The organism is Pseudoalteromonas sp. SG41-2 (assembly GCF_014164535.1).
GTDB classification, from domain to species: Bacteria; Pseudomonadota; Gammaproteobacteria; order Enterobacterales; family Alteromonadaceae; genus Pseudoalteromonas; species Pseudoalteromonas rhizosphaerae.
In genome coordinates, this window is sequence record NZ_JACJFK010000015.1 from 1 (window position 1) to 57,671 (window position 57,671).

General features: G+C 41.7%; 51 protein-coding genes and 1 other RNA gene (1 of these 52 running past the window's edge). 15 read left to right on the forward strand and 37 right to left on the reverse strand.

Translation table 11 applies throughout. From position 1 onward, the window contains the following. Positions 1-136: transposase (locus H5186_RS23380; protein WP_182794550.1), on the reverse strand; the 136-nt coding region annotated here is incomplete at its 3' end. A gap of 177 nt (positions 137-313) precedes the next feature. Here H5186_RS23380 and H5186_RS12970 point away from each other — a divergent pair. After that, a complete protein-coding gene (locus H5186_RS12970; protein WP_182794551.1) occupies positions 314-1,516 on the forward strand; it encodes an IS256 family transposase in 1,203 nt (400 codons plus the stop codon). Positions 1,517-1,519: 3 nt separating this feature from the next. Here the strand turns inward: H5186_RS12970 and H5186_RS12975 are convergent, their stop codons facing one another. The 6 genes from H5186_RS12975 to H5186_RS12995 form a co-directional block, all read right to left on the reverse strand. Next, on the reverse strand, positions 1,520-2,128 hold the full coding sequence (locus H5186_RS12975) for a TniB family NTP-binding protein (RefSeq protein ID WP_259400334.1): 609 nt from the start codon (positions 2,126-2,128) through the stop codon (positions 1,520-1,522). A 2-nt stretch (positions 2,129-2,130) separates the two neighbouring features. After that, positions 2,131-3,546: a Mu transposase C-terminal domain-containing protein gene (locus tag H5186_RS23320; RefSeq protein WP_310736887.1), complete on the reverse strand. Its 1,416-nt coding sequence runs from the start codon at positions 3,544-3,546 to the stop codon at positions 2,131-2,133. A 168-nt stretch (positions 3,547-3,714) separates the two neighbouring features. Next, positions 3,715-3,918, reverse strand: coding sequence for a hypothetical protein (locus H5186_RS23075; protein ID WP_259400155.1), 204 nt, complete (start codon positions 3,916-3,918; stop codon positions 3,715-3,717). Continuing rightward, positions 3,911-4,540 (reverse strand): TnsA endonuclease N-terminal domain-containing protein, encoded by a 630-nt coding sequence (locus tag H5186_RS12985; RefSeq protein WP_182794552.1) that lies wholly within the window; start codon positions 4,538-4,540, stop codon positions 3,911-3,913. Before H5186_RS12985 ends, H5186_RS23075 begins: the two co-directional genes overlap by 8 nt. A 133-nt stretch (positions 4,541-4,673) precedes the next feature. Beyond that, positions 4,674-4,770, reverse strand: an RNA gene (gene ffs, locus H5186_RS12990) — signal recognition particle sRNA small type. Positions 4,771-4,910: 140 nt separating this feature from the next. Further along, positions 4,911-5,786 carry a DUF3014 domain-containing protein gene (locus H5186_RS12995; protein WP_182761945.1) on the reverse strand — a complete coding sequence of 292 codons (876 nt, stop codon included), beginning with the start codon at positions 5,784-5,786 and terminating at the stop codon, positions 4,911-4,913. Between the two features lie 184 nt (positions 5,787-5,970). Here H5186_RS12995 and H5186_RS13000 point away from each other — a divergent pair, with 184 nt between their 5' ends. Further along, entirely contained in the window at positions 5,971-7,116 is a 1,146-nt protein-coding gene (locus H5186_RS13000) for a patatin-like phospholipase family protein (protein WP_182740516.1), read from the forward strand. Positions 7,117-7,130: 14 nt separating this feature from the next. Here the strand turns inward: H5186_RS13000 and H5186_RS13005 are convergent, their stop codons facing one another. Then, positions 7,131-9,107: a monovalent cation:proton antiporter-2 (CPA2) family protein gene (locus H5186_RS13005; protein WP_182794553.1), complete on the reverse strand. Its 1,977-nt coding sequence runs from the start codon at positions 9,105-9,107 to the stop codon at positions 7,131-7,133. Between the two features lie 150 nt (positions 9,108-9,257). Between H5186_RS13005 and H5186_RS13010 the strand changes: the two genes are divergently transcribed. Beyond that, positions 9,258-10,154 (forward strand): diguanylate cyclase, encoded by an 897-nt coding sequence (locus H5186_RS13010; protein ID WP_149982978.1) that lies wholly within the window; start codon positions 9,258-9,260, stop codon positions 10,152-10,154. A gap of 48 nt (positions 10,155-10,202) precedes the next feature. Here H5186_RS13010 and H5186_RS13015 read toward each other — a convergent pair whose 3' ends face one another. The 6 genes from H5186_RS13015 to lpxB all read right to left on the reverse strand — a co-directional run bounded on the left by H5186_RS13015 (position 10,203) and on the right by lpxB (position 18,169). Further along, positions 10,203-10,550: a hypothetical protein gene (locus H5186_RS13015; protein ID WP_182761951.1), complete on the reverse strand. Its 348-nt coding sequence runs from the start codon at positions 10,548-10,550 to the stop codon at positions 10,203-10,205. Further along, complete coding sequence (tilS, locus tag H5186_RS13020) at positions 10,547-11,854, reverse strand: tRNA lysidine(34) synthetase TilS (protein ID WP_182794554.1); 1,308 nt, start codon at positions 11,852-11,854, stop codon at positions 10,547-10,549. The genes H5186_RS13015 and tilS overlap by 4 nt, the downstream gene beginning before the upstream one ends. Positions 11,855-11,961: 107 nt before the next feature. Beyond that, entirely contained in the window at positions 11,962-12,918 is a 957-nt protein-coding gene (gene accA / locus H5186_RS13025; RefSeq protein WP_145240508.1) for an acetyl-CoA carboxylase carboxyl transferase subunit alpha, read from the reverse strand. A 16-nt stretch (positions 12,919-12,934) separates the two neighbouring features. Then, on the reverse strand, positions 12,935-16,426 hold the full coding sequence (gene dnaE / locus H5186_RS13030; RefSeq protein WP_182794555.1) for a DNA polymerase III subunit alpha: 3,492 nt from the start codon (positions 16,424-16,426) through the stop codon (positions 12,935-12,937). Then, the gene (rnhB, locus tag H5186_RS13035; protein ID WP_145240504.1) at positions 16,426-17,022 is read right to left on the reverse strand and encodes a ribonuclease HII; all 597 of its coding nucleotides are present in this window, start codon (positions 17,020-17,022) and stop codon (positions 16,426-16,428) included. The genes dnaE and rnhB overlap by 1 nt, the downstream gene beginning before the upstream one ends. Continuing rightward, complete coding sequence (gene lpxB, locus H5186_RS13040) at positions 17,012-18,169, reverse strand: lipid-A-disaccharide synthase (protein WP_145240502.1); 1,158 nt, start codon at positions 18,167-18,169, stop codon at positions 17,012-17,014. The genes rnhB and lpxB overlap by 11 nt, the downstream gene beginning before the upstream one ends. A gap of 378 nt (positions 18,170-18,547) precedes the next feature. Here lpxB and H5186_RS13045 point away from each other — a divergent pair, with 378 nt between their 5' ends. From H5186_RS13045 to cydC, 5 genes are read left to right on the forward strand one after another with little or no spacing between them, the layout of a single operon-like run. Continuing rightward, positions 18,548-20,149, forward strand: a complete 1,602-nt coding sequence (locus tag H5186_RS13045) for a cytochrome ubiquinol oxidase subunit I (RefSeq protein WP_182718679.1) — start codon at positions 18,548-18,550, stop codon at positions 20,147-20,149. After that, on the forward strand, positions 20,146-21,285 hold the full coding sequence (gene cydB / locus H5186_RS13050) for a cytochrome d ubiquinol oxidase subunit II (protein WP_145240499.1): 1,140 nt from the start codon (positions 20,146-20,148) through the stop codon (positions 21,283-21,285). Before H5186_RS13045 ends, cydB begins: the two co-directional genes overlap by 4 nt. Positions 21,286-21,298: 13 nt before the next feature. Further along, a complete protein-coding gene (gene cydX, locus H5186_RS13055) occupies positions 21,299-21,451 on the forward strand; it encodes a cytochrome bd-I oxidase subunit CydX (protein ID WP_064667585.1) in 153 nt (50 codons plus the stop codon). Continuing rightward, positions 21,441-23,225, forward strand: a complete 1,785-nt coding sequence (cydD, locus tag H5186_RS13060; RefSeq protein ID WP_182794556.1) for a thiol reductant ABC exporter subunit CydD — start codon at positions 21,441-21,443, stop codon at positions 23,223-23,225. The genes cydX and cydD overlap by 11 nt, the downstream gene beginning before the upstream one ends. Further along, a complete protein-coding gene (gene cydC / locus H5186_RS13065) occupies positions 23,218-24,951 on the forward strand; it encodes a thiol reductant ABC exporter subunit CydC (RefSeq protein ID WP_182794557.1) in 1,734 nt (577 codons plus the stop codon). The genes cydD and cydC overlap by 8 nt, the downstream gene beginning before the upstream one ends. On the opposite strand, the gene H5186_RS13070 is transcribed toward cydC, so the two are convergent. The 14 genes from H5186_RS13070 to rpsB all read right to left on the reverse strand — a co-directional run bounded on the left by H5186_RS13070 (position 24,948) and on the right by rpsB (position 38,316). Further along, entirely contained in the window at positions 24,948-25,331 is a 384-nt protein-coding gene (locus H5186_RS13070) for a septal ring lytic transglycosylase RlpA family protein (RefSeq protein ID WP_179959229.1), read from the reverse strand. The two genes, cydC and H5186_RS13070, sit on opposite strands and share 4 nt — an antisense overlap. A 148-nt stretch (positions 25,332-25,479) precedes the next feature. Next, positions 25,480-26,250 (reverse strand): acyl-ACP--UDP-N-acetylglucosamine O-acyltransferase, encoded by a 771-nt coding sequence (lpxA, locus tag H5186_RS13075; protein ID WP_149982988.1) that lies wholly within the window; start codon positions 26,248-26,250, stop codon positions 25,480-25,482. A 2-nt stretch (positions 26,251-26,252) separates the two neighbouring features. Beyond that, positions 26,253-26,705: a 3-hydroxyacyl-ACP dehydratase FabZ gene (gene fabZ / locus H5186_RS13080; protein ID WP_145240491.1), complete on the reverse strand. Its 453-nt coding sequence runs from the start codon at positions 26,703-26,705 to the stop codon at positions 26,253-26,255. Between the two features lie 13 nt (positions 26,706-26,718). After that, the gene (gene lpxD / locus H5186_RS13085; protein ID WP_182740510.1) at positions 26,719-27,756 is read right to left on the reverse strand and encodes a UDP-3-O-(3-hydroxymyristoyl)glucosamine N-acyltransferase; all 1,038 of its coding nucleotides are present in this window, start codon (positions 27,754-27,756) and stop codon (positions 26,719-26,721) included. A gap of 9 nt (positions 27,757-27,765) precedes the next feature. Further along, positions 27,766-28,284: an OmpH family outer membrane protein gene (locus H5186_RS13090; RefSeq protein WP_149982990.1), complete on the reverse strand. Its 519-nt coding sequence runs from the start codon at positions 28,282-28,284 to the stop codon at positions 27,766-27,768. A gap of 11 nt (positions 28,285-28,295) precedes the next feature. Then, on the reverse strand, positions 28,296-30,767 hold the full coding sequence (gene bamA / locus H5186_RS13095) for an outer membrane protein assembly factor BamA (RefSeq protein ID WP_182794558.1): 2,472 nt from the start codon (positions 30,765-30,767) through the stop codon (positions 28,296-28,298). A gap of 104 nt (positions 30,768-30,871) precedes the next feature. Further along, entirely contained in the window at positions 30,872-32,224 is a 1,353-nt protein-coding gene (gene rseP, locus H5186_RS13100) for a sigma E protease regulator RseP (protein WP_182718687.1), read from the reverse strand. A gap of 1 nt (position 32,225) precedes the next feature. After that, the gene (ispC, locus tag H5186_RS13105) at positions 32,226-33,431 is read right to left on the reverse strand and encodes a 1-deoxy-D-xylulose-5-phosphate reductoisomerase (RefSeq protein ID WP_145240482.1); all 1,206 of its coding nucleotides are present in this window, start codon (positions 33,429-33,431) and stop codon (positions 32,226-32,228) included. Beyond that, complete coding sequence (locus H5186_RS13110) at positions 33,428-34,294, reverse strand: phosphatidate cytidylyltransferase (RefSeq protein WP_145240480.1); 867 nt, start codon at positions 34,292-34,294, stop codon at positions 33,428-33,430. The genes ispC and H5186_RS13110 overlap by 4 nt, the downstream gene beginning before the upstream one ends. Before the next feature lie 17 nt (positions 34,295-34,311). Next, positions 34,312-35,091, reverse strand: a complete 780-nt coding sequence (locus H5186_RS13115; protein ID WP_149982995.1) for an isoprenyl transferase — start codon at positions 35,089-35,091, stop codon at positions 34,312-34,314. Between the two features lie 58 nt (positions 35,092-35,149). After that, the gene (gene frr / locus H5186_RS13120; protein WP_215909106.1) at positions 35,150-35,671 is read right to left on the reverse strand and encodes a ribosome recycling factor; all 522 of its coding nucleotides are present in this window, start codon (positions 35,669-35,671) and stop codon (positions 35,150-35,152) included. 50 nt (positions 35,672-35,721) lie between these two features. Then, a complete protein-coding gene (gene pyrH / locus H5186_RS13125; RefSeq protein ID WP_145240474.1) occupies positions 35,722-36,471 on the reverse strand; it encodes a UMP kinase in 750 nt (249 codons plus the stop codon). Between the two features lie 159 nt (positions 36,472-36,630). Then, a complete protein-coding gene (gene tsf / locus H5186_RS13130; protein ID WP_182718689.1) occupies positions 36,631-37,482 on the reverse strand; it encodes a translation elongation factor Ts in 852 nt (283 codons plus the stop codon). Positions 37,483-37,587: 105 nt separating this feature from the next. Further along, entirely contained in the window at positions 37,588-38,316 is a 729-nt protein-coding gene (gene rpsB / locus H5186_RS13135) for a 30S ribosomal protein S2 (RefSeq protein WP_145240470.1), read from the reverse strand. A gap of 271 nt (positions 38,317-38,587) precedes the next feature. Here rpsB and map point away from each other — a divergent pair, with 271 nt between their 5' ends. The 4 genes from map to H5186_RS13155 all read left to right on the forward strand — a co-directional run bounded on the left by map (position 38,588) and on the right by H5186_RS13155 (position 44,115). Continuing rightward, positions 38,588-39,373: a type I methionyl aminopeptidase gene (gene map / locus H5186_RS13140; RefSeq protein WP_145240468.1), complete on the forward strand. Its 786-nt coding sequence runs from the start codon at positions 38,588-38,590 to the stop codon at positions 39,371-39,373. Between the two features lie 53 nt (positions 39,374-39,426). After that, positions 39,427-42,045, forward strand: a complete 2,619-nt coding sequence (gene glnD, locus H5186_RS13145; protein WP_145240466.1) for a [protein-PII] uridylyltransferase — start codon at positions 39,427-39,429, stop codon at positions 42,043-42,045. A gap of 9 nt (positions 42,046-42,054) precedes the next feature. Further along, positions 42,055-42,882: a 2,3,4,5-tetrahydropyridine-2,6-dicarboxylate N-succinyltransferase gene (dapD, locus tag H5186_RS13150; RefSeq protein WP_145240464.1), complete on the forward strand. Its 828-nt coding sequence runs from the start codon at positions 42,055-42,057 to the stop codon at positions 42,880-42,882. A gap of 240 nt (positions 42,883-43,122) precedes the next feature. Further along, a complete protein-coding gene (locus H5186_RS13155; RefSeq protein WP_259400336.1) occupies positions 43,123-44,115 on the forward strand; it encodes a tetratricopeptide repeat protein in 993 nt (330 codons plus the stop codon). A 687-nt stretch (positions 44,116-44,802) separates the two neighbouring features. On the opposite strand, the gene H5186_RS13160 is transcribed toward H5186_RS13155, so the two are convergent. Next, complete coding sequence (locus H5186_RS13160; protein ID WP_182794559.1) at positions 44,803-45,588, reverse strand: helix-turn-helix domain-containing protein; 786 nt, start codon at positions 45,586-45,588, stop codon at positions 44,803-44,805. Positions 45,589-45,687: 99 nt separating this feature from the next. Here H5186_RS13160 and H5186_RS13165 point away from each other — a divergent pair, with 99 nt between their 5' ends. Next, entirely contained in the window at positions 45,688-46,839 is a 1,152-nt protein-coding gene (locus H5186_RS13165) for a multidrug effflux MFS transporter (protein ID WP_182794560.1), read from the forward strand. 241 nt (positions 46,840-47,080) lie between these two features. Here the strand turns inward: H5186_RS13165 and H5186_RS13170 are convergent, their stop codons facing one another. Beyond that, positions 47,081-48,109: a DUF2804 domain-containing protein gene (locus tag H5186_RS13170; protein ID WP_220493608.1), complete on the reverse strand. Its 1,029-nt coding sequence runs from the start codon at positions 48,107-48,109 to the stop codon at positions 47,081-47,083. A 260-nt stretch (positions 48,110-48,369) separates the two neighbouring features. Between H5186_RS13170 and H5186_RS13175 the strand changes: the two genes are divergently transcribed. Continuing rightward, positions 48,370-51,480 carry an efflux RND transporter permease subunit gene (locus H5186_RS13175; protein WP_149982999.1) on the forward strand — a complete coding sequence of 1,037 codons (3,111 nt, stop codon included), beginning with the start codon at positions 48,370-48,372 and terminating at the stop codon, positions 51,478-51,480. 17 nt (positions 51,481-51,497) lie between these two features. Beyond that, positions 51,498-52,568 (forward strand): efflux RND transporter periplasmic adaptor subunit, encoded by a 1,071-nt coding sequence (locus H5186_RS13180; RefSeq protein ID WP_257326219.1) that lies wholly within the window; start codon positions 51,498-51,500, stop codon positions 52,566-52,568. Positions 52,569-52,630: 62 nt separating this feature from the next. On the opposite strand, the gene H5186_RS13185 is transcribed toward H5186_RS13180, so the two are convergent. The 7 genes from H5186_RS13185 to H5186_RS13215 form a co-directional block, all read right to left on the reverse strand. After that, complete coding sequence (locus H5186_RS13185) at positions 52,631-53,215, reverse strand: hypothetical protein (RefSeq protein WP_145240458.1); 585 nt, start codon at positions 53,213-53,215, stop codon at positions 52,631-52,633. A 125-nt stretch (positions 53,216-53,340) separates the two neighbouring features. Then, positions 53,341-53,673, reverse strand: coding sequence for a Na+/H+ antiporter subunit G (locus H5186_RS13190; protein ID WP_145240456.1), 333 nt, complete (start codon positions 53,671-53,673; stop codon positions 53,341-53,343). Positions 53,674-53,684: 11 nt separating this feature from the next. Beyond that, positions 53,685-53,954 carry a K+/H+ antiporter subunit F gene (locus H5186_RS13195; RefSeq protein ID WP_016707651.1) on the reverse strand — a complete coding sequence of 90 codons (270 nt, stop codon included), beginning with the start codon at positions 53,952-53,954 and terminating at the stop codon, positions 53,685-53,687. Next, positions 53,948-54,484: a Na+/H+ antiporter subunit E gene (locus H5186_RS13200; protein ID WP_145240454.1), complete on the reverse strand. Its 537-nt coding sequence runs from the start codon at positions 54,482-54,484 to the stop codon at positions 53,948-53,950. Before H5186_RS13200 ends, H5186_RS13195 begins: the two co-directional genes overlap by 7 nt. After that, positions 54,484-56,001: a monovalent cation/H+ antiporter subunit D gene (locus H5186_RS13205; RefSeq protein ID WP_182794561.1), complete on the reverse strand. Its 1,518-nt coding sequence runs from the start codon at positions 55,999-56,001 to the stop codon at positions 54,484-54,486. The genes H5186_RS13200 and H5186_RS13205 overlap by 1 nt, the downstream gene beginning before the upstream one ends. Then, the gene (locus tag H5186_RS13210) at positions 55,998-56,345 is read right to left on the reverse strand and encodes a Na+/H+ antiporter subunit C (protein ID WP_145240450.1); all 348 of its coding nucleotides are present in this window, start codon (positions 56,343-56,345) and stop codon (positions 55,998-56,000) included. Before H5186_RS13210 ends, H5186_RS13205 begins: the two co-directional genes overlap by 4 nt. Continuing rightward, positions 56,345-57,671: the final stretch of a monovalent cation/H+ antiporter subunit A gene (locus H5186_RS13215; protein ID WP_149983002.1), read on the reverse strand. 1,466 nt of this gene lie beyond the right edge of the window; only the last 1,327 of its 2,793 coding nucleotides appear in the window; its start codon lies off the right edge, out of view — the gene reads right to left on this strand; the stop codon is at positions 56,345-56,347. Before H5186_RS13215 ends, H5186_RS13210 begins: the two co-directional genes overlap by 1 nt.

The following is a 57,671-nucleotide window of genomic DNA, read 5'->3' on the forward strand; positions in this document are numbered from 1 at the left end:
GTGCTATCCAGCGTTGTAACGTTGAATAACCGACACCTAAATCATCTGCAATATCTTCTAGACGAACATCATCACATTGAGATAATGCTTTTTCAACCGCTTGAACTTTAAATTCTTGTGTAAATCGACGTCTCATTTTTATCTGCCTCTATTAAAAGTTAGAGGCGACAACTATCCTGACACAGGGGGATAGCTACTCCCCTTTCAGTCTGGATGATTAATAATCCAATCGCTTCAACGTTACTGATGTTGACACGGGAGTGTTCAAAAATCTGTGTCATTTGATTAAACTGATAAAAAACAGGAATGACACATGACAAATCAATTCAACTTCGAAGATGCCGTTAAAGCGCTTCAATCAGGTAAAAAGCTAAACGGTAAAGATGGTGTACTTACATCACTTATCAAACAATTAACCGAGTCAGCGCTCCAGGCTGAGCTTGAACATCACCTCGCTAATGAGCAGGCGCCTAACCGTAAAAATGGCTTTAGCACGAAGACGATTAAGTCACCTGCTGGCAATTTTGAGCTAGAGACGCCTAGAGACCGCAGTGGTAGCTTTGAGCCCCAGCTCATCAAGAAGAACCAAACGACATTGAGTGATGAAATAGACTCAAAAATACTCTCCATGTTCAGTATGGGGATGAGCTATCGTGATATTAATAAGCACATTGAAGATATGTACGGCATGAACGTCGCCACTGGCACCATCAGTGCTGTGACCGATAAACTTATTCCAGAGCTTAAAGCATGGCAACAGCGCCCTCTCGATAGTCACTACCCGATTGTGTGGCTTGATGCTATTCATTACAAAGTCAAAGAAGATGGCCGTTATATTAGTAAAGCCGTTTATACGTTATTAGGGCTAGATATTCATGGCAAAAAAGAAATACTTGGCTTGCATTTATCCGAAAATGGAGGCGCTAATTACTGGTTGTCGGTACTTACCGACTTAAATAATCGAGGCGTTAAAGACATACTAATTGCATGCGTTGATGGGCTAACAGGCTTTCCAGAAGCCATTGCAGCTATATTTCCCGAGACAGAAGTTCAATTATGTATTGTTCATCAAATACGAAATTCAATGAAGTATGTCGCGTCAAAGAATCAAAAAGCATTTATGGCTGACTTAAAGCCTGTTTATCGCGCATCAACAAAAGAAGCAGCAGAGATAGCACTTGATGAGCTGGAGGCTAAATGGGGGGACGCTTATCCGCTAGTGATCAACTCATGGCGTAATAAATGGCATAATTTATCAGCCTATTATAAGTACCCTGAGCCTATACGGAGGGTCATATACACAACGAATGCGGTGGAAGCAGTCCATCGTCAGTTTAGGAAATTAACGAAAACAAAAGGCGCTTTTCCAAATGAAAATAGCTTGTTGAAGTTGCTTTATGCTGGCATATTAAATGCTACCGAGAAATGGACAATGCCCATACACAATTGGAGCCTTTGTTTATCTCAGTTGGCAATTTATTTTAAAGGGCGTTTAGATAACGTGCTCGATCTTTAAATTTTAAGCTGACACAGAATCTTGAACGCCCTCTACCAATAAACGCGATGACCATTGAGGTTCGTCTGCTATTTTTTCTGCCCACGGCATTCCTACCAATACAATTGATACACCCGCTTCGTCGTTAATATACTTTAATCGGTTAGCAATCTCGCGGCGCTTTTTACCTTGGTTGTGCTCAATTAGCTCTTGGAACTCATCAATAATTATAAGCTCAGTACCACACGTTTTTAAATTTTCAATTAATGATGTCGTTAACCGAGTACCGTTTACTCGCAATTTGCGCTTTGTGCTACCTACTTGTCCTAAGTCTTTAAGAAGTTCAGCTAAGGTAGACTCTAATGTGGGGTTGCTGGGAATACGGCTTACTAATACAGGGTGGTTCATCACTCCATTAATAAATTGCGGTAAGTGACGTTCTTTATACTGTTTTATTAGTGCTGTTTTACCTGTGCCTGTATCGCCGCTTAAAAGCATACAAGGCTTTTCGCCCGCTAACCCTTTACCAAGTCTTAATCTGTCAAAGTCGTTAAATACCGTGCTTATTATTGGGTATTCAATAAATACATCGCGAAATTCATTTAGTTTTTCTTTTTGTTTATCGGTCAGCATAATTAAAATCCATCTAAGTCTGAGATAAAGTCATCCCAGCTATCAGTTACTTGCTCTTTAGATGTAACCTTTTTGTGTTCTACTGGCTCGCTCTGAGCTATTGATTTCTGCGAGTCGCTACTAACATTTTGATGCTTAGCTAATGCTTTACCGCCTTTTACTTTTGAGTGTTTTGGCGCATTTTTTAACTCTTCAAACTCGTTTTGAATTTTATTATGAATAAACATACGCGCTTTTGCTAAGCCTACATTATCGATAGAGCCCGAAATAAAATCGCGATGAATACGTATATTTATTTTATGCTGATTTAAACTTAAATTTTGGGTGTAACCGTTTGGATCTATGCATGGCACTTTTATGTAATGCTCTAGCTTATCGAGGTAAACGTATATATAAGAAATATCATCGGGGTTTAATTTAATTAAAACGTCTTGAGATACTTTATGGCTAAATTGCTTTCTATAATTGGCCAGCTCAGTACTGTCGTAGCTTAAGTTTTCTAGCCTTATTCCACCTTTACGGAGCACCCGATGATTTGAAATACTGAGCACAACATCTAGCTGTTGAAGATCATCATTACTCAGTACTGTTGGTGGTAACGTATTAAAGCCTTGATCCCATAATTGGCTTGGTATGTACTTAAATCGGCTATCAGCATCTTGATGGTAAACGTCTACTACCCATTTATGAAATAGCTGCATAAAGGTCGTAAAGCGCATGATTGCATCTTTTTTGGGGTTATATTCATGTTTTTGCAAAATGTTAGAAAAGGTTTTACCTGGAATCGGATCTAATAACTCGGTGTTAATAGTGCCAAACATACGCTCTACAAAAGGTTTAAGCCAAGGCTTTTTCGTTGGATTATATTGAATGTTTACTCCAATTTCACAAACAGCAAGCTCAAGATTGTTACCCCAAAACTCTCTTCCATTATCAGTAACGAGTGTTTCAATTTTACCAGCACACTTCCACTCATTTACTGTATCAGGGTATAGCTTTGCCACTTCACTTTTAGGTTTCATCGCATTCATCATCGCTCGCCTTACTGCATCATAGCTAGGCTCACTGAAGCTAAAGTAATAGCCAACAATACAATGGCTATACACATCTACTAACATAGTGAGTGTTGGCCGACCAAGTGGGATATGTAGCTCATCATCCAATAAAATAAGATCAAGGGGTGTATGGTCAATTTCAACTTTTTCAAGTACTCGGGTAGGCCGTGTATGCCCTTCCACTTTATTAAAAGCAATATCAGCAAGGCGCTTACCATAACGAGCAACCATTACTTCGTATTGCGGTAAGTTATCTATTCTATTTTTAAATGCTTTGTATGTTAAAGGCTTTAAATCACTGCCTACAACACTGTCGTTTTCAATGATAACTAAGTCTGCGTAATACTTATAAGCCGAAGCCACTGATGGCTTTTCTTTTACTAAGTAACGCTCAAGTGCCTTTTCAAAAAACTTATCGGTGGCTTGGTATTAGCGCCATGATATTTTTATCTGCATTGGTATAAGCGCTATACCATCGTGCAGCTGTTCTCCAGCTGGGCTTTTTTTCTCCCTCAACTTCGGGCATTACTTTTAATAAAGGCTCAAGGTTTTTTGTGTCCAACCGCCTTGAATATTAGCCTCAAGCCATTGAATATATTTAAGCTTAGCAAATGTTGTTGTTTTAATTTTTTCAGGAAGGGCTTGTAAATCTTTGGCGTAATTTTGAGGTAGTTTGGTCTCTACTTTTGGTAATGGCTGGTTAAACTCATCATCAAACAAACCGTCATTAAACATTGTTAGACCAAATTGCTGTTTCTATTGATATTTCATTTGTAGTTAAGTCGGCAAATAACTGCCCTAGTGATAATAAGCGTAGCACAGTAGCAAGTAGCTCACCGGCAGTTACTTTTAAAAAGTTAACTAACTGGCCCACTTTAATAGAGCCGTATTGCTTAACAAGTTCTAACACCGATGCTTGCAGCTCTGTTAAAGACTGAAAACCAGAATAGCGATGTAAAAGCTTTAAGTTATTGAGTGTTGGGTATACACGGATTTGTTTATCAGTAACCAGTATTAAGTCGCGTCCATCTTGCTTAGCTATGGTTTGCTTTTCAATAAAACGTGCACGAAAGTCTTCATCAGCAATTTGGCTTTGCGGTTTTACTTCAATAAATTTTTGTGTACCGTCTGTGTGGGTAAGTAAAAAGTCAGGCGTGTAAGGGCAAATACGGTTATCGAACTCATATTCGTAACCTAGTGGTTGTGCTTCAAATGCGGCTATTGAAGGTGAGAATTCAAAATGGAAACAAGCATCAAACTCTAGAGAGGATTGAACTAAACAAGTAGATTTATTTTTTTGACTAGCAAATTTATGATTGTGATTAATTGGAGAGTTTTTGATTTTTTTTACATACATGTGAGTCAACCATCTAACCATTTGGTTAAATACTAGACTATGCCACCTTATACTTCCAATTTATGCCATCTTTTAGTACAAATATGTCAACTTATACTTCAAACAACACCCAAATGAGGAATTTGGGTGGCAGTCTTACCAGCCACATCTCGGCACACACGTCACAAACTGTGGCTGCTCCCTTCCGGGCCTGACCAGGTTCGCCTGCTAGTGTTGCGAGAGGACCAATAAGACTACCATTGAGGGCCTTGGTTGGCGCGGGAGGGATTATCTCTACTTTTGCTGTGTTATTCAAGGGGAAACACAAAAAGAAAGTGCGATTGCATATTAAACATACAACCGCACTATTTTTTAAACGATTTAAGTAAGATTATTGATTATCTAACTCTTTTTTTACGTTACGTAGTACAGCTTTTATTTTTTTCATATTTTCAGGGCCCATGCGTAGCAGTTGTTTTTGTGCCGCTGGTAGGCGTTCCCATTCTGAGTAAGCATATTGATAAGTGACTGAATCACGTAACAGTGGCATATCCCCTTTTGGCTCTGGGGTATCCAATAATAGGTCTATCGCTTCTTCAAGTGTTTGATTAAATGCATCACCTTGATAGCCTATTTCTGTATACGCATCATTGATCAGTGGTTTGTACTCATCATATAAACGTACGATTTGCGCTGCGCTCATGCTAGTAAAGATTTTTACATAAGGGGTATAACGCTCATAGCTGTTTGGATCAATGGTAAGAATATCACCCTCTACCACACTAAAGCCTTCTTCTAACTTAATAACGGGAGTGTGTTTTTGCGCAATTTTACCTTTGGCAAGATTATCTATAAATACCACACCACGGCGAATAACATCGTCGTTTATAACCAAACTCATAGCGGCATCACTTAGGTATTCGTCTAACTTAGCAACAACGACAGGATCGCTTTCATCAAGAGTAGGTAGTGGCTCTACTTGCGGCTCAGGCTCTACTGGGCGTGGCGTTGGCACGGCTAAATCAGCAGGCTTTTCAGGATTAACAGATGGGGCATTAACAACCGGATCGTTCTCTGGTTTTAGCTCCATCATGGGGCGCTCTGCTACGTGTTGCTCAACTTCGGTTGCTGATTGTGACTCATCACTTGAGTTTAATAACACAAACGCTGCAGCAATAATGATAATAATTAAAATGATGCCTGCAAATAAAAGGTTATTATTCGGTGGACGTTTTTGAACATCTGACGCTGATGGTTGATCTGACATACGAACTCCATAAATATTAAAATGCGATAACAGTAAGAGTACCCTAAATGGATTTAATTCATAGCCTACACTAATAATTATTAACGTAGCTAAGGTATCCTTTGATTCTTCTAGCTTAAAGACTTACAGTTAATAAATAAAGTAAAGACGCTTAACCGCTTAATTGCAACGACGAAACTCAACTATGAAAATCAAGCAAATCGATAAAAACAAACCTAAAGTTGCTCTGTTACTGACCGGTGGTGGTGCACGTGCCGCTTACCAAGTTGGGGTTCTTAAAGCGCTCGCGCACAGTATGCCGCGTACCGCCCCGCTGCCATTTACTATTATTAATGGTACATCTGCCGGAGCGATCAATTCAGCTGCGCTAGCAAGCTATGCTTCATGCACCCATTTGGCGGTACGTAAACTGGAATCTGTTTGGAAAAACTTTTCTACGTCAATGGTATATAAAAGTGATTTTATCAGCGTGTTTGGCCATTTAATGCGTAACATGCTGACCAGTTTTCAATCTGAACATATTAATCATCCACCAGCGAGCTTGTTGAATAATCAGCCTTTACGTAATTTACTTAATGAAATTTTAGATTTAACTCGCATTGAGCGTAATTTACACCGTAATTATTTAGATGCGCTGTCAATCACCGCATCAAGCTATACCACGGGTGATTCTGTGGCGTTTTTTCAATCTAATACACAATCACCTTGGCGGCGCGCTAAACGCGAAGGCCAAGCGACCCGTATTAACGTTGAACATTTAATGGCGTCCAGTGCAATTCCTATGGTGTTTCCGAGCGTAAATGTATACAACCACTACTTTGGTGATGGCTCTATTCACCAATTGTCGCCACTGAGTCCATGTGTCCATTTAGGCGCTGAAAAAATATTTATTATTGGTGTTGATCAGCCCAAAGAAGCTCATCCGCCGGGTTATCTCCCTCACTTCCCAGGGTTATCCTCAATTGCGGGCCATTTGCTCGACAGTGTGTTTACCGACACCTTACAGTCAGATCTTGAGCGCCTTGAACGAATTAACCGAACTTTAGGTTTGTTACCTGGGCGTGATAAACACCAAGAATTAAAGCAAATACAAAGTTTTGTGATCAATCCATCAGAAAACTTTAACGCCATTGCTGCAAACTATTACGGTGATATGCCTTTAGCCATTAAAATATTACTGCGCATGATCGGGGTTAAAAAACGTTCTCAATCGAGTTTAACCAGTTACTTATTGTTTGAAAAACGCTATACCCAGCATTTGATTGAAATTGGTTATAAAGATGGTTTAGAGAAACTGCCACAGATACGCGAATTTTTAGAGCTCGATTAACAGTTAACGATTCACTAATCCGTACCATCGAGTAAATAGCACTCTACCCGCTCTACTCGTCGAGGTTTACCTTGTAGTACAAGAATATCTCCGGCGAGTAAAATAGTGTGCAGCGATGGACTCTCAATTTCACGGTCTTTGCGCCGTAATGCTCGCACTGATACTTTACGTTTTTCGAGATTTAATTCATTAATATTTTTAGCAACCGCAAAAGCATGTTCAGGCAGTGCTATTACGTGTAAATACTCAAGCCGCTCGGCATTGTTTTCTTCACTATCAAATTTATCTCCGGCAAAAAAACCATGTAAAAATTGATAGCGATTCCGCCGCTCTTTACTAACCCGCCTAACAATACGCGACATTGGTACGCCCGACATAGACAACACGTGCGACACTAACATTAAGCTCGCTTCCAGCGTTTCTGGCACCACCTCAGTCACGCCAAGCTCTTTGAGTGCTTCGAGATGACTATCATCGCGCATACGTACCAGTATTTTCACGTCAGGAGCTATTTGCTTTATCGCATCGATCACGATTTGCGCATGTTCAAAATCGGTGAAAGTAATGATCACTAGTCGAGCTCGTTCGACTCCTGCTGATTTTAAAATATCTTTTTGTTTTACATGACCAAAAATAACGGGCTCTCCAGCTGCTTTGGCCTCTTGAACTAGTATTGGGTTACTTTCAACAGCAACATACTCTATTGCTTCTGGCTTTAAAAACCGCGCAATAGTTTGCCCAACCCGAGAGAACCCACAGATCACTACATGGTTTTGATACAAGGTGCTACTGTTAGGCTGTTGCTGCCACTCACCGCTGGGGGTTTTTAATACCCCAAGTTGTTTTAATAACCAAGGCGTCGATTCTATTAAATAAGGTGTTAAGCCCATCGACATGACTGCAATAGCAATTAAAAATGAGGCGTGATCTAAAGCTAATAATTGGTGTTTAGTAGCAAGCGCAATTAATACAAAACCAAACTCGCCCATTTGCCACAGCATGATGCCTGCTGCAATTGCATCTTGTTTTCGCTCGCCCATCAGTTGCGCTAAGAAAGTAATAACACCAATTTTTAATACTAGCATTAGCGCTAATGCAGCCACTATCCAATACCATACACCAAACACATATAGAATATCGAGCTGCATGCCGACAGTGACAAAAAATAGGCCCATTAAAATATCGCGAAATGGTCGAATATCAGCTTCTAATTGATGTCGGTACTGGCTTTCGCCGAGCATCATTCCTGCTAAAAATGCGCCCAGCGCCATCGATAAGCCAAATAAATACGTTAAGCCTGCGGCAAATAAGGCAACCACTAAAGTAGTCAAAACAAACAATTCATCGGTGCGCATTAATGCAACTTCGCTAAAGACTTTTGGCAATACCCACTTGCCTATCATCCATAACAACAAACATACAAACGCGCCTTTAGTTAAAGCGAAAGTCAGGGCCCAGGCAATGCCTTCAGTATCACTGCTTTGGGCCAGTAAAGGTAAAGTAATCAGTAACGGCACCACCGCAATATCTTGAAATAATAACATTCCGATAGCGAGCTGCCCTCGCCGCTGTTTAAGTTCGCCGGTTTCTTTAAGTAATTTAACCACCACCGCTGTTGATGACAACGCCATTAATGTCGCAATAGTGAAACTGCTCAACAAAGACAAATCCATCAACAATAAAATCAGCATAAACACAATACTTGTGACAATTACTTGCAACGTGCCCAAGCCAAATACAATATTGCGCATTGCCATTAAGCGGCCAACAGAAAACTCCAGCCCTAAACTAAATAATAAAAATACAATACCAAGCTCAGCTACAAAATGTATTTCATGACTTTGCGCCATCCAGCCAATGCCATGACTACCCGCTAATAAGCCAGTAGCAAGGTAGGCGAGGATCGGCGGTAAGCCAATGCGCTTAAATAACCATACCAGCACCACAGCAGCCAGTAATAAGCCAAATATTTGAGCCAATACACTTTGCAAATAAACCTCCTATTTATACTGTTGCCATACCGTCAAAATTTTAGCTACTTAAGAGTTAACTATAGCAACTATCTGTTTTTCAGCCAGTTTGGAATAGTGGCACAAAAATCGCTTAGAAAAGTAATAACAAACTCCTAGGGGGAGAAAACCATGGAAAATGTCCATATTTTGACGCAGCGCATCTCAGCACGTGGCGAGTTCCTGCCGTTTTCGGCAGAGCATTACCGTAATAATGAGCCCGCAGCTATCCATAGTTTGCTCGAGAAACTGCAAACAACGTTGAACATAGAAGAGCTACTAACGATTTATGCTGAACACGCAAAGCAGCTTATTAATTTTTCAGGCTTGCAGTTTCAGTCGTCTCTTGGGGTGGCACAAATTGCTAATAGTGATAACAGCAAACCGCCGTATTCATTTAATTTAGACATAAATAATGAACATTTAGGGCAGCTTATCTATTTTTGCCAATATCCGCTTTCGGGCAATATTGAACAAAAGTTAGTTGGCTTACACTGCGCATTGGTTTACCCATTACGCAATGCATTAATGTATAGCCGCGTACTAAAACTAGCGACTAAAGACACCTTAACAGGGCTTAATAATCGTAGTCAGTTTGATGCTATTTTGACGCAAAAATTAGAGCGCTTTCGCCGCCATCATCGTCCATTTAGTTTAATGTTGTTAGATTTAGATAACTTTAAACAAGTTAATGATAGCTACGGTCATAAAATTGGCGATGACGTATTACAAGAGTTTGCCAACGTTTTATGCAGTAGTATTCGCGGCACAGATTCTGTATTTCGCTTTGGTGGCGATGAGTTTGCGGTATTAATTGATGATCCTGAATTTACCACAAATAAAGTGATTGCTCAGCGAGTGATGCAGTTAGTGGCGCAGTCAAGTTTAATGAAACAATATGAAGTCACCACCAGCATTGGATTTACCTTGGCAAACAGCAAAGATTGTGAGAATGAGATTTTTGCCCGCGCCGATAAAGGTTTATACAAGGCCAAAGCATCAGGGCGTAACTGCGCTAAAGCGTATTAATTAAAGGTAAGCCTAGTTCCCCCGCTAGGCCTTACTTTGATACTTATACTAACTTTTTGACTTGACCAATAACTTATAGCCTAATAGTGCTAAGCAAAAACCAAAAAAGAAACCACTAATTAGGTATAACAAAGCAGCCATGCTGGTCAGTGGTACAACAATGACCATTAATAATGGAATACTCACCCCAACAATAAAAAATAGTCCGCCTTTACCTAACCAGTACGCAATTAAAATAATCGCACACACCAAACCACCTGCAACCGAATACGCTAACGTTAATAGCGCCAGCTCAAACATTACCGTGGCAATGCCCGCTACAACGGCTGTAACTATAAGCCCTAACGGCGCTTTATTGACTAGTGATAAACCAACGTGTGGCTGTGACGTTGTCATATTTTTATCTCCCAAAATATACCTTTTTCATCGGCGTGTTCTGCACTTATAAAATGCCCTACGACATAAACCAATTGCTCATTATAAAAAATTAGTGGCACATTAGCACGTAACCATGGCGCTACTTTGGCATCTTTAAACCAATGTTTAATACTGTTGTGACCCGGTTTTTTAAGCGGTTTAATACGCGCCTGTGGGCAATTAAACTGAACAGAAACGTGTTCATCAGACAATGGCTTTCTAACTCCTATACCTGATAATTGTATTAGGGTGCGACCATCTGAAAGTAACTGTTTTTGAGCTGTTAGTGATTGGCTGTCAGGAACGGTTGTTTCACGTACAAAATATAAAAAGTTTTGATGCCGGCGAACTTGCCCTTCGGTTAACTGAATAAGTAGCTGCGCATCAGCTTTTGCTGTTAAACCTTGTGTAAGTATTTGCTGAGTTTGTTGTTGTGATGGCATAAGCGTCGTAAACTGCCCAAGCCAACAACGCAAAACATTTGCTTGGCGCGCAGCGCTAAAATTTGCTAGCTGTAAACAACTTAACCCTTGCTGGATGTTTTGGCATTGGCTTAAATCTAACTGAGTGTATTCATCAAGTACATCTTGCTGCTGTTGAAGAAGCTTAACACTGCGTGCTGCGCTTTTCTCAAAGCCGGTAAATCGTTCACTTAATAGAGGTACTATTTGCTGACGAATAAAGTTGCGATCAAAGCGCTCATCTGTATTTGAATCATCGGTAATATGCTCAAGCTTAAACTCGGTAGCAAATTGTTCAATACTGTGTCGTGTGCTGTTCAGCAGTGGCCGTAAACATTCTCGCCCAGAACTCAAGGTGCGAGTTTGCCGCATAGATGCTAAGCCTTGTAATCCTGAGCCGCGTTTTAGCCTCAGTAAAAACGTTTCTAGTTGATCATTTAAGTGCTGCCCTAGCAAAATAATACTGCCGCTTGGGCTATGCTGATCAAGTGCCTGATACCGAGCATCGCGGGCGAGCTCTTCTAGACTCGTGCGTGATTTATTGGTGATTTTTACCTGAGCCGAGTAAAAAGGAACTTTTACTATTGCACATAGTTTTTCGCAAAAATGCTGCCAATCGTCGCCATACTGACTTAAACCATGATTAACATAAACTGCGCTTAATTGCAGTTGCGGTATTTCAGCTTTTAGCGCATTCATTATATGCAGTAATACCACCGAATCCACACCACCAGAGAGCGCTACCGTAAATGCGGTTTTGTGCTCATCGGTATAAGGCGTAATGGCATTTTTTACTTGTTGGTATAACGATGTTGTTTGCATGAGTAACCATCAACTTAAATTTAGTAGTGCTCCAAGCTCCAAAGCATTCTAAAACAAAAAAGCCGCAATAGCGGCTTTTTTTCATCAATTTGGTTGTTTTGTTTATCTTAACAATAGCCAAACGACATTAAACGTTTATAGCGTTGATCAAGCATCTCATCCAGTGACAGAGCTTGTAAATCAGCTAAATCGCGCTTAAGTTGATTTTTCAGGTTACGCGCCATACCTTCGTAGTTACGGTGTGCGCCACCTAATGGCTCTTCAACTAAGCTGTTGATCAAATCAAGCTCTTTAACACGCTCAGCGGTTACACCCATCGCTTCTGCAGCAAGAGGTGCTTTATCAGCGCTCTTCCACAAAATTGATGCACAACCTTCTGGTGAAATCACCGAGTAAGTACTGTACTGCAACATGTTAACGCGATCACCTACACCAATGGCTAGAGCACCACCTGAGCCGCCTTCACCAATAACCGTACAAATTGTTGGCACTTTTAATGCTGCCATCACTTTAAGGTTACGTGCGATTGCTTCAGATTGGCCTCGCTCTTCAGCGCCAACACCTGGGTATGCACCTGGGGTGTCGATAAAGGTCATAATTGGCATTTTAAAACGCTCTGCCATTTCCATTAAGCGTAATGCTTTACGGTAACCTTCAGGCTTTGGCATACCAAAGTTACGTTTAATTTTTTCAGCTGTGTCACGGCCTTTTTGTTGGCCAATAACCATCACTGGTTGACCTTCAAAGCGTGCAACACCGCCTAAAATTGCCGGATCATTCGCAAAAGTACGATCGCCAGCAAACTCGTCAAATTCCGTGAAAATACGCTCGATATAATCTCGAGTATAAGGACGCAACGGATGACGGGCTAACTGAGAAACCTGCCAAGCACCTAATTTAGAGAATATTTCCTCTTTCATTTTAGCGCTTTTCTCTTTTAATCGACTGACTTCCTCTTCTAACTCAAGGTCTAAATCGCCAGCGCGGCTTATATTTTGTAACTCTTCAATTTTTGCTTCTAACTCTGCGATTGGAAGCTCAAAATCAAGATAATTGAGGCTCATGCTCTAAACTACCTAATTAGTTAAATTCTAGTTCTACATCTTGCGCCGCCATTAACGATAACTTATGAATTAAGTCATCACTAGGCGTAACACACCATTCTGTCCCGAGGGTTAACTGTGCCAACGCATCTGGACGCTGATAGTAAACCTTAATCGGACAAGTACCAAACTTATAAGGTTCGAGTACTTTTTGTAATTTATCGAAGAAGTTGGCTTCGATTTGCACCATATTTAGCGTCATTTTAATCGCTTTAATACGTTTTTCGCGCGCTTGCGCGATGGTGCATATGTCTCTGGCGGTCATTGTAATACCACCGGAGAAGTTATCAAAGCTGACCTGTCCAGATATTACCAAGATATTGTTGATTTGCAGCATATCTTGGTACATTTCAAACTGTTCTGGGAATAAGCGTACATCAATACGGGCACTCTTGTCATCTAAAGTTACAAGCCCCCAACGATTTCCCTTTTTATTTACTAGTGTACGTGCAGCTATAACAAGGCCTGCAGCGGTTGATTGCACATCACGATTAGTTGGCTGTAAATCCACTAATTTACCACTGGTGTAATATTTCAGCTCTTTACGATACTGATTTATTGGGTGCCCGGTTAAATATAAGCCTAAGGTTTCTTTTTCCCCATCAAGCCATTGGTTATCAGTCAGTGGCGTGGCTTTTATAAATGCTTGCTCGACTTCATCCGGCTCTGTCGCTAATAAACCAAATAAATCAGTTTGCCCTAACGACTCTGCTTTATGATGCTGATCAGCCGCTTTCATCGCGTCTTTTAAGCTTGCCAATAACGTAGCACGCGCTGGTTGCGTTTTCTCGGTACCGAGTTGATCAAGCGCACCGGCGTAAATAAGTTTTTCGGTTACGCGTTTATTGATACGTTTTAAATCTACCCGCGCACAAAAATCGAATAGGTCTTTAAATGGCCCACCGTTACTTCGCGCTTCTAAAATTGCATCTACAGGCGCTTCACCCACGCCTTTGATAGCACCAATACCATAAACAATTTCACCCTTGAGGTTTACTGTAAACTTATAGGCACCAGCATTTACATCAGGCGGTAATAAAGTGAGCTTCATGTTCTCACATTCATCAACCAAGGTGACGATTTTTTCAGTGTTATCCATATCAGCCGACATCACCGCCGCCATAAATTCAGCAGGATAATGGGTTTTCATCCACAGCGTTTGGTACGATACTAACGCATAGGCTGCGGAGTGTGATTTATTGAAACCGTAGCCTGCGAACTTCTCTACCAAGTCGAAGATCTTAATCGCCAGTTCGCCGTCAATGCCGTTATTTCGCGCACCATCTTCAAATGTTGAACGCTGTTTTGCCATCTCTTCTGGCTTTTTCTTACCCATTGCACGACGTAACATATCGGCGCCACCTAAGGTGTAACCTGCCAGTACCTGAGCAATTTGCATTACTTGTTCTTGATACAAGATAATGCCGTAAGTCGGCTCCAAAATAGGCTTTAAGCTTTCGTGTTGATATTGTGCATCTGGATAAGAAATTTCTTCGCGACCAAGTTTTCGGTCGATGAAGTTATCTACCATGCCTGACTGTAATGGCCCGGGACGAAACAAGGCTACCAAGGCGATCATATCTTCAAAGCAATCGGGCTTTAAGCGCCTTACTAAGTCTTTCATACCCCGGGATTCAAGTTGGAATACCGCGGTAGTTTCTGCTCTTAATAGCAGCTCTATACTCTTTTTATCATTCAGTGGAATGGTGTTGATATCTATTGACTCTTTGCCCTCTCGGGTTAAGCGCTCATTAGTCATATCAACTGCCCATTGCAAAATGGTCAGGGTTCGTAGACCTAAGAAGTCAAACTTTACTAATCCGGCGGTCTCTACGTCATTTTTGTCAAACTGAGTAACCGGAAACTTACCTTCATCGTCACAATACAGGGCGGCAAAATCAGTAATTGTAGTCGGTGAAATAACCACACCACCGGCATGTTTACCAGCGTTACGTGTACAGCCTTCAAGGATGCGACACATATCGATTAAGTCTTTTACTTCTGTATCGCCATCGTAAGCTTCTTGCAGGCGTGGCTCAACATCAAACGCTTTTGCCAACGTCATGCCGGGATCGCCTGGGATCAGTTTTGATATACGGTCAACAAATCCGTACGGGTGGCCAAGTACTCGGCCAACATCACGTATTACCGCTTTTGCTGCCATAGTACCAAAAGTAATGATCTGTGATACCGCATCTCGTCCATACAGAGCCGATACGTGATCGATTACTTCATCGCGTCTATCCATACAGAAATCGACGTCGAAATCCGGCATTGATACACGTTCAGGGTTCAAGAAGCGCTCGAAAAGTAAATCAAATTCAAGCGGATCAAGATCGGTAATTTTCAGCGCGTACGCCACTAACGAACCCGCACCTGAACCACGTCCTGGACCAACTGGAATATTGTTATCTTTACTCCACTGGATGAACTCCATTACGATCAAGAAGTAACCAGGGAAACCCATTTGGTTAATTACATCGAGCTCGATTTGCAAACGCTCGTCGTATTCAACACGTTTTTCTGCTCGGTCAGCTGCATCAGGGAATAAAAACTGTAGGCGCTCTTCAAGACCGTCTCGGGATACTTTCACCAAGAAGTCTTCAATTTTTAATGAGCCGGTTGGATAATCTGGTAAGAAATACGTACCAAGCTGCACCGTCACATTACAGCGTTTGGCGATTTCCACACTGTTTTGCAGCGCTTCTGGGATATCACTAAACAGCTCAGCCATTTGTGCTGGGGTTTTTAAGTACTGCTCTTCAGAGAAGCGCTTTGGTCGGCGTTTATCATCAAGCGTATAGCCGTCAAATATTGCTACACGTATTTCGTGGGCCTCGAAGTTTTCAGGCTTCAAAAATACCACTTCGTTGGTAGCCACCACTGGCAATTGCTCAACGGTTGCAAGCTCAACCGCTAAGTGTAAATAGTCTTCTTCTTGTGTACGCTTAGTACGTATCAACTCAATATAGTAGTTATCACTAAAATGCTGTTTATAAAAACTAACCACCGACTCAACTGTCGCTGGGTTGCCTTTTAATAGCGCTTTACCTAAATCGCCATCTTTGGCACCAGAGAGTAAAATAAGCCCTTCTTTGTGCTCAACTAACCAATCTCGTTCAATAACAGGGCGATGAAATAAATGCCCACGTTGATACGCTTTAGAGATTAAAAGGGTAAGATTTTTATAACCGACATTATCTTTAGCTAAAATAACTAACCGACAAGGCCCTTCTGGAAACTCTGGGCTGTGTAACCAAAAATCAGCACCAACAATTGGTTTAATGCCCGCATTATGAGCGGTGTCATAAAAGCGCACTAGACCACATAAGTTCATTTGGTCGGTAATGGCCAATGCCGGTAATTGTAATTCCTGCGCTTTGGCGACAATCGGTTTAGTTTTCGCTAAACCATCGACCATTGAAAAGTCTGAATGTACCCGTAAATGCACAAAATCTGGAGCTGCCATTACTTCTCCTGCATCGCCAGTACACGTTGTACTGGTTTAAAGCTTTTACGATGTTCACTAATGGCGCCGTACTGCTCAAGAGCAGCAAAATGTGCCTTGGTTGGGTAGCCTTTATGACCTGCAAAACCATATTCTGGATAGCGTTTATCAAGCTCAATCATTTCATCATCACGGGCAACTTTAGCAATAATGGATGCTGCTGAGATCTCTGCCACTAGACTGTCGCCTTTTATTACGGCTTGTGCCGGCATACTGAGCGCAGGTAGGCGATTGCCATCGACAAATACAAACTCAGGGGTGGTACTTAAGCCTTCAACCGCACGAGTCATTGCCAGCATAGTGGCATGGAGAATATTTAACTCGTCGATTTCTGTGGGGCTACATCGGCCAATGGACCAACACAGCGCTTTTTCTTTGATCTCAATTGCCAGTGCTTGGCGTTTTTTATCGGTTAACTTTTTTGAATCCGCAAGACCAGCTATCGGTTTAGCTGGATCGAGGATCACCGCAGCGGTCACTACATCGCCAACTAATGGCCCACGGCCGACTTCGTCAACGCCAGCGATAAAGCTGAGGTTAGGTCGTTCAATTTGCATCTATAATCTCCGCAACAGCAGTGGCTGCTTGCTCACTAGCATTTAAGCGTATTTGCTGGTGAATGGCTAAAAAACGCGCTTTTAACTCGCGATTATCACTATTTAGCATTGGTTCAAGGGCGTTCGTTAGGTTTTCAACGCTGCAATCATGCTGCATAAATTCAGGCACTAGCTCTTCGTCAGCTAATAAGTTTGGTAACGAAAAGTATTTAATATTAAAAGTGAATAAACTTTTAAAAATCCAATAACTTAGGGCTTTTATTTTATAGCCAACCACCATAGGTTTTTTATAAAGCATCCCTTCCAGGGTCGCGGTACCTGATGCAATTAAAATCACATCTGCCGCTTGCATTGCAAGGTTCGATTGCCCATCCAACAACTGAATATTTAGTTGTGGCGCTGTAGCTGCCAAAATAGCACTAAATTGTGCTTTGCGTTGCTCATTTACTAATGGCACCACTATTTTTAAATCAGGATTTTTAGCTTGTAGCCCGGCCGCTGTTTTAAGGTAAGTTTCACTAAGCAACCCTACTTCTGAGCCTCGACTACCTGGCAATAATGCCAGTACTTTATCATCAAGGCTTAAACCCAATTGTTGACGCGCTGCGCTGTCGTCATGCTCAAGGGCAATATCATCAGCCAGTGTATGGCCAACAAAAGTACATGGCACATTATGTTTATCGTAAAATGCTTTTTCAAACGGTAATAAAGCCAGCACCATATTGGTTGCAGCGCTGATTTTGTGAATACGTTTTTCTCGCCATGCCCACACTGATGGACTTACATATTGAATCGTTTTAATACCAGCATCTTTTAACGGCTTTTCAACCCGTAAATTAAAGTCAGGTGCATCAATACCTATATAAACGTCTGGCGGGTTATCAATAAAGTGTTGGACTAGTTGCTTGCGAATTTTTAATAACCGCGGTAATCGGCCTAGCACTTCCACTAAGCCCATTACAGCTAACTCTTCCATATCAAATAAGCTACTACAGCCTTGCGCCTGCATTTTCGGCCCTGCAATACCTTCAAAAATGGCATCAGGGTAGCGCTGTTTCAATGCTTTAATTAGGCCTTCACCTAAAATATCACCAGAGAGCTCTCCAACTACAATCGCTATACGTAGTGGCTGTTTATCTTTATTCATGGCTGTTTTTTATTCACAAGTCAACAAGACGGTCATAGGCAGTAGTCTAGCTTGTTTTACTGCGCGATTAAATGACACACCCTGAATAAATTAGAGAAACCTTCAGCAACGTACCTTTACTGATACAACCAGAACTATTTGCCTGTTTTTCAAACATATATTGGTAAATAGTTAAGCTCTGTGTTTCACTAACTAAAGCTGATTAAAAAGCGTCGCATTAATCATAATGGGGTAATATTTATCCATGTTGTGATTGACAATAATTAACCAAAAGAGAATAATGCATGAGGTTTCAATAATTACTGAAACTTCATTAACTAACTTTTGCTTACTTTATTTGTTTTGTGACTCGCCCGCACATACAAGGAGCTATAAAAAATGATAGATGAAACCTTTGTGGATCTATCGCGATTACAGTTTGCTGTCACCGCCCTGTTTCACTTTTTATTTGTACCACTGACTCTAGGTATGACCTGGATTTTAGTGATCATGGAGTCGGTTTATGTAATGACCGGCCGAGAAATCTACCGTGATATGACCAAGTTTTGGGGTAAACTATTTGGCATTAACTTCGCCATTGGTGTAGCCACAGGCCTTACCATGGAGTTTGAATTTGGTACTAACTGGTCTTATTACTCTCATTATGTGGGCGATGTATTTGGCGCTCCCCTTGCGATAGAAGGGTTAATGGCATTCTTTTTAGAATCGACCTTTGTGGGTATGTTCTTTTTAGGCTGGGAGCGGCTCAGTAAACGCCAGCATTTAGGTGCAACCTTTTTAATGGCTATTGGTACTAATATGTCTGCGCTGTGGATATTAGTCGCTAATGGTTGGATGCAAAACCCTGTCGGTGCTGAATTTAACTATCAAACTATGCGCATGGAAATGACGAGTTTTGCCGAGCTTGTGTTTAACCCTGTCGCACAAGTTAAGTTTATTCATACTGTGTCTGCGGGCTATGTTGCCGCATCCATGTTCGTATTGGGGATCAGTAGTTGGTATATCCTTAAGGGCCGTGATCTCGCTTTTGCAAAACGCTCTTTTTCAGTCGCTAGCGGCTTTGGTTTAGCCTCAGTATTGTGTGTTATTTTACTTGGCGATGAATCAGGCTATGAAGTCGGTGAAGTACAAAAAGTAAAACTGGCAACCATTGAAGCTGAATGGCACACCGAGGAAGCACCCGCTGCGTTTACGTTAGTTGGGATCCCTGATTCCGATAAACAAGTGACCCATGCTGCCGTTAAAATCCCGTATGCACTAGGCTTAATAGCGACCCGCTCGCTAGATGAGCAAGTCATCGGCATTAATGATTTAGAAAAACAACACGAAGTGCGTATTCGTAACGGTATGATCGCTTATAAATACCTTGAAAAACTGCGCAGTGGTGATGACTCAGCTGAGAATATTGCTAAGTTTGACACCCTCAAAGCTGATTTAGGCTACGGCTTATTGTTAAAGCGTTATACACCAAATGTAGTGGATGCAACTGAAGCACAAATTCAGCAAGCCGTTAAAGATTCGTTCCCTCAAGTAGGCCCGATGTTTTGGTCATTTAGGATCATGGTTGGCTGTGGTGTGATTATGCTGGGCGTATTTGTATTGTCTTTTTATTACAATGCACATCGTGTGATTGAACAAAAACGTTGGTTATTGTGGGCTGCGGTGTGGAGTATCCCTCTACCTTGGATAGCAATTGAATTTGGCTGGATAGTTGCCGAGTATGGCCGTCAGCCGTGGGCAATCTCTGAAATACTGCCAACCTTTTTAGCGACCTCGTCACTGACTGTCAATGATATTTTAATAAGCTTAACCGGCTTTATCGTATTCTACACCGGCCTTGCTATTGTCGAAGGCTGGCTGATGCTGCGATTTGTTAAAATAGGACCAAGTTCATTGCACACTGGTAAATATCACTTTGAACATTTAGATGACCATACTAATGGCGACCAAATAACTGACGAGCAAGGAGCAAAATCATGATTTTCGATTATGAAACGTTAAAGTTACTTTGGTGGGTTATCATCGGCGTATTGTTAATTGGTTTTGCAATCACCGATGGTATGGACATGGGCGTGGCTATGCTTATCAAGTTAGTTGGTAAAACCGACAGTGAACGCCGTGTGGTGATCAATACGGTAGGTCCACACTGGGATGGTAACCAAGTATGGTTTATCACCGCAGGTGGTGCCTTATTTGCAGCGTGGCCGATGGTTTATGCGGCTGCATTTTCGGGCTTTTACTTTGCTATGATGTTGGTATTGTTTGCCTTATTTTTTAGACCTTTGGGTTTTGACTATCGCAGCAAAATTGACTCTCCACGCTGGCGTAACAATTGGGATTGGGGCTTATTTGCTGGCAGTGCCATTCCTGCTCTGGTATTTGGCGTGGCCTTTGGCAATCTGTTTTTAGGTGTGCCATTTAGTATTGATGAATACCTTAGAACCAGCTACCAAGGATCTTTCTTTGCATTATTAAATCCATTTGCCTTATTAGCCGGCTTGATCAGCGTAACTATGTTACTTGCCCATGGCGGTATGTGGTTACAGCTGCGTACAGACAGTGATGTTGCTCGTCGCTCAGCGCAATATGGTCGTTATGCACTGTTAGCATTCATCGTGTTATTTGCTGTTGCAGGTATTTGGATTGCTAATCTTGATGGTTACCAAATAATCTCGATGGGTGATACGCAAGGCTTTGCAAACCCACTAGATAAAACAGTAACCACCTCTGCAGGTGCTTGGTTAAACAATTATCAACAAATGCCTTTAACTATGCTGTTCCCTGCGGTCGCTTTTTTAATGGCTGCATTAGCGTGGATATGTTCAAAAATTAATAGACCGGGGCTGGCATTAATAGCAACAAGCTTAATGCTTGGCGGTGTGATCATGACGGCTGGAATGTCTTTATTCCCATTTATTATGCCATCAAGTAATCACCCTGATATTAGTTTAACAATATGGGATGCGGTTTCTAGCCATAGAACATTGAATGTAATGTTTATTGCAGTAAGTATTTTTGTGCCACTTATTTTACTTTACACCACATGGTGTTATGTGAAAATGTGGCGCAAAGTAACCGTAGAAGAAATTGAAAATAACAGCCATGGCAGTTACTAAGGAGATTTGATCTATGTGGTATTTTGCTTGGATACTCGGTGTTTTATTAGCCTGTACGTTAGGTGTGATCAACGTTATGTGGTACGAATTTGGCCAGAACAAAGACAGTATCGCTGACGACGAACAAGAATTACACGATAGGCTTAATCGCCAAAATGACGACTAACCCCCGACCAAATCGCGCGCAGCAAACTACGCTGCGCGCGTTTTTAAAAACGCATTCCAATCACGCTGGCAGTCTTTTAAAAATCAGTATTGCGCTAGGAACATTTAACGCATTATTGATGATTGCCAGTGCTTATTTAGTGGCACGATCAATTCATTTAGTGATGTTTGAACACGCCAATTTAGCCACTATTACCCCTTTACTTTGGCCATTAGCAGCATTGATTTTAGGGCGCGGAATATTGCTTGGATTTTCGCAGCGCATAAGTGCCCAAGCCGCACTTAAAATTAAAACTGCAATGCGCCATACTTTACTCGATAAACTCACCTTACTTGGGCCAAGTTATATTGAACAACAAGGTCATGGCGCGACTTTAAACACCCTACACAATGGTGTTGAAGCACTGCACGATTATTATGCTAATTATTTACCGAGCGTGGCTTACAGTGCGCTTATTCCTTTGGCTATCCTGATGGTGATTTTTCCTACCGATTGGAAAGCTGGGTTGATTTTTTTATTCACCGCCCCCCTAATTCCGTTTTTTATGATTTTGGTTGGCCACAAAGCAGAACAACTGAATCAACAACGTTGGCAACAACTAGCTGTGTTGGGTAATTACTTTTTTGACCGCTTACAAGGCTTAACCCAACTAAAGTTATTTAATGCGACTACGCGCGAACTAAAACAAATTGCCAAAATTTCCGATGACTTTCGCCATGCGACTTTAAACGTATTAAAAATCGCATTTTTATCATCTTTCGCACTCGAGTTTTTAGCGACCATTAGTGTCGCGTTAGTAGCGGTGATAATCGGTTTTCGGTTGTTTTTTGGTACCTTAGATTTTTCGACCGGCTTTGTTGTACTGTTACTTGCCCCGGAGTTTTATTTACCGCTGCGCCAACTCGGCAGCCATTACCATGCCCGATTAGAAGGGATTAGTGCCGCCGCTGATATGCTAAAAATATTGAATGAGCCACTCCCTGCTAAGGATCTTGAGAACATACAACCAAATACTCAAAATAGCTTAAACTTACCAAGTATCGAACAACTCAATATTGATAATTTAAATTTTCATTACCCACAAAGTAATGAAGGCGTTAACAATATAAACCTAACATTTGCAGGCACAGGCCTGTATGCCATCGTTGGTCAAAGTGGTGCTGGTAAAAGCACCTTACTCGATTGTTTATTAGGGTTTCATCCTCAGGTGATCAGTGCTGTTACGGTAAATCAACAACAATTAGCCGCATCACACATTAAGCAATGGCAGCAACATATTGCCTGGATCCCACAACAACCTACTTTATTATTTAACAGTATCAAAGCTAACTTACTATTGGCCAAACCGGATGCCACACTCACGCAGCTAGAAACTGCAGCAGAGCAAGCTGGTGCACTTGAGTTTATCAATCAATTACCAGAGGGCTTTGACACTCAAATTGGTGAACAAGGCGAAGGACTCTCAGGCGGGCAAAAACAACGGATCGCTTTAGCTCGGGCATTTTTAAAACAAGCGCCAATTTTGATCCTTGATGAGCCAACCGCACACCTCGATAGCCAAACTGAGCAACAGGTGCAAGCGGCTATCAATCATTATGCACAGCAACATCTCGTTGTGGTGATAGCCCATCGCTTAAATACCATTGCACAAGCTAAACAAGTTATTGTAATGAAAGATGGTGCTGTTATTGAACAAGGTAGCTTTAAAACCCTCATCGATAACCAAGGCGCGCTGTTTGATTTAGTGCATGCAAGGAGTAAACAGCATGACTAATTTTTTACGTTTATTAAAACTGTGTAGACCGCACCTAGGTGCAATGCTGTTAGGGGCATTTTTAGCAACCTTAACAGTACTGGCAAACGTTGGCTTATTGGCTATTTCTGGTTGGTTTTTAGCCGCCATGGCTGCGGCTGGCTTGGCCGGCACGCAAATGAATTACTTCACACCAGCCGGCACAATTAGATTTTTGGCAATCGTAAGAACCGCCTCTCGTTACGGCGAGCGATTGGTAACCCACAACGCCACCTTTTTATTATTAAGTGAAATTCGTGTCAGTGTTTTTAACACGCTAAGCCAGCTAAGCAATGTTGATTTAGCCATGAGCCGCAGCGCCGATCTATTTAACCGCATGCAAAATGACGTTGAAGCGCTCGATAAATTTTACTTAAACGTATTATTACCAATGATTGTTGCGCTAATCAGCGTGCCAATTGTGGTTGCAATTATGGCAGCCTACAACAGTAATGTAGCGCTACTATGCTTTACTGCACTCTTAATAGTAGGCGTTGCCCTGCCGATCATACTGAGTAAACAACTTCAGCAAACTGCCGACCTCGAAACTCACTATTCGGCGACTTTACGTGCTGAATTATCAGATACCCTAAGTGGCTTACGAGAGCTGGCTATCTATCAAGCCACCGAGCAACAAATTGAGCAATGTCGGGCAGCCAGTGAACGCTATAATCGGCAACTATTTGTTCGCCATAGCGCCGAAGCACATAGTAATGGCGTATCACTATTAATAGTACAACTGAGTATGCTCGGTGCCATTATGATAATTGCACCGCTAGTTTACAGCGGAGCTATGGCCAATGTTGAACTGGCAATGCTTAGTTTATTTGTGCTTGCTAGTTTTGAAACGGTGCTAACACTGCCAAATGCGTTTATTCAATTGCCCGTAGCGCTAAGCGCTGCAAAGCGTATTTTTGATTTAGAAGATAAACTGCGCCCTGAAACTACAAGCGTTCAGGAGTCGTTATCAGTGCAACCTTTAGGGCTTGAATTTAAAGATCTTAGTTATTGTTACCACAGTGATACTTTTGCGCTTAACAACTTAAGTTTTGCGATTGAGCCACTGCAAAAAGTCGCGATTGTGGGGCAAAGCGGCAGTGGGAAAAGTACGCTGGTTAATTTACTCAGTGGTTTATGGCCACAGCAAAATGGTGAGATAAATCTAACTTCAGCAGACAAAACCATAGCAATTAACACGATCAGTCAACAAAATCGCTGCGAACTGATTAACATAGTCGCACAACAACATCATATTTTTGATGGCACCATTGCTGAAAACTTACGCTATGCGGCGCCCTCAGCAACTAAACAACAAATGCGCACAGCCTGTCAACAAGCACAGTTAGGTGATTGGCTTAGCGAGTTAAAACTAGGATTAGACACCCGCTTAGGCACAGGTGGCAGAAGTTTGTCGCGTGGGCAATCGCGGCGTTTAGCGTTAGCGCAAGCCTTACTCAGAGCACCGGCTATTTTAGTGCTTGATGAGCCAACCGAAGGCCTCGACAATCAATCGAAGCATCAAGTTATGGATGCGATATTAACCAGCATGGGGCACTGTACTGTGATCAGCATAACTCACGACCCTGCCTTACTTGCCAATATGGATAACGTAATTTGGTTAGAGCAAGGGCAAATAAAAGCGATTGCAACGCATCAGCAACTATTAGCAGAGCAACCTGAGTACGTGAACTTGATCACACGCTTTTAATCAATTACTTCAACGGTTACGTTAATAACGCCCGAGCTTGGCTCTGCGAGTTGCTCAAACGCATGCTTTGTTAAATCGATGATACGGCCGCGAATAAAAGGACCGCGATCATTCACTCTAACGACCACTGAACGGTTATTTGCTGTGTTTGTGACTTTAACTTTGCTGTTAAAAGGGAGCTGTTTGTGCGCCGCAGTCATGGCTTGTTGGTCAAACTTTTCACCACTAGCGGTCAGCCGACCATGGTATTTATCGGCATAAAAGCTAGCATTTCCCTGCTCACGAATACCTGTGCTTGTTGCAGAATAGTTTGTCGGCGAGCTACTACAGCCAGCTAAAATAGCTAGTGATAAGCTAATTAAAAGTGCTTTAATCAAAATTCAACGCTCCCTTAGAATGCATGAAGGTAGCAGGTATCAACTGAGCTGCAACTGAATTAAAGTAAATACAAAACAGTGAATACAAAAAAGCCACCAAGTTAACTTAATAACTGGTGGCTTTTATACACTGCATAAACGAATTAACGAATTAACGAATAATACCGCGTTCAGAATTTTTCACAAAATCAACCATTAACTGTACTGCTGGGTACTTAGCGGCATCATCAGCAAGCGCTGCAATTGCCTCTTCAACACCTAAACTCTTGCGGTATAGTGTTTTATAAGCACGACGTGTTGCCATTACTTCATCGCTTTCAAAGCCACGGCGCTTCATGCCTTCAGTATTAATTGCCACAGGACCTGCTGGCGTACCTATAGTTGTTACAAACGGCGGCACATCTTTGTTCACGCCAGAGTACATACCAACAAAGGCATGTGCCCCCACTTTACAAAACTGATGAATACCTGAATTGCCCGCTAAGATAACCCAGTCACCAATATGTACATGGCCTGCAACAGATGCATTATTAGCAAAAATAACGTTATCGCCAATCACCGCATCATGGGCTACGTGAGTGTAAGCCATAAATAAGTTATTGCTGCCAATCTTAGTCACACCTTGGTCTTGAATTGTACCTCGGTGGATGGTAGCGCATTCACGAATAACATTGTTATCGCCAATGATAAGTGTGGTTGGCTCATTATTATATTTTTTGTCTTGGCAGGCTTCACCTACAGACGCAAATTGAAATATATGATTGCCTGAACCTATTGTTGACGGACCTTTGACCACAACATGAGATTCGATAATGCAATTGTCACCAATAACCACATCGTTGCCAATGTAGCTATACGGGCCAACCGATACATTATTACCTAACTTTGCACCTGGTTCGATTATCGCTGTAGGATGGATCACAATTAAAGCTCTCTTCTCGCACACATGATTTCGGCACTACATACTATTTTGCCATCAACTTTTGCTTCTGCTGCAAACTTCCAAATATTACGACGCTCTTTTAAAAATTGAACGTGTAAATGCATGGTGTCACCAGGCGTTACAGGTTGTTTAAAGCGCGCATTATCTATCGCTGCAAATAAATATAGTTCATTTTCACTGCGATTCTCGACAGTTTTAAACCCCAATAAACCGGTTGCCTGTGCCATGGCTTCTAAAATTAATACACCAGGAAAAATTGGCTGGTTAGGGAAATGGCCGGTAAAAATCGGTTCATTAAAAGTTACGTTCTTAATTGCATGTAATGATTCACCTGGGGTGTAATCAAGTACACGGTCAACTAGTAGCATCGGGTAACGATGCGGAAGTAAGCTTAAAATTTCTTGTATATCAAGGCTATTTAATTCGTTTGCCAAAATAGCATCCTTATTAATTATCAACGTTTAATGACTTAGTCAGAGTCTCTAGCGCTTTAAGGCGAACTTTCATCTCTGGCAAATTACGGAAATGGGCAATGTTTCGGCGCCACTCTTTATTTGAAGAGTGTGGAAGTCCTGAGGAATAAATACCAGGTTTCGTAATCGCTTTAGTCACCATGCTCATACCCGTAAGTATAACACCATCACAGATATCTATGTGACCATTTATGCCGACAAGCCCGGCAATCTGGCAATTTTTACCAATAGTTGTACTACCTGCTATCACGGTACAGCCAGCAATTGCTGTGCCTGAACCAATTTCAACATTATGGGCAATTTGACATTGGTTATCAATAATCACATTGCTGTGAATAATCGTGTCATCAATTGCACCACGGTCAACCGTAGCACCAGCGCCAATTTCAACCTTGTCACCTATAATAACGCGACCAAGCTGAGGAATTTTTATCCATTGGCCTTTATCATTTGCATAACCAAAGCCATCACTGCCGATTACGCTACTTGATTGAAATAAGCAATCACTACCAATTTCTACATCGTGATAAACACTGACATTTGCCCACAGTTTTGTGCCATTGCCAATTTTTGTGTTTTCACCAATAAAGCAATTAGCGCCTATTTGCGCGTTATCACCAATTACCGCTCCGGCTTCAATCACCGCATTAGCTGCAATAGCGGCTGTGCTTGCAACTGTAGCATCAGGATGGACCACCGCACTTGGGTGAATACCTGGTGACGCTGAGCGTGGCGTTGTATCGAGTAACTGGGCTAATTTCGCGTAGCAAACATAGGGGTTAACCACTATGAGCTTATTACCTTGATAATACTCTGCGTCTGCGGCAGATAGGATCACTGCCCCCGCCTTAGTATCACTAAGTTGTGAGCGATATTTCTTATTCGCTAAAAATGCAATATGCCCAGACTGGGCATTTGCAAGTGTAGCAATTTTTGAGATTTCCCAAGCGCCATCACCGTCAAGCGTGGCGCCTAGAAGTTCCGCAATCTGCGAAAGCGTATAATTATGCATATATCAGTTCTATTGCTTACTTACTTTATCAACAACTTTACTTGATAAATCAACGACCGTTTTAGGGTTAAAGTAGATAGTAGTATCTTTAACTTTAACTTCATCGTACTTACCATCTTTAGCAATATCTTCGATTGCTTTGATAATAATACCTTGAACTTTAGCTAGTTCTTGGTTTTGACGAGTTTTAATTTCTTGCTCTAAAGGACGACCTTTTTCAGCAAGATTTTTTTGCATGCCTTCCACTTTTTCACGCAACGCATCTTTTTGCGCTTGGCTCATTGTAGTGCTTTCACGCTTGAATTTTTCTGCTTCAAAGCGGATATCGCCCTGTAGCTTTTCAAGTTCTTGACGACGCTCAGCAAATTCAGCTTGCAGTGTTTGCTCAACTTTTGCCATTTGTGGGATTTGCTTATAGATTTCTTGCATATCTACAATACCAACTTTATGTGCAAAAGCACTTGCAGAAGTACCCATCATAAGTGTTGCTAAAATGGCAATTGCCGATGATTTAAATGATTTTTTCACAAAAAACTCCTTTAGAATGTATTACTAATGTTAAAGCTGATGGTCTTCGTATCGTCATCTTCTTCTTGTTGCAATGGATACGCAAAACTAATCAACATTGGACCCATTGGGGAGATCCACTGTAATGATAAACCGGTTGATACCCTAAAGCGCAGCGGATCTGAATAATCCTCAAGCTTAGCGCGTTCGTCCGGACCTAAATTTTTATAACGGTCAACGTTAAATTCAGTGTCCCATACGTTTGCAGCATCAACAAAGAAACTAGTACGTACAGAACTGGTATTATCTTCATCCAAAAATGGGGTTGGCACAATTAACTCCATGCCTGCAACCGCTTTGGCATTACCACCGATACGTCCTCGCTGTGTTAACACATCAAACTCTGGCGAGCCGCCTATATTGCCTGTTAGACTACCATCTGGCAATGAATTGCCTGGAATTACTTGTGGTGTACGCGATATTGCACGCGGCAAAATAGTATTACGGTCAAAACCACGTAATTCCATTTCGGTTATACGGAAATACTCTTGGAATGGTAATGTTTGATCGTAACCATTGGTTGTGCCATAACCGTTACCATAGCCAAATGCAGCACGGGTTGAGAATACCCAACGGTGGTTATTAGTAAGTGGCCAATAAAAACGCGAGTCGTAATTTACCTTAAAGTAAGTTAAATCAGAGTTTGGCGTAGTACCGGTTAAGTTTAATGTTTGACGCGAACCTGCCGTTGGGAATAAACCACGGTTTACTGTCACACGAGACCAACCAACGCTGAGTTCGTATTTAGTAAAATCAAATCCTTCATCCGGGTTATTCGGATCTAAGAAGGTCTCACGCATAACACGAGTTTGCTCATATTCAGCAATCTCAGATAATTCTTCTTGGATCCAACGTACACCAAAGTTGATACGGTTTACCGCATCAATTGGGAAGCCTATATTTGTACCAATGCCGTAGCTTTTTGATTTGTAATCGATGAGGCTAAACTTACTTGCATCGTAATTACTGTAGAAAATACTACTGCCTTGCGACACACCATCTGGGGTGAAGTAAGGGTCGGTATACGATAAACTAACACGTTCTGAACCACGCGAAGTATTGATGTTAAAGCCAATCTGGTTACCCGTACCTAAGAAGTTAGATTCAGTCACACCGATATTAAATTGCAGACCTAAGTAAGAACCATAAGCAAGACCTGCGTTAAAGCTACCAGCTGATTGCTCTTTAACGGTAAAATCGACATCAACTTGGTCATCTATACCAAGGACTGGGACAACATTAAAATCAACACTTTCCATGTAAGGAAGACGTTGAATTTGTAGCTTTGAACGCTCAAGATTCTGATTCGATAACCAGGCGCCTTCCAGCTGGGTCATTTCACGACGTAATACTTCATCTGCGGTATTTTGGTTACCACCAACAATAATACGACGCACATAAACACGCTGACCAGGATTAACTGAGAGTGTTAACTGAACTTCTTTGGTTTCGTCATCAATTTCAGGAATGGTGCGAACTTCCGCATTCGCATAACCGAAACGCGCTAAATAACTTTTGATAAATTCTTCAGATGAGGTAACCACTGAGCCATTATAAAGTTCACCGGCACGCAGTGGAATAACACTTTTGATCAGTTCTTCACGGCCAAGTAAATCACCAATGAAGTCAAAGCCTTTCACTTTGTATTTAACGCCTTCGGTGATGTTAGCTGTTACATACACAGATTCACGTTCAGGACTTACTGATACTTGTGTTGAGTCAATATTAAAACGTAAGTAACCACGGTCTAAATAATAACTACGAATTTTTTCAAGGTCGCCTTCAATGGTTTGTTTCTGGTAGCGATCGCTGCCCATAAACTGCCACCAAGGTAAATCTTGTTGTGACTCAGCAAGTGCTAACAAGTCTTCATCACTAAACAATTCGTTACCAACTAAGTTGATCTGACGGATAGATGCGGCATCACCTTCATCAAACTTAAGTTTTAGCTTAACGCGGTTACGCGGTAACTTAGTGATACTGACATCAATTTTAGCGTTGTATTTACCAATACTGTGGAAAAACTCTATTAAGCCTTTCTCGATGTTATCAACCACAGTTTTATCCAGTGGTTCACCTTGGCGAATATCTTGCTGATCAAGCGACTGATTAAGCTGCTCGTCTTTAATGTCTTTATTACCTTCAAACTCAATAACACTAATTGTTGGGCGCTCTGTTACTCTAAAAATAACATTATTGCCATCACGTAGTGCCTTGATATTGTCGAAGTGACCTGAGTTATACAAAGACTTAATCGTTTTTGAAATTGTATAGTCATCAACACTATCACCCACGTTAATAGGAATATGTGTTAATGCTGCTCCCAACGCTACGCGCTGCAAACCTTCAACTTTTAAATCGTCAACAATAAAGGAGTTTTGGCCTAGGGCTGCAAAGCTAGCACCTAATAAACTTGTTACTGCCAAATGTTTTTTTATAGCCATTTTATTATCTTTATCCTTTACAACGGTATTACCGCTCAACACCTTAAAATTATACTTTAGCGGTGTTTTACAATCGTGTTTTAATTCGAGACTGTCGCAATTGCTTACAATCGCGATACATCATTGAACAAAGCGAAACATGTAAGAAAAATGAGTAGCAAGGCACCCACTTTAAAACCAAATTCTTGTGTCTTTTCAGAGACCGGCTTTTTACGAAAAAGTTCAATTATGTAATACATTAAGTGCCCACCATCAAGCACTGGTAAGGGCAATAAATTAAATACGCCCAAGTTTACACTTATCAATGCTAAGAAGCCTAAAAACGCCACTAAGCCATAGCTTACGCTAGTTCCCGCCCCTACAGCAATACCAACTGGACCACTTAAATTCTTCACTGATACTTGACCAGTAATTAAGTTACCAATCATATCAAAACTTAGGCTGATCAAGCGCCATGTTTCAGTTACGCCCAGCACCATACTATCGAGTGGGCCATAATGTCTAGTTTCAATGTAACCATCTGGCCATTTTTCAACCACCGGTGCTACACCTAAAAAGCCTTGTAGCAAGCCATCACTATTACGTTGTCCTTTCGGGGTAACATTTAGCAGTTCTATACTATCTTGTCTTTTTACACTAAATTGTAATGATTTGTTAGCGGATTGCTGAATAACATTAACTAACTGCGTCCAACTGGTTATTGTTTCACCATTTACGGCGATAATTTCATCGCCTGCTTGTAAATTAGCGTCTGCTGCAGCAGAGTTTGGCGAAATTGTAGCAACGGTTAAAGTAGCCTGCGGACGAAACGGCACAATACCTAATGAAGCTAATGGTGGCACATCTTGTTGATCAAGTTTCCAACCATCAATATCAAGCATTTTAACCTGTTCTTGAAATTGCTCGTCACGCACGGTAACAGCAACACTTTTATCACCTAGGCTGGCCATTAATGCAAACGTAGCATCTTGCCAAGTCGCAATATTAGCATCGCCAATTTTTACAATTTGTTGACTAGGCATAATACCGGCCTGCTCAGCGCGGCTACCCTCATTTACTGAGCCTACCACCGGCTTCACCGATTGAACCCCAACCATGTACATCGCAGCTAAAGCAAAGATAGCAAATATAAAGTTAGCCAGCGGCCCTGCCGCTACAATCGCGATACGCGCTTGTACTGACTTGGCATTAAATGATAAGTGGCGTTGGTCAGCGGGCACCTCATCAACACGTTCATCAAGCATTTTCACGTAGCCGCCTAAAGGAATTGCTGCAATAACATATTCAGTGTCGTGTTTATCGTGCCATTTTATTAGCGGTTTACCAAAGCCAATAGAAAACCTTAACACCTTCACACCCGCTTTGCGGGCAACCCAAAAATGGCCATATTCATGCACTGTTACTAAAATTCCCAGCGCTAGAATAAAAGAACCTAAATTCCACAGAAAATCGAACATATTAGCGTACTACCTTTGCAATGAGTTGCGTCGCTTGAAGTCGAGCTAAACGGTCACATTCAAGAATTTCATCGAGCGTGTGTACGTTTACATCAACCGTTGTGTCTAATGTTTGTGCATTAATGCGATATATATCAGTAAAGCCTATCTGCCCTTGTAAAAATGCCTGTACAGCAATTTCATTGGCAGCATTAACTGTCGTTGTAGCACCTTGTCCAGCATTACACGCAGCAATAGCTAATTGTAAATTGGGGTAGCGGGCAAAATCTGGTTTCGTAAAAGTAAAATCAGCAAGCTGTGAAAAATCCAGTGGTGTTACTCCAGCATCAATACGCTGTGGGTATGCTAAAGCATGAGCAATCGGTGTACGCATATCTGGATTCCCCATTTGCGCTAGCACCGATCCATCTTGGTATTGCACCATTGAATGAATAATACTTTGCGGGTGAATGACCACTTCAATATCGTTTGCCTGGCAGTTAAATAGCCATTTAGCCTCAATAAACTCAAGGCCTTTATTCATCATAGTGGCTGAATCAACAGATATCTTTTGTCCCATCGACCAATTTGGATGCGCTACAGCTTGTGCCACAGTAACGTCTTTTAAAGAGGCAATATCACACGTTAAAAAAGGCCCACCAGAACCGGTAAGTAAAATTTTACTTACCCCATGCTCATGTAACTGTGCGTTGGTTTTAGAGCCTTGCAGTGCACTTGGCAGGCACTGGAATATGGCATTATGTTCACTGTCAATCGGTAGTAAAGTGGCTTTATGTTGTTTTACTTTATCAATAAACAACTGACCTGACATGACTAAAGATTCTTTATTCGCCAGTAATACTTTTTTACCTGCTTCTACCGCACTAAGTGTAGGTATTAGCCCCGCTGCACCAACAATCGCCGACATTACCGCGTCAACGTCTGGGTGAGCGGCCAGTTCACTCATGGCGGCAATGCCACTGCGGATCACTGTTTTGCAGCCACTGCCCGATAAGTGTTGGCTTAACTTAGCTGCAGCGCTGTCATCTGCCATCACTGCAAAGCGTGGTTGATGAGCAATACACAATTGCGCCATCAATTCACTATTATTACCTGCCGCAAGTGCAAATACAGCAAACTGTTCTTGATTACGCGCAACAACATCTAAGGTACTTAAACCAATGGAACCTGTCGCGCCGAGAATGACGAGTTGTTGTCTACAACTCATAAACTAAGTGTCCATGCATAGCACAACACAAAAATGGGGGCTGCAGCAGTTAGGCTGTCAAGGCGATCTAAAATCCCCCCATGGCCAGGCAAACATGAGCCACTATCTTTAAGACCAGCTTCGCGTTTAAACATACTTTCGAGTAAGTCGCCAATAGCTGAGAATAACGCGATGAATACAGTCATAATCGCGTAAATTGGCCAAACAGACATATCTACATTGGTAAAATGACAAAACGCTAAAACAAAAATTACCGCAGCAACTAAGCCACCAGCTAAACCTTCAATGGTTTTATTAGGGCTCACTTTTGGCATTAACTTATGCTTGCCAAAGTTTTTACCCGTAAAGTATGCACCAATGTCAGCACTCCATACGATCCCCAGTACCACTAAAATAAGCATCGAACCAAAGTGCGTTGATTGCTCATAGTTAGCACTGCGCAGTGTATTAAGCGCAAGCCACAGCGGTACTAAGGTGAGAATACCGGCAATAGCGCGCATAACCACTCCTTCGTTCCATGCTTTAGCCATTGCTGGGTAGCGCCACACTAGGTAGGTGGCTACAATCCACCACGAAAATGACAGTGTGAATATATAATTTGCGTCTCCTACGAGCTGGCCGTCGACCCACAGTCCATCAATTGGCCAATGCCAATTAAGCAGTACCAGTAACAAGCCAATAAACGTCACAAACGAAAAACGTTTAACTTTATCGCATAACCCCATAAATGCCGACCATTCCCACGCGCCTAATAAAACAATCGCGCCAGCGATGTAACTAAACAATGTAAGAGGTGTATAAAAAACCAACACCAGTGCCAAAGGCGCTAGCACTAAAGAGGTTAAAATTCGTTGTTTTAGCAAAGTGTTACCCTTTTTAATTAGGTTTCAGCGAGTAATTGTTTTATTTGTTCGCCAGTACAACCAAACCGTCGCTCTCTGGCAACGTAACAAGCGATAGCATCAGCAAAAGCTGCTTCATTGAAGTCAGGCCAAAGCGTATCGGTAAAGTAAAGTTCAGCATAAGCAGCTTGCCATAATAAAAAGTTGCTTATGCGTAAATCGCCACCAGTACGGATCAACAAGTCAGGTTCAGCCTGATCTTGCATACTCATATGGGCGGCTAAATCGTGCTCTGTAATATCATCAGGGTTTAACGTCCCTGCAGCAATCAGCTTACCTAATTGCTTTGCAGCATTTGTTATATCCCATCGACCACCATAATTTGCCGCTACATTCAGTTGCAAACCAGTATTATTAGCCGTTAATTCATGTGCTGCATCAACCTTGCTGCGCAAAGTATCTGAAAAACGAGATAAGTCACCAATAATGGTTAACTTAACATTATTTTTGTGTAGCTTTTTAACTTCCTTACTCAGCACAAACAAAAACAGCTCCATCAAGGTACTGACTTCATCTTCGGGGCGATGCCAGTTTTCACTACTAAAAGCGAATAGAGTCAATGACTCTATTCCTAATTTAGTACAAAACTGCACAGACTGACGAACCGCATCCACGCCTTTTTTATGACCGTACACACGTGGCCTATTCTTGGCTTGTGCCCAACGACCATTGCCATCCATGATTATAGCGACATGCTTGGGTAAACATTGCTGGGAAATTTTATCAGCGTTAAGAACCATAAATATCGAGTATTCCATAAAAAAACGCCGCCTAGTATACCCCAGACGGCGTTTCAAAACTAATAAATTTACTAGCTTAGATTTCCATCAACTCGGCTTCTTTCGCCGCTAATTGAGTGTCCATCTCTTTAATGAATTTGTCCGTAAGCTTTTGAATTGCATCATCAGATTGACGCGCTTCATCTTCAGAAATATCTTTATCTTTCAATAAGTTTTTAACGTCACCGTTAGCATCACGACGAATATTACGGATTGCAACACGGCCGCTTTCAACTTCACCACGAACGATTTTAATTAAGTTTTTACGACGTTCCTCAGTTAGCGGAGGAAGTGGTACACGGATCACAGAACCTGCTGACATTGGGTTTAAACCTAAGTCAGATGCCATGATTGCTTTCTCTACCGCTTGTGCAAGCGATTTATCAAATACACTTAACGCAAGTGTACGTGAATCTTCAATTGTTACATTGGCAACTTGGTTCAATGGCGTTGGTGCGCCGTAGTATGGCACCATAATGCCATCTAATATTGCCGGATGAGCACGGCCAGTACGGATTTTAGATAGTTGACTGCTAAGTGCCGTTACACTTTTCTGCATACGTTCTGCAGCATCTTTTTGAATATCGTTTATCACGGTTCAATCCTAATCTAGTTAATAACTTCATCTGAGGCTTGTGAAGAGATAAGAGTGCCTTCTTCTTCGCCCATAATTACACGCTTTAAAGCGCCTGATTTATTCATATTAAATACGCTCAACGGCATCTTGTGATCACGCGCAAGAGTGAATGCCGCAAGATCCATTACTTTTAATTCTTTTTCAATGATTTCATTGTAGCTCAAGTGACGGTAAAGTGTCGCCTCTGGATTTTTTACCGGATCATCACTGTAAACACCATCAACCTTGGTGGCTTTAATCACGGTATCGGCTTCAATTTCAATACCACGTAAACACGCGGCCGAATCCGTTGTAAAGAATGGGTTACCAGTACCGGCTGCAAAAATAACTACACGGCCCGTTTTTAATAAGCTAATTGCCTCAGCCCAGTTGTATGCATCACACACACCGTTAAGTGGGATAGCTGACATTAAACGACAATTTACAAATGCACGGTGCAACGCATCACGCATTGCAAGACCATTCATGACAGTTGCTAGCATCCCCATATGATCGCCAACTACGCGATTCATGCCTGCTTCAGCAAGTGAGCCGCCACGTAAAAAGTTACCGCCACCGATAACTAAACCCACTTCTACGTCGAGTTCTACAAGCTCTTTGATTTCTTGCGCCATACGGTCTAATACTTTTGGGTCGATGCCGAAGCCTTCGTCTCCCATCAGTGCTTCACCGCTTAATTTGAGAAGAACGCGTCTAAAAATAGGTTTACGATTGATTGTCATAGTATTTGGGCCAACTTTATAAAAAAAGGATAAAAAATAACCGCGCTTATGATTTTCACATAAAGAGCGCGGTTATTTTAAAGAATTTTCAGCGATGACGCAAAAGCAAATAACAGAATAATTTCATCTAACTCACTTTTTCGTCAAAGGAAATCGATTTTATTGACCTTTAGCAGCAGCAATCTGTGCAGCAACTTCAGCAGCAAAATCTTCAGTTTTCTTCTCGATACCTTCACCAACTTCTACACGTACGAAGCCAGTAACTGTTGCGTTTTTCTCTTTAAGAATTTCGCCAACAGATTTTTTAGGTTCCATGATGAAAGCTTGACCAGTAAGAGAAACCTCACCAGTGAATTTTTTCATGCGACCAACAACCATCTTCTCAGCGATTTCAGCAGGCTTGCCTTCGTTCATCGCGATTTCGATTTGTACTTGCTTTTCTTTTTCAACAACGTCAGCAGGTACATCTTCAGGTGTTAGGTACTCTGGGTTTGAAGCAGCAACGTGCATTGCGATGTGCTTAAGTGTTTCTTCATCAGCAACACCTGCAACAACAACACCAATACGCTCACCGTGACGGTACTCAACTAGCGTTTCGCCAGCGATGTACTGTAGACGACGTACATTGATGTTTTCACCAATTTTAGTAACTAGTTCAACACGATCTTCTTCGAACTTAGCTTGTAAGTCTTCGATAGAAATCGTTTCTGCAATAGCAGCATCAGCAACTTTGTTAGCAAATGCTAAGAAACTTACGTCTTTTGCTACGAAGTCAGTTTGACAGTTAACTTCAACTAGTACTGCAACACCTGCGTTTTGCTTGATGATGATAGTACCTTCAGCAGCAATGTTACCTGCTTTTTTAGCAGCTTTTGCAGCGCCACTTTTACGCATATTTTCAATCGCTAACTCGATGTCGCCATCAGTTTCAGTTAACGCTTTTTTACAATCCATCATGCCAGCGCCGGTACGCTCGCGTAATTCTTTAACTAGGGCAGTAGTTACAGCCATTAGTAAATCCTCAAATCTGAATTCAGGTTTAGATAAGCGGGTTACCCGCTCTACAAGAATAGCAAGTCTTCATCTAAAATTAGATGAAGACTTGATGACAGCTAATTACTCAGCTTCTACGAAGTCGTCTTTCTCAGCTTGAGCAACGATATTGCTCTCACGGCCTTCAGTAATTGCTGCTGCAACTGCGCCTGTGTAAAGGTTGATTGCACGGATAGCATCATCATTACCAGGTACGATGAAATCAACACCGTCTGGGTTAGAGTTAGTATCAACGATCGCAACAACTGGAATACCTAGGTTGTTAGCTTCACGGATAGCGATGTGCTCGTGGTCTGCATCGATAACGAAAAGTGCGTCAGGAAGACCACCCATGTTTTTGATACCGCCAAGGCTCTTTTCAAGCTTTTCCATTTCGCGGTTAAGCATTAACGTTTCTTTCTTAGTTAACTTCTCGAAAGTACCGTCTTGGCTTTGGATCTCAAGGTCTTTAAGACGCTTGATTGATTGACGAACTGTTTTCCAGTTAGTCAACATACCACCTAACCAACGGTGATTTACGTAATACTGATCACTAGCGATAGCGGCTTCTTTAACCGACTCGCTTGCTGCGCGCTTAGTACCAACGAAAAGAACTTTACCTTTGTTTGACGCAGCACCAGTTAAAAACTTAAGTGCGTTGTTGAACATTGGAACAGTTTGCTCAAGGTTGATGATATGAACACGGTTACGTGCGCCGAAGATGAAAGGCTTCATCTTAGGATTCCAGTAACGTGCTTGGTGACCGAAGTGAACACCAGCTTGAAGCATGTCGCGCATTGAAACGTTTGCCATTTTGTATTTCCTCTGTTTAGTTTAGGGTTAGGCCTCCACATACCCCATAGCACCAACACCGCAGTTAAATGAAACTGAAATGCACCCAAGTGTATGTGACGATACGTGTGTGTGTTAAAATAAAATTGTGTTTGCCTTAAATACAAAAAATCATTTAAGAATTTATTTGTAAAAAGACGGCGCGCTTTATACCATATTAAAAACAAATATTCAACGTCGCGTGCAAAATTTGTGCGACGATAAATGTGTAAAACTCGACAATGGAGCCTCCATGAGTGCTGTGATCAAGACCCCTGAAGAAATAGAGAAAATGCGTGTAGCCGGGCGCTTAGCGGCAGATGTCCTGGAAATGATAGAGTCACATGTAGTTCCCGGTGTAACCACTGATGAACTAAATACAATTTGTCATAATTATATTGTCGATGTGCAAAAGGCAATTCCTGCCCCACTAAATTACCATGGTTTTCCTAAATCAATTTGCACCTCAGTAAACCATGTAATTTGCCATGGTATTCCTAACGACAAAGCATTAAAAGATGGCGACAGTGTCAATATCGATATCACGGTTATCAAAGATGGCTACCACGGCGACACATCAAAAATGTTTCATGTTGGCACGCCAAACATCCAAGGCAAGCGTCTTGCTGAAGTAACGCAAGAAAGCCTTTATTTAGCTATAAAAATGGTTAAACCAGGCGTGCGTTTAGGTGATATCGGCGAAGCGATTCAAAAATATGCAGAGAGCTTTAACTACTCAATTGTTCGTGAATATTGCGGCCATGGTATTGGTGCAGAGTTTCATGAAGAACCACAAATAATGCATTATGGCCGCGCTGGTACTGGCGAAGCCCTAAAAGCAGGTATGTGTTTGACTATTGAGCCAATGGTTAACGCGGGTAAACGCCAGTGTAAACTACTAAAAGATGACTGGACTGTGGTTACTAAAGACCGTAGCTTGTCTGCGCAGTGGGAACACACCTTATTAGTAACTGAAAATGGTGTTGAAATTTTAACGCTTCGATCAGATGATACGATTGACCGGATCATTGAACATTAAATACTGACTCACCCGACTTAGGGTGAAATTAGTATGCTAAGGAGCCAGCCCACGTGGCATTACCCAATAAAGTTAAAAAATTGCTCAGCGATGCTGAGCAATTAACCGATTATCGCGATTGTTCTAATTATTTTTATAAATGGTTACAAAACGAGTTTTCAAAACAGCCAGTCGGTAATTTGATTAATGCCCGGGCTGAGTTTATCGACCGCTTACTGATTAAACTGTTTCATGTTTATGATTTAGCCCATGAGCCAGATTTAGCCTTGATCGCCGTTGGCGGTTACGGTCGCGGTGAGCTGCACCCCTATTCAGATATCGATTTTTTACTGCTAGTTACTGAGCAACCTAGTGATGCAGTGTGTGAAAAAATCGGCCAATTTGTGACCATGCTATGGGATCTTAATTTAGAAATTGGCCACAGTGTGCGTACCATTGAGCAAGCGATTGAGCAAAAACGTGCCGACGTAACTTTTGCCACTAGCTTGCTTGAAAGTCGACTACTGTTCGGTAATCACATTGAATATGAAAAACTCAAAGAGCATATTCTTGATACGCCTGTATGGCACTCTGACGAATTCTTTTTAGCAAAAGTACATGAGCAACAACTGCGTCATAAAAAATGTCACGGTACAGCATACAACCTCGAACCAAATATCAAAGAAAATCCCGGAGGCCTGCGAGATCTGCAAACCATCATTTGGGTTGCTAAAAAACATTTTAGAGCCGAAACCTTACAAGAGCTTATTAGCCACGGCTATCTCACTCATGAAGAATACCAAGAGCTCCTAGAGTGTTTAGAAAATCTCTGGAATATCCGTTTTGCGCTGCATTTAGCGGCTGGACGCTCTGAGAACCGGTTGTTATTTGATCATCAACCACTGGCCGCTGATTTACTTGGCTTTGGTAGCGATGGTAAAGCTTCAGTTGAGCGGATGATGAAGCGATTATTTAGGATCATGAGCCGGGTCCGTGAGCTAAATCAAATGTTGTTATCATATTTTGAACAAAGCATTTTACCGGAAAGTAACGAACAAGCAGTAGTTGAACTCGATCGTAATTTCGAACGTGTTGGCCATCAAATTAGGGTAAAAAATCCGTCAGTGTTCTTTCGCCGTGATCAACTATTTGTATTGTTCGAACATATTGCCGATAACCCTGAAATTACCCATATTTACCCAAGTACTATCCGTACCATCCGCCAAGTGCGCCGTCGTCTGTTAGGAGATTTGCAAGATTATGCCGCCTGTCGTGAAGCCTTTTTACGGCTAATTAAACACCCTAACGGCATGGGCCGTGCATTTACTTTAATGCACAAGCACGGCATGCTTGCCGCTTATTTACCCCAGTGGCGAAACATTTTTGGACAGATGCAATTTGACTTATTTCACGCTTATACTGTGGATGAACATACTCATAAGTTGATCAATAACATTTATCAATATTTTGATAAAGCAAACGTCAGTGAGTTTCCTATTTGTTGTGAAATAGTCACCCGCATGGACAAGCCCGAGCTACTGTATTTAGCGGGTATCTTCCATGACATTGCCAAAGGCCGTGGCGGCGATCACTCAGAACTCGGTGCTGTTGATGCCATTGCTTTTGCCAAATTACACCGTTTTTCAACTTCCGATGGCAAATTGATTGCTTGGCTAGTTAGTAACCATTTACTTATGTCTGTAACTGCACAGCGTAAAGATATTAATGACCCAGATGTGATCAAAGACTTTGCTACTCGAGTTAAAACCGAACGACAACTTGATTATCTATACTGCTTAACCGTCGCAGATATTCGCGCCACTAACGACAACTTGTGGAATGATTGGAAAAACACCTTGTTGCGTGAGCTTTACCTGCATACTCAAAGGGCGTTACGGTTAGGCCTTGAAAATCCTATGGATCAGCGCGACCAAATTCGCGATAAAAAGCATCAAGCCAAACAACGGTTAATCAACAATGGCTATGATGAAAATCAGATTGATTTAATTTGGAGCCGTTTTAAAGCAAATTACTTTACGGCCTTTAGTGAGCAACAACTATCATGGCACACCGAACATTTACTAAACTGCGTTGATTTAAGCCAACCCAGTGTTGCGGTATCAAATACAGCCATGCACGGCGGTACACAGATTTTTGTTTATAGCCCCTACTCCGGCGGTTTATTTGCCCGTTTAGTAAGTGTGATCGGCTCTAAAAAAGCGCAAATTCAACATGCTCAAGTGCTCACCACTCGCGACGGCTATGTGCTGTTTAGCTTTGTAGTACTTGAAGTCAGTGGCGACCCGATTGCCAGCGCTCAAGCGCAGTCAATCAAACGCGGCCTTGATCAAGCGCTTGCTGATCCGAAAAAGAAAATTCGCTTTAAAAAGAATCGCTCACAACGCTTTAAAGATTTTAATATTAAACCAAAAATTATCCTGCGCCCTCACCCGCGTAAAGACCGCAGCTTAATCGAAATTCAAGCGGTAGATATTCCTGGCTTATTAACCAAAATTGCCGAAGTGTTTCAAGCCCATTTATTACATATACACGCCGCGCGGATCACCACCGTAGGTGAACGTGCAGAAGATTTCTTCGTGGTATCGAATAACGAATACCAAGCTCTTACCGACGAAGAACAAGCAAAAATTCATCAAGCATTGCGTAAAAAACTCAACGCAGAAACCGAATAAGAGGATCTTATGTCAGATTTAAAAACCACCATTGAAAACGCCTGGGATAACCGTGATAGCATCAGCCCGAGCACAGTACCTAGTGATGTAAAACAAGCCATAATCGATGTACTTGAGCTACTTGATAGTGGTGCCGCACGCGTTGCTGAAAAAATCAGTGGTGAGTGGGTTGTCCATCAATGGCTAAAAAAAGCCGTGTTACTGTCGTTTCGTATTCGTGACAATCAACCAATGAACGACGGCGTAAACCAGTTTTATGACAAAGTACCACTGAAATTTAGCGACTATACACCGGAGCAATTTCAGCAAGGTGGCATGCGCGTTGTACCAAACGCTGTTGCCCGTAAAGGCAGCTTTGTCGGTAAAAATGTAGTATTGATGCCATCATATGTAAACATTGGTGCTTACGTTGATGATGGCACTATGGTTGATACATGGGCCACTGTAGGCTCGTGTGCACAAATTGGTAAGAACGTACACTTGTCAGGAGGTGTTGGCATAGGTGGCGTTTTAGAGCCATTACAAGCCAATCCTACTATCATTGAAGATAACTGTTTTATTGGTGCACGCTCTGAAATTGTAGAAGGCGTGATCGTTGAAGAAGGCGCTGTTATTTCAATGGGTGTTTACATCAGCCAAAGTACTCGCATTTACGACCGCGAAACTGGCGAGATCCACTACGGCCGCGTACCAGCAGGTGCAGTGGTTGTTCCAGGCGCACTGCCATCAAAAGACGGTACTCACAGCTTGTACGCTGCAATTATCGTGAAAAAAGTAGATCAGCAAACCCGCGAAAAAGTAGGGATTAATGCATTATTGAGATCGATAGACGAATAATAGAGAGCTGAAAAGTTCTAAACAATAAGCTGATTGACATTAACAGTAAATAAATGAAAGCCCTAAATCTATATAGATCTAGGGCTTTTTCTATCTGTGTTATTTTCTCTTTTATGATAAATATCACCTTTAAATACAACATACTTGATAGCTGAGAACTTATTCTGGTTTATTAGCTTTGATTTGTATGACTGCGGCAACTATAATTATCAATCACATCATTAAGTAATTGAGATCAAGTTGTTACGGCTTTTCGTTATATGTTGGTTCCTGTTACTTGGTTTTCAGCAAGCTTTTGCTACTGAACTAAGCACTTTTGAAAATAAGTTAAACGAAGCTGAAGACTACCTTGTGGTCAACCCAGCGCAATCTATTATTATTCTTGAAAATCTTGACGATATCGATAAAGTTTCACCTGAGTTATTTATTCGTTGGCATCTTATTAACGCCCGAGCAGCCGTTCCGACCAGTCAATTTGACCGCCTTCATCAGTCTGTAGATGCGATATTTAGTCAGCAGCAAGCCCCTTATTTCAAAAAGAGAATAACGTCTATTATGAGTGCGTTAGGTATTTGGCTACGCTATGCAGAGTATTTAGACGATGCCCAACTAAGTTTTCAATGTGGTTATAAATACGCTGAAAATGATCGTCAACGCTTGACGCTTACCAACAGTATGGCACTGGTCGCTATGGCACAAAATAACAATGACGAAGCGCGTAACCTATATGCCGAAAGCTATAATTTCACGGTGCGTTTAAACCTCCCTAACGTTGTCGCCATGATAGAAAGTAACTTGGGCTATTTGGCACTTGATGAGAATAAAATCCCAGAAGCTGAACATTATTTTCGTAGTGCCTTAAGCCGTTATCAAATTATTGACAAGCGAGCGGGACAAATTTCTGCAGGATTAAATCTGTTAATGGTATTTTTGATCCAAGATCAAACAATAAACTTTGAAAGATTATACGGACCCACATCCACTTTAACCCATGCCTTTCCCAATGAGGCTAAACAAGCTTTATTACTATGGCTGGAAATGCGTTTTAAAAAACTTAAAGGAAATTATGTTAGCCGAAAGGACGTAGCAAAATTGCAAATAGCTTACGAGCAATTAGAAAGCGATCAAATGAAAACCTTTGTACACCGTTACTTTGCTAAAAAGCTCGAAGTCCCTATCGCACCACCAAAGAAAATCCTCCCTAAAAAGTTTACTCGTCTTGGTTTGAGTTAGTTAAAAAATGTCAGTGGTAATTGTTGGTGCCTGAGGTTTTCTTAAGCTCAAAACGACAGAATACCAGTGCTCTTTTTTAGTCTTAAAATTTTAATTCAGTAAAAATTAACCGTGATATTCGTAAAATAACAGCTGTCTTTTTGGTTTTTATTGCAATATAGCTACTTTAGTGTGGCTACTTTATTCATTAACAAGAGATACAATGAAATATTGAAAAAAGAAGTCGACAAGCAAGCTGAACGATTAATGCAGCAATACCACATTCATGGTTTAGTGGTAGGCCTTATTCTTGATGGTAAATCACACTTTTAAAATTATGGTGTTGCTAATAAACAAAAGAGCCAAGCAGTAACACCGGATAAGGCTCGGTCAGTATAACCTTTGCTACGACCTTCGCGAGTTATCCTCAAGTCAATGGTACTCTACCATTTGATGATACTGTTGATACATACCTACCCGAGTTAAAAAATAGTGTTATTGGAAGTACAAAACTTACACAGTTAGTAACCTAATTCCGGCAAAAAATGCTGACATTGTAATGTTAGCAAATAAAAATTCCCCCAACGTAGAATGGGTCAAAGCTGCCTATGCGATTTTAGATTCAGTTATCAGCAAATAACGTAGAATAAAATACCACTCCTTTTTTAGTAGTGGTATTTTTTAATTTGTTGAAAACATTGCACCATGTTAATTGACAGGTTTGGCTTCACGTTTCATGAAGCTTAATGGTGTTTGCCCAACTTGCTTCTTAAAAAAGGCAATGAAAGCACTGTCGGATGAAAACTCAAGACATACACTGACATCCGCAACTAGTCTTCCGGCTGACAGTAGCTCAATAGCTTTGAGCAAGCGCCATTGTTGACGCCAATCCTGATACGACATGCCAGTATCGGCTTTGAACAATCGAGTTATGGTTTTGGTACTTAATTCAATGGATTTGGCCAGTGCGGCTGCAGTTGGTGCTAAAAAATCATCCTGCATCACTTGTGTGCGAAACAGTTTCAACCTGGGATCCGTCGGTAAAGGAAGTTGGTAAAAATTGCGTTTGGCGATGGAAAACTCTTCCCAGAATAGCGCAACCGTCTTAGTTATCTCATCTTCCGCTTTATCCCAAGGCCAGAATGCCATTCTATCGATCAAGGCTTTTAAGAGATCGTTGACCTCAATCATAGTGACCGTTTCAGGCCCCTTGAAAATCGTGCAATCGAAATAGAGAGAGCGGTAAGCCACCACATTGATCATCACAGCCCGGTGCGGAGTCTGCGGTGGGATCCAGACCGCTTTGGTCGGCGGCAAGATGCAGATGGTGTCCTCCATAGAGAAAGTCATACAGCCTTGCGGTGCATAAAGTAACTGGCCTTTGTGATGCTGATGTGTGCCCGAGTCATGTTGACCGACATCAGCAGCAATCCCAATCACGCTCGCCGTGAATGTATCGGCATTAAATACTGTATTTTGAGAAATAATGGCCATTTGTCTGAATCTTGATATTTATGGTGTTAATGTCGTTAACCTGCCTTGCGATCACTAGTATACACTCCGAGCCAATTAAATTCCTATAGAGGATAAGTCATGAAAGTTAAACCATCTCTTTGGTTGATGGTGATCATGTTGATGTTTCCACAAATAGTAGAAACTATCTACAGCCCAGCTTTAGGTTCGATTTCAAAATCGTTTGCAATTTCATATTGCCAAGCTGCACAAACAATGTCGATCTACTTTGCTGCTTTTGCCGTTGGCGTCGCCGTCTGGGGCATCTTAGCGGATAAATTAGGTAGACGGCCAACAATGCTACTGGGGCTTTTTATATACGGCTGCGCAGCTTTCGTGGCTATGCAAACCGAAAACTTTACTGCACTGATGATTGCTCGCGCATTGAGCGCTTTTGGCATAGCCGTGGGCTCAGTGGTAACCCAAACCATGTTGCGCGATTCCTTTGATGGTGAAGAACTCGGCAAAGTATTTAGTGTGATGGGAATAGGGCTCTCTCTTAGTCCGGTGATTGGTATGTTCATCGGTGGCCAGCTATCACAAGCAGGCGGCCACCAATATGTGTTCTTTATGTTATTTGTTATGGCGATTTGTTTGTTTGCCTATAATTTGTTTCAGTTGCCAGAAACGCAAACCAGCAAGCAGCCTAGTAAACTCGGTTCGCTAAGCATTCGCATGCTCAAAGATGTAAAAATTTGGCAATCGGCATTGTTGGTGGCACTTTACAACATTTCCCTTTTTTCTTATTACCAGCTGGGCGGATTTAATTTCGCAGCGCTGGGGTTCACGCCTGAGCAATTTGGTTACAGTGGGATTTTTTTGGGACTTGGCTCACTGCTGGGGAGTTATCTTAACAACGGCTTGCTGGCGAAACATGTGTCGCAGCATTTGCTGTTGCAAGCTGCCGCGACTTTACTCACGTTGGGTGCTGTCGGTGTTTACCTAATACAAGATTCGATTTGGTTTATCGCGCCAATGATGATCATCGTGATGGCTTTCGCCATTGCGATCCCCAATGTACTCAGTATGGCTTTAAGTGACTACAAACAGCAAGTAGGGAGTGCCGCAGCGCTATTTGGACTTATTTATTACCTTTTGATTGGCAATGGTTTGGGACTGGCCGGTGCAGCTCAAAATCTAGGTTTGGTCTTGATTGCTTGTGGCGTTGGTACATTAGTTGTTACATTATCACGCAGTGCATTAAGCACTATAGTCGTTAAACAAATCGATTGAATTTAGTGACGCGGCAACGAGCTGATCTTGGGATAGATGTTAAGTTCATTTTTAAACGATAGTCAGGTTATACCAATCGTGTAAAGTTACTGACCATTTATAGCGACAGATAAATGGAGTGATAACAAGGCATAAATTTTGACATGCAGTTGTTCTACTTGAAAAAATTATAACGCAGTTAGCGCTTTATTTAGCTCGCTAGAATGGTTAAATATTTAAGTCGATTGGTATTAAGTACTCTTTACCACTTCGCATAGTGGTCTTCGGTAAATCCCCATTCGCCGTTAAGTGTGATAACTTCGTCTGCAAGAGTTATTTCACCATAGTAACGGCCGAAGTGTTGAGTGAAGTTAGTCGCGATAATAATTAAGTTAGTTTTATCTTGGCGTTTACCTTCTGGTTCGAAGTATAAATTGATGATACCGTCGTTTGAACGCAGCCGCCATTTACTCGTTGCTTTAGCATTACCATAGCGCTCAAATTGAAAATCGACCATATCAATTTTATAAAGCGTGCCATCGAGCCACAAGGCGTTTTCGGTAAAACCTGTTTCAATAACCCCCGCACTTAAATTTAAACCTAAGCGGCGGCCATCAGCTAATGTGCAGGCTAAACTCCCCCAGTTCCAAAAGGTTTCGCGACGCATGAAACCCGCGCTCCAATCAACACTTGCCAGTATTTTAAGCTCTTCAAATACATATTTTTTACCACGCCACTGAAGTGTTCCAGTACAGGGTAATGCGGCAGTTTTTTGGGTAAAATGAAAGCCTGTAAAACCGGCACGAACACACACCGCAAGCGGGTTATAATTTATCGATTCATCAATACAGGCACTAATTTTCAGCCCGGACTTTAAATTTACCTCTACCGAGCGTATTTGCGGCTTAGCGGTTGTATTAATAGTTACGCTGTTACGCCCTTTTCGAAAAGTCGCTTGCCCGGTGTTTGGTGTGCTATCAATACACGTATTTAAAGCCAGTAAGCTGATAAAACTGACTTCATCGAATTCTGTCGTTTGTGGGTCGTATACATATACAAAACAGTGACTCGCAATTTTTAAATCAACGATCGCTAAACCAATAATTAACTGCTCACAACTCAAACTAATAAATTGAAATTGATTAAAGCTTAACTTTTTAAAAAGCGTACTTCTGGATTTACCCATAGTACTACGCAGGTCAAAATCCAAGTAATTGATGTCATCTACTCCATCTGGAAAAATACCAAAGTCGGCTTGTCCATCTTGGTCAATCAGCTCATGCTTTTTCATGATAAGCTCCTTGCTTTTTAAACAACATTTTATCGATTAAAAATATTGTTGGTAAGTCTAACTCAAAACAACTTAAAAATGATCGCTTAAAAAATTGCCACCTAATTTATACTTAAAGTGTTACAAGTTATTACAAAATTGCCTCTTTTGGCTGATTTAGTGGTTTCTTGGTTACTTTTTGACATACATTCTATTTATGATAGTGGCGCTTTTTTTACATATCACTACAATGCACAAAAACAAATATTGGAAGACACACAATGAACCTGACACGTAGTTCGCTAAAAAACCCTGCGAGTGTCATTGTTATCTTGGTGCTAATTATGTTGTTTGGCATATTAAGCATTTTTAAGTTGCCGATTCAATTAACCCCTGATATTGAACAACCGCAAATTACAATTTTCTCTGGTTGGCGACAAGCTGCACCCGAAGAGATTGAATCGGTTATCATTGAGCCCATTGAAAATGCAGTTAAAAATACACCTGGCGCATTAGAAGTAAATACCAATATCAACCGAGGTAATGGCGCTATTACGCTAACCTTTGCTGTTGGCCAAAATATGCAACAAGCCATGCTTGATGTATTAACCAGCCTTAATCAAGCTCCCCCTTTACCTTTAGACGCATTCGACCCTGTTGTATTCGCTGGCGGAAATAATGGTGAGGCGGCAGCAACCTTACTGATCACACCTAAAGATTATCAATCGGATAGTTTAGATTTTGATATGTCGCAGTTTCAAAAACAAATTGATGAGTTTATCGAACCACGATTAGCGCAAATTCCAGGTGTTGCGCGGGTGGATCTGGCCAGTGAACGCCCGAAAGAATTGCGTATTACGTTTGATCCGCATAAAGCAGCAGCCTTAGGAATAAGCCTAGATAAAATTAGTAACGTACTTGCCAGTTCACGAGATACTTCAGGTGGCTTAGCTAATGTAGGTAGGCGCCAATATACAGTGCGTTTTACGGGACAATATGACTTATCTAGCATGGCACAAATGCGCGTTGGTTACTCAGATGATAGGCCTATTTATTTAGGCGATATAGCCAGTGTTGAACGGACTTACTCTGACCGCTTAGGTATGAGTGGACGTAATGGAAAACCAGCCTACTACATCCGTATTTCTCGCGCTAATAAAGCCAATACGGTTGCGTTACTTGACGATATTAATCTAGCAATAAAAGAGCTAAATGAAGGGCCGCTGGCAGCGAATGGACTCTCTATTGAGCTTAGTTTTGATGCCTCGGTGCATATACGCAATGCACTGTCGTTAGTTAAAAGTAACTTAGGCCTTGGCGTTATTTTGTCTTGCTTAATTTTATGGTTATTTTTTAGAGGCCTGAAAGCTACTTTAGTGATTGCAGCGACTATTCCAATCTCATTGATGGTGGCATTTTTAGCGCTTAATGTTTTTGACCGTAGTCTAAATGTTATATCACTCGCGGGTCTGGCATTTGCTGTTGGCTTAGTGTTAGATGCGGCTATTATAGTACAAGAAAATATCGCCAGACTTCGCGCTGAAGGCCTAGATAATAAAAAAGCGGCGCTTAAAGGAGCGGCCCAAGTTACTGGGGCGTTATTTGCATCAACAACAACGAGTGTTGCAATATTTTTACCTATTTTATTTATGGCTGGTATTGAAGGGCAATTGTTTTCTGATTTAGCACTGACACTCTCTGTAGCGGTTATCACATCAATGATATGCGCAATTACACTTATCCCATTAGCGAATCATCTATGGCCCGATGCGCAAATCAAAGCGGACCCATATCATTACTATTGGCAAAAGCTCAGTAATTTTATTATGAAGTTAACGAACACTCGCGTTAAGCAAATTATGTGGATTATCGTATTACTTGGCGGCTCAGTGATAGCAACATTAACTATGCTACCGAAAACCGATTTTATGCCACGCGCGCCTACTGATGGCTTCTTTTTCAATTTGGTCACGCCACCAGGTGGGAATGTGCAATTTATGGAAGAAGAGCTCTTACTCAGAGTTAAAAAACGACTCATGCCCTACTTCAATGGCGAAAAAGAACCTGGTATTAAAGATTTTAATTTTTATGCTTTTGGCTCAAATGCAGGTGGCTTTATTTACTCAGCCGATCCACAACGAGTCGAAGAGTTAATGAAAGTAGCCAAAGAAGAGATTTTTATTGATTTACCCGACACGCAAGTATTTTTCTTTCGTGGTTCAATGATCCAAGTTGCAAACGGTGGTGATGGCCGCGATATCAATATTGACCTAACCGGGCCGAACATGGATGACTTAGTTAATGCAGCACAAATTGCACTAAACGCCGTCAATGAAGTTCTACCAGATGCTACCGCCCAGCCACAGCCTCGTCTTGATATGGCTGAACCTGAACTTAGACTAACACCTAATGATCGCCGTATTACCCAAGCAGGCCTGACTCGTCGAGATGTATCGCAAGCAGTACAAGCATATACTGGTGGTTTATTTGTGAATGAATATTTTGATGGTAATGAACGCATGAATGTCATTTTACGAGGCATTCCTTGGCAAACCCCAGAAGAACTAAAAGCACTGCCGATTGTTACCCCACAAGCAGGTATACAAACCCTTGGCGAGCTTGCCAACATTGAACGTACTGTGGGACCCACTCAGTTACGTCGGGTAAATGGTCGCCGTACAGTGAGCATAGTCGTAACTCCACCTGCTGATATGAGCTTACAACAAGCGCAAGCAATTTTAAGCGAACAGGTAATGCCTAAAGTCAGAGCTAGCCTGCCAAGTAATGCGGGAGCAATATTGGCTGGCAACGCACAAAAAATGAATTCGGCGATGACCGAAATGGCGCTGAATTTTGTGTTGGCGTTGTTTATTTTATTTTTATTAATGACAGCACTGTTTAAATCCGCAAAAGACAGTGCGTTGGTTTTACTGGTTATGCCTCTAGCCATTGCTGGTGGCGTATTAGCGCTGTTTATTTTAAACCTATTTACTTTTCAATCGCTTGATTTGCTCACCATGATAGGGTTTATCATTTTGTTAGGGTTAGTAGTTAACAATGCCATATTATTAGTGGATCAAACTAAGGTAGCGATGACATCAGGTTTAAGTCGTGAGGCGGCGGTCAAACAAGCGATATTACTAAGGGCAAGGCCTGTTTACTTAAGTACACTTACGAGCTTATTTGGCATGCTGCCATTGATGCTAATGCCCGGTGTAGGCTCTGAAATTTACAGAGGGCTTGCAACCGTTATAGTCGGTGGTATGGCGATCAGTGCGTTGTTCACTCTCATTTTAATGCCTAGTTTGTTACAACTAGGCCGAAGCACACCGCCTGCGTCAAATAATCAATCAGTAAACAATACAGCAAAAAGTTTAGCTACAAGCCAATGAATATAGAGAATCTAATCATGAATAGAATTAAACTAGCCATGCAGTCTTTCATCCTATGTAACTGTTTATTTATAGCACCTGTTTTTGCCGTTATTCCTGTGACTGTTGCACAGGTCACTAAAGCGCCGTTAACCAGTGAAATAGAAGTTAATGGTACGCTGTTTGGCAAAGACGATGTTACTTTAACAGCAGGCATTAGTGGCCGTCTTATCTATGTTGCCGAGCCTGGCAGCGTGATTAAGAAAAATGATATTTTAGTTCGTATGGATACCTTACCTTTAGAATTAGATAAAGCACGCCAAGAAGAAATGCTCAATCGCGCTAATATTAATTTACGTTTATATCAACAAGACCTAAAACGCTTAAAAGAGTTAGAAAAATCTAGCAGCGCCGCACTAAGCCAAGTAGACGAAGTGCAAAATAAGCACGATCTGGCTCGCTCTGACATAGCACTTGCGAAGATCGAACTTAAAGTAATCGATGACAAACTAACAAGAGCAACTATTCGTGCGCCATTTGCTGGCGTTGTAAGCGAGCGCTTTAAGCGCGCAGGTCGTGAAATAAACCGTGCTGATGAGTTACTTACGCTACTTGATATTCATCATTTAGAAGTACGTATATATGTACCCGTTAGATACTTAAAATATTTACGAACAGGCATCGAACTTCCCATTAAAGCGGGTGACTTATCGCAACCAGAAACAGCTGCAGCAATAATAACTGCGGTAATTCCATCTACAGATCCACGCTCTCAGACAGTTGAAATACGCGCCAATTTACAAGCAGATGCACAACACGCTTGGGCAATTGGCCAACTTGTTGATGTAACCGTGCCATTGACCAGCAAAAATCCCGTATTATTGGTAAATCGAGATGCGTTAATCATCCGTAAGCAAGGCATACATGTGGTTAAAATTGATGCGAAAAGTCAAGCGATAAAAATTCCTGTAACCGTTGGCAGTGGAAAAGGGCCACTTGTCGAAGTCTCGCCAATTGCAGATAACGGTTTAAATGCAGGAGATAACGTGGCTGTGCGTGGTGCTGAACGTTTACAAACAGGGCAAGATGTCGAGATACAGATAAAATAATCAGAACTCTAACTAGTAGGCCGTTTCATCCAGCAACTTTTCCCAAAGTTGCTGGGTACAACTCAGTATTTACAGCCAAATCCACTGATATCTATTGGTTTAATTTGTTCGCCTTTACCACTGTGATCGTCATGCTTGATGATTAAGGTATTCGCTTTTTCACTAAATGTGAACGACCCTAACCAATCGAGGGTGGCAATCGGTGTTAAAGTATAAAAGCCATTTTTATCAGTGCATTGATAAGAAAAATAATGCGTTGCTTTGCCAAACGCGCCAACATCCGAGGTATACACACTAATATTCCCCTGTTGCCGGTAGTCGTCGGCTTGAGTGCCAACCACTAGATACAATGCACTAATGATTGCTAGGACAATAAATTGGATCCCTGCCAATATAAAAAAGCTGATATCAAATAATTTAGCATACCAAACTCGGGGCTCGTCATGATGGGGATGACCGTGGCTTGCTAACAAAAAGCCACCGATAGTCACCAATATTAATTTAATCGGCATCATATAAGCACTGAGTAAATACATGCTTTTTGCATTATGCCATTGCAGCCCAAAAGCCGTTGGTATAAATAAACTATCTAGCAACGGCAATAATATCAGCAAGCACGCGATAATAAGTTTTTTATGTTTTAGCATTTATAAGTGATGGCAGTTGATGATAGGTTTGAGTGTACAAATAAAAACCGTGAATAAAAAGCCCGTTAAAGTAACTTAACGGGCTGATATTAATCTTCAATCTTCAATCTTCAATCTTCAAAAAATTAATCGTCTTCGATGTTATCCAAACCTTTGGTGCCGTCTTTGGCTTTTAGTTTATGGTGTATTGCTGATTTTATTAGCATGTAACCGCTGATCGGTGCGGTGATCAATAAGAAAATTGAGATCAATAATTCTTTGACACTAACGCCATCTTGCGTGTTACTAAAAAATACCATCGCGGCGATTAGCATTCCAGCCATGCCAAGGGTTGTTGCTTTTGTAGGACCATGCAGGCGCATAAAAAAGTCCGGCATTTTGATAAGGCCTATCGAGCCTATTAATATAAATGCACCACCGATTAATAATAATATAGAAACTATCCATTCACTGATCATGTTATTACCCTTTATTCGATGATGTCGCCACGTAACAAGTACTTACATACCGCTACTGTACTTACAAAGCCAAGCATCGCGATTAACAGTGCAGCTTCAAAATACAACCCTGTGCCCATACTCATACCGTATAAAATAATTAACGCTATGGTATTAATATACATAGTATCTAGCGCTAAAATGCGGTCAGGTACCGAAGGGCCTACCACCAAACGCCATAAGTTAAGCAGTAACGATAAACCAATCATTGCAAAAACAATTAAAAAGACCGTTTCTAACATTGAAATATCTCCTTAAGAGGTGCTTCGTAACGTTGTTTAATGGTGTCGATCAATGCTTGTTCGTCATCTAAATCTAATACATGAATAAGCAAATAACGCTGCGTTGGTTGCTCACCCTCAGCGAGAGATTCAGGTATCGGATATACCTCTGCACTTACGGTGCCCGGTGTGAGCGATACTGTGCTTGCCAAAATAGTTATAGGCATAGCATGGCTGAGCTCTATTGGTACTTTTACAAACGCGGGACGCAGTTTTTTAACTGGCCCAAGAATAAGCAATGCGACTTGCATATTGGCGGTAATAATGTCGTACATCACGATAATTAACTGCTTTAGCGCTAAACCGGGCTTAATAATAAGCGGTTGCGGTTCGCGAAATGGAAAACTGACTAAAGGAATTAAAATAGCGAATATCACAGCCAACACTATATGACCTGCCGATACGCTGTTATTAAGTAGCAGCCATACGACAAACAATAATGCACTGCGAAAAGGTGTTGGTAACCAACGAAAACGTGATTCTAAACGCATTATAAGCCCCCTCCAAGTACCGTATTGATACCACCGGTAATATCATGCAATTGCGTAGCAGCAGCAATCATATATTCACTTACTGCGCCGCCAAAGATCACTAACAAAGGCGAACAAACTAATAAAGCAATTATTGCCGTGATCTGCAATGGATGCGCTTTTACTCCTTCAGTCGGTTCACAGTCTTGGTGTTTGCGTTCCCAAAACAAGGTAGTACCCGCTCGAGATAATGCGACCAATAATGCAAAGCTGGCAAGCAAGTAAACAGGCCAAAATAGCAATGCTTTTTCGCTATCTAAGGTGGTTTTTAAAATCCACACTTTACCAATAAACCCTGACAGTGGTGGCATGCCGACTACAGCTAAAGCAGCAATAATAAAGCACGTGCCTAATAAGTATGGTTGCGCTACGCCGCGTCCTGGCGCTAAACGATCCGCAACTTTACCACGCTGATGAGCAATCAGGTCGGCCACTAAAAATAAGGCCGCGCACACTAAGGTTGAATGCACTAAGTAATACAACAGCGCCGCTGTGGCATTAATGTTTTGTAATGCGACTAAGGCGACTAAAGTCCCCACCGATACAATCACTAAATTAGCAGTGAGCTTGCGTAAATCTTGCGCGGCAACAACACCAATGGAGCCAACTATAATAGTTGCAACGGCCAAGCCCCACAACCAAGGTTGTGCCATGTGTGCAAGTTGCCCTGCTTCATCACCAAAGATAACGGTATAGACACGCAGCATTGCGTATACACCCACTTTAGTCATAATTGCGAATAACGCTGCCACCACAGGCATTGCACTAGCGTAAGTATTGGGTAACCATAAGTGCAGTGGTAACAATGCGCCTTTTAGCGCAAAAACAACCAGCAGTAATAACCCACCAATTTTTGCAAGGTAGACGTCATCGCCCTGTAACTGCGACACTTTTTGTGCCATATCGGCAATATTCAAGGTGCCTAATACACCATATAAAATACCCAGTGCAATCAAAAAAACACTCGATCCAATCAGGTTTAAACTCACGTATTGAATGGCTGATCGCGTTTTGTGTTTATCACCGTCATGCATTAGTAATGAGTAGGAAGCAATTAACAGCACTTCAAAAAATACAAACAGGTTGAATAAATCCCCTGTTAAAAACGCACCGTTAACACCCAGTACCAAAAAGTGTACTAAAGGATGAAAAAAGCCCCCTTTTTCATCATCTCCCATACAGCTGTAAACAGTAACAGCCAAACCTAGAAATGACGTTAGTAACACCAGTAGGACTGACACTAAATCAGCAACCAGCACGATCCCAAATGGGGCTTGCCAGCCGCCGATGGCATACACAATAATGCCTGACTGGAAAACTTGCCATAATAATAGCGCACTGACGAAAGTGTTTAATAATGCCATGACTACAGAGGTAACACGACGAATAGGAATACTTTTCCCACAGGGAGGTAACAGTAAAATAATGCCGGCAAGCATAGGTAATAAAATTGGCCAAGAAGCTAGATGCTGGATCATTTGTGCTCCTTGTGTTCAATTTTACCTAAGTGACCATCTACATGATCATTGCCTAAATCAGCACGACCACGAATTGCCAAAATCACGACAAAGGCGGTCATTGCAAAACCAATTACAATGGCAGTCAAAACTAAAGCTTGCGGCAGCGGATCGGCATAGTCAGTGCCAGTACCAAGCACGACGGCTTTATTAATAGTTAAGCGCCCCGCAGAGAATAAAAATAAGTTCACTGCGTATGACAGCATCGTTAACCCTAATACTACCGGAAAAGTCCGTGCTCTTAGGATCAAGTACACCCCACAAGTCACCAATACACCAACGCATGAAGCGTATAACAGTTCCATTAAATATTTACCTCTTTCTTAGGTGTATCTGCGGTTAACTTACCTAGGCTTGCGAGTATCATTAAGGTCGCGCCGACTACGGTCATGTAAACACCTAAATCAAATACGATGGCACTGGCCAGTTCTACTTTGCCGATAAATGGCACATCAAAATATTCAAACCAAGTGGTTAAAAACGGTCGTCCAAATGCCCAACTTCCTAGCCCTGTTAACATTGCAATGGCGATACCCGAGGCAATGATCTTTCGATAGTTCACATCAAAGCGCTCAGAGATCCAAATTGAACCATGAGCCATATACTGCAAAATAAAGGCAATTGCAGTGACTAACCCGGCAATAAAGCCCCCACCAGGTAAGTTATGACCGCGCAAAAAGATATACGCAGAGACTAATAACGCCAATGGCAATAAACTTTGTGAAATACTGGCTAATAACAGTGGATGACGTTCTCGCGCCCAAGGGCGACCTTCACTGTCGCTGGCTGGCATAAACAATGGTAAATTAGTTAATACTTTATAAATACCTAACGCTGCAATACCCAGTACCGTGATTTCCCCTAGGGTATCAAAGCCCCTGAAATCAACCAAAATAACGTTTACGACGTTGGTACCGCCTCCGCCAGTTTTTGCATTGGCGATAAAGAAATCTGAAATTGACTCAAGCGGACGCGTTAATAATGCATAACAAATACTGGCAATAACCACCCCCACTGCTGAGGCAATCCCTAAATCACGTAAAATACGTAATGAACTCGACTCTTTAGGTGTGCGTTGCGGTAAGAAGAATAATGCCAGCATTAATAAAATGACTGTCACTACCTCTACGGTTAACTGTGTAAGCGCTAAATCGGGCGCTGAGAAGCGAGTAAATGCCACTGAAACCATTAACCCTACGATTGATATCATCAATAACGATACCATCCGTGAGCGATGCCAAATCACAGTGCTAATGGCACCGATGATCATTAAACCTGCACCAATGGCATTATGAAAATCGATCGGCGTACGTGGCGCAGTACCCGCCAAAGCGTTCATTTCAAACAATGGCCAACCAGCACACAACAATACTACCCCCAACATCACAACAATGTAACGTTGCAGAGAACCATTTTCGGTGCTGCTGATTTTTTCTTGACTCCACTTAATGATCGCATAGACAAACCGCTCAAAGGTTTTTTTAGCATTTAATGGAGGTAGTGATGCTTGAAACTTAAATAAGTGCTTACGCTGAATATATATAAATACACCGCCCACGACAGCCATCGCACTCATAAGCAATGGTAAATTAAAACCATGCCAAATTGACAGTTTAAACTGTGGTGTCGCT

Excerpts from the sequence above, each read along its gene's own strand:
- pyrH (WP_145240474.1), bottom strand. The coding sequence starts at position 36,471 with ATGACAATCAATCGTAAACCTATTTTTAGACGCGTTCTTCTCAAATTA.
- H5186_RS12970 (WP_182794551.1), top strand. The coding sequence starts at position 314 with ATGACAAATCAATTCAACTTCGAAGATGCCGTTAAAGCGCTTCAATCA.
- rseP (WP_182718687.1), bottom strand. The coding sequence starts at position 32,224 with ATGTTCGATTTTCTGTGGAATTTAGGTTCTTTTATTCTAGCGCTGGGA.
- H5186_RS13010 (WP_149982978.1), top strand. The coding sequence starts at position 9,258 with ATGGAAAATGTCCATATTTTGACGCAGCGCATCTCAGCACGTGGCGAG.
- rnhB (WP_145240504.1), bottom strand. The coding sequence starts at position 17,022 with ATGCAAATTGAACGACCTAACCTCAGCTTTATCGCTGGCGTTGACGAA.
- dnaE (WP_182794555.1), bottom strand. The coding sequence starts at position 16,426 with ATGGCAGCTCCAGATTTTGTGCATTTACGGGTACATTCAGACTTTTCA.
- H5186_RS12975 (WP_259400334.1), bottom strand. The coding sequence starts at position 2,128 with ATGCTGACCGATAAACAAAAAGAAAAACTAAATGAATTTCGCGATGTA.
- accA (WP_145240508.1), bottom strand. The coding sequence starts at position 12,918 with ATGAGCCTCAATTATCTTGATTTTGAGCTTCCAATCGCAGAGTTAGAA.
- H5186_RS13170 (WP_220493608.1), bottom strand. The coding sequence starts at position 48,109 with ATGAAAAAGCATGAGCTGATTGACCAAGATGGACAAGCCGACTTTGGT.
- H5186_RS13015 (WP_182761951.1), bottom strand. The coding sequence starts at position 10,550 with ATGACAACGTCACAGCCACACGTTGGTTTATCACTAGTCAATAAAGCG.
- H5186_RS13165 (WP_182794560.1), top strand. The coding sequence starts at position 45,688 with ATGAAAGTTAAACCATCTCTTTGGTTGATGGTGATCATGTTGATGTTT.
- cydB (WP_145240499.1), top strand. The coding sequence starts at position 20,146 with ATGATTTTCGATTATGAAACGTTAAAGTTACTTTGGTGGGTTATCATC.
- cydX (WP_064667585.1), top strand. The coding sequence starts at position 21,299 with ATGTGGTATTTTGCTTGGATACTCGGTGTTTTATTAGCCTGTACGTTA.
- map (WP_145240468.1), top strand. The coding sequence starts at position 38,588 with ATGAGTGCTGTGATCAAGACCCCTGAAGAAATAGAGAAAATGCGTGTA.
- rpsB (WP_145240470.1), bottom strand. The coding sequence starts at position 38,316 with ATGGCAAACGTTTCAATGCGCGACATGCTTCAAGCTGGTGTTCACTTC.
- H5186_RS23075 (WP_259400155.1), bottom strand. The coding sequence starts at position 3,918 with ATGTTTAATGACGGTTTGTTTGATGATGAGTTTAACCAGCCATTACCA.
- tilS (WP_182794554.1), bottom strand. The coding sequence starts at position 11,854 with ATGCAAACAACATCGTTATACCAACAAGTAAAAAATGCCATTACGCCT.
- H5186_RS13180 (WP_257326219.1), top strand. The coding sequence starts at position 51,498 with ATGAATAGAATTAAACTAGCCATGCAGTCTTTCATCCTATGTAACTGT.
- H5186_RS13210 (WP_145240450.1), bottom strand. The coding sequence starts at position 56,345 with ATGGAACTGTTATACGCTTCATGCGTTGGTGTATTGGTGACTTGTGGG.
- cydC (WP_182794557.1), top strand. The coding sequence starts at position 23,218 with ATGACTAATTTTTTACGTTTATTAAAACTGTGTAGACCGCACCTAGGT.
- lpxD (WP_182740510.1), bottom strand. The coding sequence starts at position 27,756 with ATGCATAATTATACGCTTTCGCAGATTGCGGAACTTCTAGGCGCCACG.
- H5186_RS13160 (WP_182794559.1), bottom strand. The coding sequence starts at position 45,588 with ATGGCCATTATTTCTCAAAATACAGTATTTAATGCCGATACATTCACG.
- H5186_RS13205 (WP_182794561.1), bottom strand. The coding sequence starts at position 56,001 with ATGATCCAGCATCTAGCTTCTTGGCCAATTTTATTACCTATGCTTGCC.
- ispC (WP_145240482.1), bottom strand. The coding sequence starts at position 33,431 with ATGAGTTGTAGACAACAACTCGTCATTCTCGGCGCGACAGGTTCCATT.
- tsf (WP_182718689.1), bottom strand. The coding sequence starts at position 37,482 with ATGGCTGTAACTACTGCCCTAGTTAAAGAATTACGCGAGCGTACCGGC.
- dapD (WP_145240464.1), top strand. The coding sequence starts at position 42,055 with ATGTCAGATTTAAAAACCACCATTGAAAACGCCTGGGATAACCGTGAT.
- bamA (WP_182794558.1), bottom strand. The coding sequence starts at position 30,767 with ATGGCTATAAAAAAACATTTGGCAGTAACAAGTTTATTAGGTGCTAGC.
- H5186_RS13185 (WP_145240458.1), bottom strand. The coding sequence starts at position 53,215 with ATGCTAAAACATAAAAAACTTATTATCGCGTGCTTGCTGATATTATTG.
- H5186_RS13175 (WP_149982999.1), top strand. The coding sequence starts at position 48,370 with ATGAACCTGACACGTAGTTCGCTAAAAAACCCTGCGAGTGTCATTGTT.
- frr (WP_215909106.1), bottom strand. The coding sequence starts at position 35,671 with ATGCAGAAAAGTGTAACGGCACTTAGCAGTCAACTATCTAAAATCCGT.
- H5186_RS13190 (WP_145240456.1), bottom strand. The coding sequence starts at position 53,673 with ATGATCAGTGAATGGATAGTTTCTATATTATTATTAATCGGTGGTGCA.
- H5186_RS13200 (WP_145240454.1), bottom strand. The coding sequence starts at position 54,484 with ATGCGTTTAGAATCACGTTTTCGTTGGTTACCAACACCTTTTCGCAGT.
- cydD (WP_182794556.1), top strand. The coding sequence starts at position 21,441 with ATGACGACTAACCCCCGACCAAATCGCGCGCAGCAAACTACGCTGCGC.
- H5186_RS13000 (WP_182740516.1), top strand. The coding sequence starts at position 5,971 with ATGAAAATCAAGCAAATCGATAAAAACAAACCTAAAGTTGCTCTGTTA.
- H5186_RS12985 (WP_182794552.1), bottom strand. The coding sequence starts at position 4,540 with ATGTATGTAAAAAAAATCAAAAACTCTCCAATTAATCACAATCATAAA.
- H5186_RS13115 (WP_149982995.1), bottom strand. The coding sequence starts at position 35,091 with ATGGAATACTCGATATTTATGGTTCTTAACGCTGATAAAATTTCCCAG.
- lpxB (WP_145240502.1), bottom strand. The coding sequence starts at position 18,169 with ATGAATAAAGATAAACAGCCACTACGTATAGCGATTGTAGTTGGAGAG.
- H5186_RS13045 (WP_182718679.1), top strand. The coding sequence starts at position 18,548 with ATGATAGATGAAACCTTTGTGGATCTATCGCGATTACAGTTTGCTGTC.
- H5186_RS12995 (WP_182761945.1), bottom strand. The coding sequence starts at position 5,786 with ATGTCAGATCAACCATCAGCGTCAGATGTTCAAAAACGTCCACCGAAT.
- H5186_RS13195 (WP_016707651.1), bottom strand. The coding sequence starts at position 53,954 with ATGTTAGAAACGGTCTTTTTAATTGTTTTTGCAATGATTGGTTTATCG.